The organism is Lysinibacillus sp. G4S2, from assembly GCF_030348505.1.
Lineage (GTDB): Bacteria > Bacillota > Bacilli > Bacillales_A > Planococcaceae > Lysinibacillus.
Window position 1 is genome coordinate 3460047 of record NZ_JAUCFJ010000002.1, and the last position, 57671, is coordinate 3517717.

Annotated in this window: 44 protein-coding genes and 1 pseudogene (1 of these 45 only partly in view); 3 read left to right on the forward strand and 42 right to left on the reverse strand. The window is 35.6% G+C overall.

Annotated features, from left to right (window positions below; all coding sequences use genetic code 11):
- Window positions 1–124: 124 nt before the first annotated feature.
- The 18 genes and pseudogenes from QUF91_RS17800 to QUF91_RS17885 form a co-directional block, all read right to left on the reverse strand.
- On the reverse strand, window positions 125–532 hold the full coding sequence (locus tag QUF91_RS17800) for an immunity 22 family protein (protein WP_289418851.1): 408 nt from the start codon (window positions 530–532) through the stop codon (window positions 125–127).
- Between the two features lie 83 nt (window positions 533–615).
- Window positions 616–810 (reverse strand): hypothetical protein, encoded by a 195-nt coding sequence (locus QUF91_RS17805; protein ID WP_289418854.1) that lies wholly within the window; start codon window positions 808–810, stop codon window positions 616–618.
- Window positions 786–1220, reverse strand: coding sequence for an RHS repeat domain-containing protein (locus QUF91_RS17810; RefSeq protein WP_289418855.1), 435 nt, complete (start codon window positions 1218–1220; stop codon window positions 786–788). The genes QUF91_RS17805 and QUF91_RS17810 overlap by 25 nt, the downstream gene beginning before the upstream one ends.
- Window positions 1220–1672 (reverse strand): annotated as a pseudogene (locus tag QUF91_RS17815) (hypothetical protein); the annotation flags it as partial. The pseudogene QUF91_RS17815 and the gene QUF91_RS17810, both read right to left, overlap by 1 nt.
- Before the next feature lie 838 nt (window positions 1673–2510).
- Window positions 2511–2954 (reverse strand): hypothetical protein, encoded by a 444-nt coding sequence (locus QUF91_RS17820; RefSeq protein ID WP_285398394.1) that lies wholly within the window; start codon window positions 2952–2954, stop codon window positions 2511–2513.
- Between the two features lie 135 nt (window positions 2955–3089).
- Window positions 3090–3527 carry a hypothetical protein gene (locus QUF91_RS17825; RefSeq protein ID WP_289418859.1) on the reverse strand — a complete coding sequence of 146 codons (438 nt, stop codon included), beginning with the start codon at window positions 3525–3527 and terminating at the stop codon, window positions 3090–3092.
- A 475-nt stretch (window positions 3528–4002) separates the two neighbouring features.
- The gene (locus tag QUF91_RS17830) at window positions 4003–4395 is read right to left on the reverse strand and encodes a hypothetical protein (protein ID WP_289418860.1); all 393 of its coding nucleotides are present in this window, start codon (window positions 4393–4395) and stop codon (window positions 4003–4005) included.
- Between the two features lie 98 nt (window positions 4396–4493).
- The gene (locus tag QUF91_RS17835) at window positions 4494–4805 is read right to left on the reverse strand and encodes a hypothetical protein (protein WP_289418862.1); all 312 of its coding nucleotides are present in this window, start codon (window positions 4803–4805) and stop codon (window positions 4494–4496) included.
- 180 nt (window positions 4806–4985) lie between these two features.
- Window positions 4986–5588, reverse strand: coding sequence for a hypothetical protein (locus QUF91_RS17840; protein ID WP_289418864.1), 603 nt, complete (start codon window positions 5586–5588; stop codon window positions 4986–4988).
- 169 nt (window positions 5589–5757) lie between these two features.
- Window positions 5758–6078, reverse strand: coding sequence for an RHS repeat domain-containing protein (locus tag QUF91_RS17845; RefSeq protein ID WP_289418866.1), 321 nt, complete (start codon window positions 6076–6078; stop codon window positions 5758–5760).
- A gap of 105 nt (window positions 6079–6183) precedes the next feature.
- Window positions 6184–6603: a hypothetical protein gene (locus QUF91_RS17850; protein WP_285398400.1), complete on the reverse strand. Its 420-nt coding sequence runs from the start codon at window positions 6601–6603 to the stop codon at window positions 6184–6186.
- Window positions 6590–6958, reverse strand: coding sequence for a hypothetical protein (locus QUF91_RS17855; protein WP_289418868.1), 369 nt, complete (start codon window positions 6956–6958; stop codon window positions 6590–6592). The genes QUF91_RS17850 and QUF91_RS17855 overlap by 14 nt, the downstream gene beginning before the upstream one ends.
- A 66-nt stretch (window positions 6959–7024) precedes the next feature.
- Window positions 7025–7663 (reverse strand): RHS repeat domain-containing protein, encoded by a 639-nt coding sequence (locus QUF91_RS17860; protein WP_289418870.1) that lies wholly within the window; start codon window positions 7661–7663, stop codon window positions 7025–7027.
- Complete coding sequence (locus tag QUF91_RS17865) at window positions 7648–8244, reverse strand: RHS repeat domain-containing protein (RefSeq protein ID WP_289418872.1); 597 nt, start codon at window positions 8242–8244, stop codon at window positions 7648–7650. Before QUF91_RS17865 ends, QUF91_RS17860 begins: the two co-directional genes overlap by 16 nt.
- Window positions 8245–9131: 887 nt before the next feature.
- On the reverse strand, window positions 9132–9761 hold the full coding sequence (locus tag QUF91_RS17870) for a pentapeptide repeat-containing protein (RefSeq protein ID WP_289418874.1): 630 nt from the start codon (window positions 9759–9761) through the stop codon (window positions 9132–9134).
- Window positions 9749–10138, reverse strand: coding sequence for a glycosyltransferase family protein (locus QUF91_RS17875; RefSeq protein WP_289418876.1), 390 nt, complete (start codon window positions 10136–10138; stop codon window positions 9749–9751). Before QUF91_RS17875 ends, QUF91_RS17870 begins: the two co-directional genes overlap by 13 nt.
- Before the next feature lie 93 nt (window positions 10139–10231).
- Window positions 10232–11467 (reverse strand): IS110 family RNA-guided transposase, encoded by a 1236-nt coding sequence (locus QUF91_RS17880; protein ID WP_289418878.1) that lies wholly within the window; start codon window positions 11465–11467, stop codon window positions 10232–10234.
- A gap of 148 nt (window positions 11468–11615) precedes the next feature.
- Window positions 11616–12398 carry a recombinase family protein gene (locus tag QUF91_RS17885; RefSeq protein WP_289418879.1) on the reverse strand — a complete coding sequence of 261 codons (783 nt, stop codon included), beginning with the start codon at window positions 12396–12398 and terminating at the stop codon, window positions 11616–11618.
- A gap of 209 nt (window positions 12399–12607) precedes the next feature.
- On the opposite strand from QUF91_RS17885, the gene QUF91_RS17890 reads away from it, so the two are divergent.
- Window positions 12608–12823: a helix-turn-helix domain-containing protein gene (locus QUF91_RS17890; RefSeq protein WP_053486106.1), complete on the forward strand. Its 216-nt coding sequence runs from the start codon at window positions 12608–12610 to the stop codon at window positions 12821–12823.
- Here QUF91_RS17890 and QUF91_RS17895 read toward each other — a convergent pair.
- The 11 genes from QUF91_RS17895 to QUF91_RS17945 all read right to left on the reverse strand — a co-directional run bounded on the left by QUF91_RS17895 (window position 12820) and on the right by QUF91_RS17945 (window position 23714).
- A complete protein-coding gene (locus QUF91_RS17895; RefSeq protein WP_289418882.1) occupies window positions 12820–13641 on the reverse strand; it encodes a replication initiation protein in 822 nt (273 codons plus the stop codon). The two genes, QUF91_RS17890 and QUF91_RS17895, sit on opposite strands and share 4 nt — an antisense overlap.
- A gap of 573 nt (window positions 13642–14214) precedes the next feature.
- Window positions 14215–14658, reverse strand: a complete 444-nt coding sequence (locus QUF91_RS17900) for an SMI1/KNR4 family protein (protein ID WP_289418884.1) — start codon at window positions 14656–14658, stop codon at window positions 14215–14217.
- Window positions 14659–14677: 19 nt separating this feature from the next.
- The gene (locus QUF91_RS17905; RefSeq protein ID WP_289418886.1) at window positions 14678–16153 is read right to left on the reverse strand and encodes a deaminase domain-containing protein; all 1476 of its coding nucleotides are present in this window, start codon (window positions 16151–16153) and stop codon (window positions 14678–14680) included.
- On the reverse strand, window positions 16153–17685 hold the full coding sequence (locus QUF91_RS17910; protein WP_289418888.1) for a contractile injection system protein, VgrG/Pvc8 family: 1533 nt from the start codon (window positions 17683–17685) through the stop codon (window positions 16153–16155). The genes QUF91_RS17905 and QUF91_RS17910 overlap by 1 nt, the downstream gene beginning before the upstream one ends.
- 33 nt (window positions 17686–17718) lie before the next feature.
- Entirely contained in the window at window positions 17719–18126 is a 408-nt protein-coding gene (locus QUF91_RS17915) for a DUF4280 domain-containing protein (RefSeq protein WP_289418889.1), read from the reverse strand.
- Between the two features lie 134 nt (window positions 18127–18260).
- Window positions 18261–18992, reverse strand: coding sequence for a hypothetical protein (locus QUF91_RS17920; protein ID WP_289418890.1), 732 nt, complete (start codon window positions 18990–18992; stop codon window positions 18261–18263).
- A gap of 35 nt (window positions 18993–19027) precedes the next feature.
- Window positions 19028–19579, reverse strand: coding sequence for a serine protease (locus QUF91_RS17925; protein ID WP_289418891.1), 552 nt, complete (start codon window positions 19577–19579; stop codon window positions 19028–19030).
- Between the two features lie 25 nt (window positions 19580–19604).
- Window positions 19605–20735, reverse strand: coding sequence for a pentapeptide repeat-containing protein (locus QUF91_RS17930; protein WP_289418893.1), 1131 nt, complete (start codon window positions 20733–20735; stop codon window positions 19605–19607).
- 45 nt (window positions 20736–20780) lie between these two features.
- Window positions 20781–22205, reverse strand: a complete 1425-nt coding sequence (locus tag QUF91_RS17935) for a hypothetical protein (RefSeq protein ID WP_289418895.1) — start codon at window positions 22203–22205, stop codon at window positions 20781–20783.
- Window positions 22202–22900, reverse strand: a complete 699-nt coding sequence (locus QUF91_RS17940) for a hypothetical protein (RefSeq protein ID WP_289418897.1) — start codon at window positions 22898–22900, stop codon at window positions 22202–22204. The genes QUF91_RS17935 and QUF91_RS17940 overlap by 4 nt, the downstream gene beginning before the upstream one ends.
- Window positions 22901–22940: 40 nt before the next feature.
- Entirely contained in the window at window positions 22941–23714 is a 774-nt protein-coding gene (locus QUF91_RS17945; RefSeq protein WP_289418899.1) for a DNA and RNA helicase, read from the reverse strand.
- Window positions 23715–23763: 49 nt separating this feature from the next.
- Between QUF91_RS17945 and QUF91_RS17950 the strand changes: the two genes are divergently transcribed.
- A complete protein-coding gene (locus tag QUF91_RS17950) occupies window positions 23764–23979 on the forward strand; it encodes a hypothetical protein (RefSeq protein WP_289418901.1) in 216 nt (71 codons plus the stop codon).
- Between the two features lie 9 nt (window positions 23980–23988).
- On the opposite strand, the gene QUF91_RS17955 is transcribed toward QUF91_RS17950, so the two are convergent.
- The 11 genes from QUF91_RS17955 to QUF91_RS18005 form a co-directional block, all read right to left on the reverse strand.
- Window positions 23989–26637: an acetate and sugar kinases/Hsc70/actin family protein gene (locus tag QUF91_RS17955; protein WP_289418903.1), complete on the reverse strand. Its 2649-nt coding sequence runs from the start codon at window positions 26635–26637 to the stop codon at window positions 23989–23991.
- A 24-nt stretch (window positions 26638–26661) separates the two neighbouring features.
- Window positions 26662–27357, reverse strand: a complete 696-nt coding sequence (locus tag QUF91_RS17960; RefSeq protein ID WP_289418904.1) for an iron-dependent peroxidase — start codon at window positions 27355–27357, stop codon at window positions 26662–26664.
- Window positions 27348–28625 (reverse strand): normocyte-binding protein, encoded by a 1278-nt coding sequence (locus QUF91_RS17965; RefSeq protein WP_350224358.1) that lies wholly within the window; start codon window positions 28623–28625, stop codon window positions 27348–27350. The genes QUF91_RS17960 and QUF91_RS17965 overlap by 10 nt, the downstream gene beginning before the upstream one ends.
- Before the next feature lies 1 nt (window position 28626).
- Window positions 28627–30273, reverse strand: coding sequence for a serine/threonine protein phosphatase (locus QUF91_RS17970; protein WP_285398080.1), 1647 nt, complete (start codon window positions 30271–30273; stop codon window positions 28627–28629).
- Window positions 30274–30322: 49 nt separating this feature from the next.
- Window positions 30323–31162: a PP2C family protein-serine/threonine phosphatase gene (locus QUF91_RS17975; protein WP_285398079.1), complete on the reverse strand. Its 840-nt coding sequence runs from the start codon at window positions 31160–31162 to the stop codon at window positions 30323–30325.
- 6 nt (window positions 31163–31168) lie between these two features.
- Complete coding sequence (locus tag QUF91_RS17980) at window positions 31169–31693, reverse strand: FHA domain-containing protein (RefSeq protein ID WP_285398078.1); 525 nt, start codon at window positions 31691–31693, stop codon at window positions 31169–31171.
- A 41-nt stretch (window positions 31694–31734) separates the two neighbouring features.
- Window positions 31735–32310 carry an FHA domain-containing protein gene (locus QUF91_RS17985; RefSeq protein WP_289418907.1) on the reverse strand — a complete coding sequence of 192 codons (576 nt, stop codon included), beginning with the start codon at window positions 32308–32310 and terminating at the stop codon, window positions 31735–31737.
- Window positions 32311–32346: 36 nt separating this feature from the next.
- Entirely contained in the window at window positions 32347–32781 is a 435-nt protein-coding gene (locus tag QUF91_RS17990) for a J domain-containing protein (protein WP_289418909.1), read from the reverse strand.
- Window positions 32782–32873: 92 nt separating this feature from the next.
- Window positions 32874–33299 carry a membrane-associated protease 1 gene (locus QUF91_RS17995; RefSeq protein ID WP_285398075.1) on the reverse strand — a complete coding sequence of 142 codons (426 nt, stop codon included), beginning with the start codon at window positions 33297–33299 and terminating at the stop codon, window positions 32874–32876.
- 222 nt (window positions 33300–33521) lie between these two features.
- Window positions 33522–35690 (reverse strand): transcriptional regulator, encoded by a 2169-nt coding sequence (locus QUF91_RS18000; protein WP_285398074.1) that lies wholly within the window; start codon window positions 35688–35690, stop codon window positions 33522–33524.
- A gap of 484 nt (window positions 35691–36174) precedes the next feature.
- A complete protein-coding gene (locus tag QUF91_RS18005; protein WP_289418912.1) occupies window positions 36175–37101 on the reverse strand; it encodes a serine/threonine-protein kinase in 927 nt (308 codons plus the stop codon).
- Window positions 37102–37695: 594 nt separating this feature from the next.
- Here QUF91_RS18005 and QUF91_RS18010 point away from each other — a divergent pair.
- Entirely contained in the window at window positions 37696–38334 is a 639-nt protein-coding gene (locus tag QUF91_RS18010; protein WP_053485429.1) for a 4'-phosphopantetheinyl transferase family protein, read from the forward strand.
- A gap of 191 nt (window positions 38335–38525) precedes the next feature.
- Here the strand turns inward: QUF91_RS18010 and QUF91_RS18015 are convergent, their stop codons facing one another.
- Entirely contained in the window at window positions 38526–52082 is a 13557-nt protein-coding gene (locus QUF91_RS18015; protein WP_289418918.1) for a non-ribosomal peptide synthetase, read from the reverse strand.
- Between the two features lie 2 nt (window positions 52083–52084).
- A protein-coding gene (locus QUF91_RS18020) for a non-ribosomal peptide synthetase (protein ID WP_289418919.1) crosses the window boundary here: on the reverse strand, window positions 52085–57671 show its 3' portion. Its footprint extends 3116 nt past the window's final position; only the last 5587 of its 8703 coding nucleotides appear in the window; its start codon lies off the right edge, out of view; it ends in the stop codon at window positions 52085–52087.

The following is a 57671-nucleotide window of genomic DNA, read 5'->3' on the forward strand; positions in this document are numbered from 1 at the left end:
CGTAGAATATCTATATTAGCTATTCTACCTAAAGGTGGTTAATGTAGAAATCCGTCATACTATTTCCCACTTACCGTATAACCCAATTATTTTAGATTATTTTTGGTTTATCCCTACTTAAATACTAGATAGCATCAAACATTCCAATATAAGTTAGCTTATTATAAAGCTTTTCTTTATCTTTTATCATGATACCACCATCATAATACCAAAACACTGCATTCGCTTTTTCAACGCCCTTCTTTATACAAATCTCTCTAATTTTTGTTATAGTTTCTTCCGTAACTGATAATTCATCTTGGTTTATAAGAATATCTAAGTCTATCTCTTGTGAGTGCTGGGTATATCCAATCCAGTCCTCATCGTAAAATACTTCCCCTATATCTTTACAAAAACCACAGATTTTATAATCTAAATCTCCTATTTCTACATCTTCTCTATAGTCTAATTTAAAATACTCCTCATAATCCTTCTCAAAATTATTTCCTACCCAAATATGCACTTTAGATGTGTTTTGTTCTCCATAATTCATTTGTTATTTACACCTCATCTTCATATGATTATCATGATTTTTATTGATTATTCCAAGTGCTTCTTCCTTCGTTTTAGCACTCTTTAACTGTTTAATAACATGTCATGGAATCTCTTACTTGCACTACTACTGTGATGTTTACCTGATATAATATTACCATCTCCACAAATATACCTAAAATACTTTTTATCACCATTTAAAGGAACTACCATTTCCAACAACTCCTCTGCTGTGAATCCTAATTCCCTCGCTTTTACAGCAATTGATACAGGAAACATCTCATGAATACCTCCTCCATTTCGTAAGCTCTTTTAACAGATTGAATATGTTGAGAAACTTGCTCTGGAGTAGCTTTATTAAACCATTCAATAAATCCACCGTTTTTCCAAGGTGCTAGTCCGAATAAGTCTACCTCAGCATTAGGATTACTAACATATCCATACAATGTAGGATTATTTCTCGTCAATCCTATCAGATCAATCTGCGTGTACATTCCGTCGGCTGGTGAATAATAACGGAATCTTTTATAGTACAATCCTGTTTCAATATCTTCATACTGTCCTTGATATCTAAATGGAATAAAATCTTTTACATCTGTAAATTCTTTTACCCTGCCGAATATATCAAGCTCAGCTGACCAAACTTTATTACCTTCCTCATCAAAGGATTCGACAGGCGTGATAATCACTAATAATACTGTTTAACTTCATTCGTAATTTTAGCTGAAGGTACAAACCAATCCTTAAATATCCATGTAATTAGGTTATCTACTATTTCGGAGTCAGTCTGTAAAGAAGATTCAACTAGATTTTCAACTTTATCTAAATCATTCTGCCTGAAATACTCGTGTAGGATCGTATTCTCATCCCAGACGAAACTCATAGTTTTCTCGTCAGAACGCTTCTCTATTCGTCTACCTAGCGGGTCATAGTTGAAAGTAACTTCTGTGTTGTCAGGCTTGATGACTTTCTCCATCATGCCATTGCCGTTATATTCGTACCTCCACGTATCACCATTCTTTTCGACTTTTTGAATCAGATTCCCTTCCTCATCATAAAAGAATGTGGCCTCTCTTGTTTCAAGCAATCTACTTCCAGCACCATAGACACGGTCTGTCTTTTCTTTCGTTTCATACAGATTCCCGACATCATCGACACTACGGTGTAAGAAGTCAAATTGACCTCCTTAATTGGACCAAACTAGGTTACTGAATTCATCGTAACCATAAGTAACTTTTACGCCAGTTAACTCATTTACCATGCTTCGTAAGCAGTAATTGACATCCCAATTATAGACTCGTCTTCGTGTATGACGGCCCTGACTACTTATTCGATGGTGTATTGGTCTACCAGTTATGTCATACTGCCATTTGCTGATGACATTATAATGACATCTCCGGGTAATATTCTCTCAATCTCTTGACCAAGTGCATTGCTGCTGTCCAATGTTCTTGCTCTGAGCGAAAAGCCGTGATTTGCGACACATTTCCAATTTCATTACGACCAACATCGATTTTTGCACCTAAGCTACTCGTAATCTGTGAACGGTTGCCTAGTTCAAATTAAGTTATAAGATTATAATGAGGTAAGCGTTGACTATATTTTAGGGAAAACTAATGAGAGAAAACCTTATCCGAAAAGCAAATAATTTCTTAAATTAAAAAGAGTAGGACTTAAAACCAATTTGGTTTTTTGACTACTCTTTTGCTTGTTTTGTTCTATTTTTAGTTGAGATTATTATTCACTCAGAGCGATATTCATATTATAGAAAAGAGTTTTGACCGTCTAGTGTGCTAGTTCCGTACGAACTGGCTCTAACCTTGTCATGTCTTTTTATACCGTTATGAAAGTGGTTGCCATATTTCTAAATTTACTGACTTTTTATGTCATAACGAATCTATTTTTATACGGGCTTAGATTTTTATTTTACTAAACTAATATCCACTTTTTTAGGATTGATCCGATCTCAAAATGGCGAATCAAACAGTGATATAATGCGATAACTCTTCGGTATGTTTAGAAATCCAGTTTCTTTTCTCTAATTCAATTAACAATTCTTTAGTAGCAGCTTTTAAGGATTTTTCAAATTCTATCAAGTCGCATTCACATTCAGTCATTGATAGTATAGTACCCTGTTTTATTTGCACGAATTGAAATTTTAATAAACCATTTTTATTTACTACATCAGTTTTAAATGGTCCGTCAAAAAAACTTAATTGGAAGGTAGTCTCATCTGAATTGTTTTTTATTTTTTCAAAAGCTTGATTCCAATCAATCAAGACATCAACAATATAATCTATCCAATTTACTTTTTTTATTTTTGGAAAAACATTATTCCCGTAGGAAAAATACACCTCTCCAACAATCACATCCTGTTGATACTTTACTAAACTTGAAAGATTAATATTTACAATAACCTCCATCTAATACACCTCAGTGAAAATTTTTTGAATATTATCAACGATATTTTAGACTTCTATTTTTATACGGGCTTAGATTTTTACTTTTCTAAACTAATATCCACTTTTTTAGGATTGATCCGATCTCAAAATGGCGAATCAAAAAGTGATATAATGCGATAACTCTTCGGTTTGTTTGGAAATCCAGTTTCTTTTCTCTAATTCGATTAACAATTCTTTTGTAGCATCTTTTAAAGACTTTTCAAATTCTAACAAGTCGCATTCACATTCACATACTATTTTTGTTTTATCATATATTTCTTGAAAGAATTGGAATTTTAACAAACCATTTATATTTATTACATTTGCTCTAAATGGTCCATTAAAAAATTTTAATTGAAAAGCAGTCTCATCTGAACTATTTTTCATTTTTTCAAGAGCCTCATTCCAATCAGTTAAGACCCAAACAATAAAATCTGACCATTTTTCTTTTTTTTCTTTCGGAAAAACTGTTTCTTTGAAAGAAAAATACACCTCTCCAACAATCAAGTCATGGTACTTTACCAAACTAGATGTGTTAATATTTACATTAATCATCATATTAAATTCCTTTCTATAGATACCTACAGTGTATTATAGGTTTACAATAATCCAATCAACCTAGGCAAGTAGTCTTACCGTCTTTATATTTTTTAAAGCCTTCACTAGGTGTATCAAAATATGAAGTGAAATCACTATTTATATGCTGGGTTTTCGAATTATGTAAGTCTTACTGACCTTGAAAACATCCTAACGTGAGAATTAACAATATAAATAAAATCATGCTCATCTTCAACGTAAGGTCTAGTATTTAATGATCTAATCTTTTTATCAAAATTTTCTTTTGTAGGGAGCGGGGCGATTACAGGCGTAATAAATGGAATCCGTTTTGATGACTGCCTTACCTAGGAAATGGTAGTAAATAATTTATGGAATGTAAGAAACGCGATGAAAAGTGTAAGAAACAGGATGTGAGAGATGATCAACATCCTGTTTGCTTAAATTTTTATTGTCTGCTTGAATTTGGTCTCACTCAAGATTTAATCCAATTGAGTATTAGGCTTTCAATCTCTATTAAGTTTTTTTCATTTAACACACAATTGATTACTAATTCATCATTATGATTATCCATCGTACTATTTATCCAATGAGAAAGTTCTTGTCGGTCTCCCATATCTGTCTGAAGTATTCTGATAATCTTTTCATTTTTTAATGATTTTGCAGAAAAAATGGGATTTGCATTCATCATACTTTTCCCTTTCGAAAATTTAGTGTTGTAAAAAGGAGAAATCCATTCATTTTTATTTTTACTGTTTTTATCTAAAATGCTTAGAAAAAAATCAATCCAGAATTGCTCTAACTCAGCATAAACATATTCATCTTCTAAATAAGTATTGAATTTCTGAAATTTATGGTGTGGAATCATTTACAAACCCCCCCCCTTTCCTTTTACAGGTGATGGATCAGGAACAAAAGTTTTTCCCGTTTTTACTTCAACGTCCACTCTTTCATGTTTTGTATTTTTTACTTGATAAGTATTTGAAACAGGAGCATCAACCCAATTAACATTTCCAGCATTTTTAATAATTTTCGTGCCTTTTCGAATTCTGTTTTTCTTAATTTTCTATCCGTTTCGCTTAACTTAGCCTCTAACTCATCCACCATCGCTAATCCCTCAGAAACTGTTGAAGGGGTATCACGATTCCAAGCTACGGATTCTTCTAATTTGGAACCTTGCGCTTGAATTCTGCCTCTATGTTTAGCTAAACCAAAAGGGGCTATCTCAAAATTCGGATCGCTCACATAAGCATACAATGTCGGATTCTGTCCAGCCAAACCTATTGAATCAGGCTGTGTATACTAAATGACTCGCTTTTGACATGCTTTTTATTTTGCAAAGCTCGATATATTGGGACTTCTCTTTTGCATCATTTAATAGTTTACAATCCCTCTGAATCAACTAATTCATCTTTTAAATAGGTTATTTCTTCATTTAAGAAAACGCTGATTCCTAAATCACGATTTTCTGTGTTTTTTTTTAAAACTTATTATCTCATCTATTAAATTTTGTATTTCAACTACATCATTCTGATTGTAAGTGTAAATTTTAAAATATAATTTAATGAGATCATATTTTGTTTCTGCTTCTAAATTGTATAGATCGTTGTTTATGTTTTGGTAATTAAATGTTGATGTTTTTTCAAGAATCAAATATTTTAAAGTCATTTGTTCATCAAAAACTATAAATACATCTTCTGTTAATTCCCTGAAAATATAACTTTCAGCTAAATAAAGTTCATTTTCAATAGAATATGAAAAAATAATAGTATCCTTATATAGAAATTGACGTACATTATCAAGTTTTTTGTTTTTATCCAAAAAAACTTGAAAATTTAATTCTATCTTTTCTTTTTGTTTTTCACCTAATACTTTTAGTACTTTAGGTTCGTTTTGTAGAATTTTAGAACCTGAATTATAGAGTAGCTGAATGTTTAGTTTACAAACATTTCCGAATCTATCTGCTTCCCAATAATCTTGTATTTCATCAGAAGCATAAACTGATTCTCCCCACTCTATACAGTAGTAACCACCATTAACTATTTTTGTTATATTATTCATAGTTTCATTCTATTTGAGTAATTGCGGGCTTATCAGTTATAGACTTAATGTCTTTATACACTCCGGCAGCATCAGACTTGCCATAAGCGGTTATTATGCCAGAGCCCTTTCCGCTAACTACTACAACATCTCCATCTTTATAGAATAGTAAATGATTATTGTTCTTATGTTAAAAAATATTATCTGGATTGTCGAGTATATCCTTGATAACATCATGATTTTTAGGAAGAAATAATATCAATATATTCTTGATATTCAGAAGGTATAGACAAGGATCTACCAATTTATTTACATCACCAACATACCCTTGGAAAGTAGGATTATTTCTAGCTAATCCAATCGGGTTTTGTTGGGTGTACATACCCATTTCTGGGTCATAATAGCGAAAGCGATTATAGTATAATCTCGTTTCCAAATCATGGTATTGACCTAGGAATCTAAATGGAATAAAATCCTGCTCTCCGGTTAGTTCTCTAACCTTTCCGTACATATCCAGCTCCATTGACCATACAAGCTTGCCTTGACTGTCATAGGCAAGCTTAGAACACCTAGATAGTTAGAATTAAAGTCGACAACTAGGGTATTGCATATCAATTTATTTTACTATGGAGATTTTTTCAGGGTTATGTATTGGAATTTTAATTTTAATACCCTTTGTACTTGTTACTTGAATAGAATCATTTTCTAATTCTGCTTTTATAAAAGGATTACTATTATCTAAAAATAAGAACCAAATTAATTTTCCTGTTTTATCATTCAATTGAACAATACCGTCTCCTCCAAAACTACCTTCTCCAATGCTTACAGTAAAATCATCTGTTTCATACTTTTTCAATATATCAAAATGACATACGGAATCTCCATCATTGTACTTGAAAAAACTTTCAATTGTCGATTTGCATAACACTCTTATCCATTCGTTGTTATTATCTAAAACTAGTATATCTTCATTAGAAAAGAAAAAAGCATTAATTAATGGACACTCAAAATTTTCAATCAACTTATTTATACTCATAAAATCTCCTTTTTTTACAAGGAACTATAGGTTTCTCTTTCAATCCTTTATCAGGAACAACTCCACCTGCTTTTTTGTTCCTTATGTCGTTAAACCGTTCTTTGAATTTCTGTCCCCAAGTCTTCCCTGTTGTAGAATCAGGATGTATGTCTTCTGCTTTTACAACATTAACTTCAAGTTTTTCTATTCCTGCATTTTGAGCAGAGAGTAATCTTCTATTGTCGTAAGATACCAGTTGTCCATCAACTTCGATAACATTTATTGGTGTATACTTAGATGCATCAAATACCCTTACTTCTGATACAGTCCTTTGTGAGAAATTAATGTCATTTGGATTTACAAATATGGTTTCCAACCCAAACACATCAATCCATGTGTTAGGATCTTTCACATATCCGTATAGTGTAGGATTCCCACCAACCTACCCAATCGGGTCTTGTTGAGTGTACATTCCCATATCAGGTGAATAGTGTCTAAATCGATTATAGTATAACCGTGTTTTCAAATCATGGTATTGACCTTGGAAACGAAATGGAATAAAGTCCACTGAGAATTCTTCTTTACAAGTATAGCCACCTATTTTTTCATTATCTGTGAATTCTTTCTCTCTTCCATATATATCAAGTTCTGCTGACCATATTAGTGAACCACACTCATCATAAGCACTTACAGGTGTGCCTAGATGGTCGGTTATAATACTGTAACTACCTTCACTTGTTAGTTTGGCTGTTGGGATAAAGGTGTCTGCATCAAATATCCATGTTGTCAGCTCTTCTTTTGTCGGTTGGGACGGGTTACTCTCTTTTGTTATGTTCCATTCGTGCAAGATAGTGTTGCCATCCCATAGAAATTTTGTTACTTTGGCTACTCGTCGTCCGAGCGGGTCATACATAAAGTGAACTTCTTTTAAAATAGATTTATCCTGTGAAAAACTTATAGCTTTAGACATCATGCCATTTCCGTTATATTCGTACTTCCACGTATAACCATTCTTCTCAACCTTCTGAATCAGATTACCTTCATCATCATAAGAGAATGTGGCCTCTATCGTTTCAAGCAATCTACTTCCGGCACCATAGACACAATCTGTCTTTTCTTTTCTCTTGTTTCATACATATTCCCGACATCGTCTACACTGCGGTGTAAGAAATCAAATTGACCGCCTTGGTTGGACCAAACGAGGTTACTGAATTCATCGTAACCATAGGTAACTTTTACTCCCGTTAACTCATTTACCATGCTTCGTAAGCGATAATTGACATCCCAATTATAGACTCGTCTTCGTGTATCGCGGTTTTGACTACTTATTCGGTGGTGTGTTGGTCTACCCATCGTATCATACTGCCATTTGCTGATGACATCCCCTGGTAAGATTCTCTCAATCTCTTGACCGAGTTCATTGTACTGCATTGACACTATCCAAATTTCTTGCTCTGAGCGAGAAGCCGTGATTTGCGGCACATTCCCCATTTCATTACGAGCTACATCGATTTTTGTACCTAAGCTACTTGTAATCTGTGAACGTTTACCTAATTCATCATAGCTACTTGCAATCCACTGGTCATTCTGCCATTCCCTGATTACTTGTCCAGATGTGTCCCGCTCAAACTTTACGGTCACATGCTCATTCTCAGTCTCCAATAACAAGCCATTTTCGTCATAGCCAAACGTTTCCCAAGCGACATCTTCCCTATACCGTCGTGCAGATACGCTTTCAAAATATTACCTGGACGATGAATCAAAAGATAATAATTTTGTTGAGTGTTCAAATTAAAACACCCCCTGAAAATTAGACTTCTGGTCTAACTTTCAGGAGGCAGTAAACTCTTTTTTCGGTATACACTCAAAGTATTACTCTTCAAGTTATACTATACCTTTAAGGAGACTTTTCCCCATTTCGCTGTTCGATGTTTCTTTAACCAATTTTCCAGTTTACTTCCCTTAGGTGACTTAGGTTCAGACTTGGTTCATGTTCCTGATAAACCAGGTCACGGAACTATCCAACCAACTAGAACTATAATAATTCTTGTAAATGTTTTTTGAGACTCTATCACATAGGATACTGAATCCCGCTCCTCCATTGATCGCTCGATGTCGTTGAATAGCCTAGTTAAGTACTTGGATAGGAAAGCGTAATTTACTTCTCACGTTTTTTATCATCGGGTAACACTCTTGGGTGGTACTGCGCCTTCATAACATATTAATTTTGAACAAACATGTCATGGCTTTATCTTATCAACAAATTCTAACTTCTCTTTTTACTTGTCTGCATTGTAGAGTAAATGTGGAAGCTTTATTTAACACCTACACTGTAAACCACATATTCTCCCAGTAAATATGGGTTGTCTTCCTAAAGTCGTATTGTTTTAACCATAACAAAAAGCCTTGAAAGGTGGTTAGCCAATCTAGGTTATAAATAATATATCTAAAAAGTTATTTTGCTCTTACTTCAATTGCTCATCACTTCTAACCCTATACATAATTGTTGGTTGTACAACAAAACCCATTTTCTACTAAATCCAAAATGTTTACTTATTATCTTGTAACCACTTTCTAGCCTCTCCACCTATTAGAATATTTGGTCGTTCCGGCGTCCCAATATTAATACTTTTAATAAAAGCCTCTTCTAAGCCTCGAACCCCTGTTAGTTTAGCTCCGTTTAGCAATACTTTTTCAAACGTCGATTCGCTTACGTCTGCATTTTGAAGGTTTGCATTACGAAAATCTGCATTATCAAAAAGGGCTGCTACTAATTTTGCATTACGTAAGTTTGCACTATTAAATATAGTTTCAATACAATCACTCTTAGCAAATCTTGTATTTTGAAGGTTTGCGTTTGTAAAGTTTGCATAAGAAACATCTGCTTTATAGAAATCAGCATTTTCTAGATTCGTAAACACAAAGCTTGAAGAACAAATAGTTGAAGAATACATTTCTATATTTATCAAGTTCATATTATTAAAGATACAATCTGTAATATAAGCCTGATTTAATGGATATTTTATTAAATCTACTTCTGTCAACTTTACTTCATCAAGAACTAACTTCTTGCCTTCTAATCCTAGAGAATCAAGCCAAATTTTATGTGATTCTAAAAGTTGAATTAATTCCTCTTTTTTGCAATTATTAATGATGATTCCCCCCTCTAAGGATACCAAATAATCTTGTCTGATATCCCCTCTTTTTGTATTGCCTCTTTCAATTGCTTGGTATGTTCTGGGGTCAAATTTCTATCATCAATTATAACATTGTGACCTCGTTCAAACTCTTTCTTTATTTTTTTCATAGCGTTATCAACTGTAAAAGCACCTTTTTTGGGTGAAGTATGACCATGGGGATAAGATTCAAAGCTCTTTACATCCCATTTTTTCCCTGTAACAGTATCAATAAACTCTGCACCTTTATCAGCTTTTGGATCTCTGATAATTTTTCCTAAATCACCACGACTTTCTAATTCTAATCCAACCTCTCTTTCTTTTATTCCTTGATCTTCGATTCTTCCTGCATGTGATGGATCTCCTGCTAAATCATCCAATTCTTTCTGTGTTCTTCCTCCAGTATATTTACCCGTACCCTATGTTGTAATCTTAAAATCGCTAATAAAAAAAACAATCTATCTTATACCTTATTAAACTACTTCTTCCTCCTTTATTATCGGCAATTCATAGGCTGTTTTGTGCTTCATCATACCGTATATAATGTTCACAAGCCGTCTCATGATACAAACCAATGCTTGTCCCTTTGTTTTGCCTTCTTTTAGTTTCCGTTGATAGTATGCATAAAACACTGGGTTCCTAGGCAGCTTACTTCCTTTTGCCACTTGTACTTGCTGTACGGCTAAGTTGTAAAATAAAGCATGTAGCGCCCGATTTCCTTGCTTGCTTTTTTGTTCCCTTCCTTTCCCACCAGAGCCAAAGTAAACAGGCGCAATACCCGCAAATCGTGCTAATTTGTTGGCATTCGGAAAACGGCGTACATCGCCTATTTCTGCAATTAAAGCTGAAGCTGTAACGAGATCTATGCCTGGCATCGTGTCTAATTGAAAGTCTAGTAAACTCATTAACCCTTTTAATTCTTGTTCCACAAAACGCATTTCCTGCTTCTTAAATGAAATGTCTCTGACGATGCTCTTTACTAGAAAGTCTCGTGTTTCTTGGTGTTCTCTTACTGTGTTTCCATCCTCTTTCACCAACTTTAAAATTTCACTTGCTTTTTTCACTGAACATGTATTATTACTGGCTTCTAATAAAAATATGGTCAATTGCTTAACACTTACCCCTTCTAAACTCGGTGGAGATGGGTATCGTTCCCAAAATGCTAATGCTGTTTTTCCATCTACTTCTGAAAAAAACTTTTTATAGCTTGGATAGTGGTGACTTAATTGAATATGTAGTTGATTCTTTAAAGCCCCTTGTGCTTTTACTAATGCATTTCTTCTACTGACCAGTTGTTGTATCGACCAATATAAATCATGTGGTTTAGCGTCTGGTAACTGCTCTAGTTTGTTCACCAAAATTCTGGCTACACATTCTGCATCCCAACTATCGCTTTTTTGTGTGGTCATATTGCTTTTTCGTTCAGCGTATGAAAGAGCTGGATTTACTTCTTTTACAACTTGTCCGTGCTCATCCAAAAACTGCGCTAATGCTCGTCCATAGCCCCCAACATCTTCTAAACCAAAAATAGGTGTCAAACCATCGTCCATATGTTTATATATATCCAGTAAAAATGTTGAAAAAGCAGACGGTTTATTTTCAAACTTTATTTCATCTAGTTTCTCTTGCCAACAATTAATAATAACCGCCACATGGTGTTGCTTATGTAAGTCTACTCCCACATAAAAATGTTTCTGTCGTTCGTGCATTAACTCATCCTCCTATTCAATGGAATGAAAATGCCGGCAACCTTAGTTCGAGCGTTCACCTTCCGGTGCGCATTGGTACGAAAGCCTATCCATTTTCATCGTTACATACTAACTTATAAGAAAATGAGCACCTTTTTTAAGTAACCCTTCAAATTATTGCAGGATGTTGCCCGTTTGCTTGAATTTGCCCATATGTATAAATCCCCCGATAAAAGCTTTCACGGTCCAAAATGCGCTTCACTTGTACTTTTGTAAATCGTTTCCCTTTCTCTGTTCGATGGCCTTCCATGTTGAGCTGTTCTGCCAATTTAGATAGTGACCAATGTTTAAAAAAATGTCTTAATTCAAATAGCCTCCGTACAACGATCGCTTTCTCTGTATCCACTTCTAATACTTTTCGTCCTTTCTGTACTGTATAACCAAACATGACACCACCACCTGCATAGCCACCTTGTTCAGCTTTTTTCTTTCTTCCTCTACTCAACTTTAATGCAATTTCGAGCCTTTGATATTGATCTAACAGCTCTAACATGCCATTCACTAAAAAATCATTTGGTTCATGTGTGTATATGCTGTAATTTGGCTGCTCAATCGCTTTCACATCTGCGTTATATTTTTTCAACTCTCGTTGTATCAATACTTTTGCCATATCAGAGCGCCACAAACGAGACGTATTTAATACAATTACTTGGCTCACTTGATGATATTCTATATCTGCCAATAGCTCTTGCAAGCCTTCTCGCTCAATTGTTAATCCATCCTCATCAACTGTCGCTCCGCTGAGTCCTCTATCCTCATATATGTGAAGCAGTTGTAGCTTATTTTCGTCACAATACCTCTCAATTTCTTCTACTTGATACGCTAAGCTATATCCTTCACGTACTTGCCCTTCTGTTGAAACTCGTACATAACCAACTACTTTTTCTTTCATAATGCCCCTCCCGTTACAGCAATTAAAGTCCCTGTAACGCTTACCCGTTTTTTGCGGATAACTTGTGTGTAACGTCTATCCGTTACAACATACTGTACGACCTTACCCAAATTTTGCACAACCCTTTATTTTACAGTCGTTTTTTCTCTAGTAGGGTCGTACACTATAAGTAACCGTTACAATCAAAAAAAAGAGGTGGTGTTTTTATTATGTCTTCTACTATTCGTTTACGTCTCAATGAAATTTTAATTGAAAAACAAATGAGCCGTCGGCAACTTGCCAGACAAGCCTCTTTACGTCCGAATACGGTAAATGACCTATGTACTCGCCCTGTACAATGTCTACATACACGTATTCTCTCTATCTTATGCGATACATTACAAGTTTCTATTCAAGACCTCCTTGTATTAGAGCCAATTGACTAAGCAACCCCAAGTACCATCGAACATGGCTCATCTATCAGTTGTTTCCATACTGCTCCTGCTAACTCGTCGAAATCCACTCGATACTGGTTCGCAAGGGGCTTTTTTATTGCTCTACGTATATACTGCGTGTACATGTCTTTTCCATCTCTTAAATTAATGACTCGTTCTACTTCTTTCTTCTCCAACGCTTGCCAATCCATTATCACCACCGCAAAGTATTGTTTATTCTGTTTTGGCGAATGTCTCTCTATATCTTTAAGCTCTATTTTTTCATCTGGTTTATAGACGACTTCAATCCTACTCAAATCATTTTCCAAATAAATACCTTTATTTCTAAATAGCTCTAGTCTCTTATCATAAATTCGACAATATCCATTCTGTTTTCTTTGATAACCTTCACCAAAATAACGTGTCGTTTCACAATGACTCATTTTCCTCCGCACATCTATTGGTATAACGACCACATTTTCTAGTTTCGTTGGTATATCGTACGCTACATCACAGCTCACAAATTCTACTCGGCTTGCCCGCTTCCCTATCATCTCTAATATTTCTCTGAAATGTGAGTAATGCTCTGGCCTTGTCTCAATCCTTAGGGTATGTAAGTAACCTTCTGCTTCTCTAAAGTTTTTAAAATACATATGAATGTATACATCGTCACTTTTCCGCATGTGCAATTCATAGCTATATGTTCCACTATAAATCTTCATTTTCACTTGATATTTCTTCACCCCCAACATATAAACACGTAAAAATGCTGAATGTGGTACATCCTTATAATCTATAACGAACTTATCTATCGAAACCTCTATTTCCAACTTCCCCTTGTATGCTAGTACTTATATAAAATTTAACACTTAGTACACTAATTAAATAATCGTAATCTTTTCAATTTACTTATTTAAACATGCAAAAAAGCACTTGTCGCCTGTCATAGACAATCAAGTGCTTTAAGTTCATACATTTTCTAAGTTTATTAATATTTGCAAGTTTTATAAGTTAGTTTAGTATTGACAGTATGACATCTTTATTAACACTTGGCAAGTGTAACATTTAAACCCGTTTGCTTGTTTAATCTCGTGTGTTAGGTGCTTATGACATCCATAAGTGGTCCTTGTAAGTAAAATGTCATCTCGCCTATTCTCGCTCTTATTGCTTAATTGTTAAAATAGCACTCCTTGATGGTCTAGCCTTCATGAGTTATTAATTCAAATTTAAGGAAAAATCTGTGCCAACACCTTTATAGATTCTTTCCGGTTTTCATATCAACTGCAGCAGTAACAGAAATACAAAAAGCTTATTCCTTTTTATCGTTCGAGTTGGAATAAGCTTTTTGCGAGATTATCAAATAATTGTCAAGTTAAGATCATTATGTTATTTAGACTCTTCTATCAATCGTATAGGGAAATTAAAAAATCTGATAAAGTATCACTGACCTTATTAAAATCATCTAATTCTACACTTTCATCATAACAATATACCGCTGGATCGTCCCCATCATTTAGATTAAAAAACCAGAACATATATCCTTGGTGCATCATAAATATAAACTGATTATCTGTGAGTATTTTTATGGAGTTATTTTCCTCCAAAAGCTCAATAGCCCACTCTTTTAAATCAAAAATATACTTCATGGAATAATCCGTACCAACTAAAAATTCAATTCCATTACCAGCTTTATTCATAAAATCCAAATAAGTTTTAGGAAGTGTTCGAGTTGGAGATAATTTTACTAATTTTGATATATCATCCTTACTGCAGGGTTTCATTGGATAAGAGTCATTCTCTAAGGATGCCAAGAAATCCTCTATATTACTACTTTTATTAAAGTTCATACTAAATCTCCTCCATATTCTACTCATCTAATATTTGTACTCTCGTAATATTAATGTTTGGAAAATCCTTTTGAAATTGATCAATAATATCATTACAACTTTGACAAATCGCCTTGTGAGAAATGATTTCAATATTACCATTAACATTTGGAGTATCTTTGTACTTTTCCCTAAGATGCTCAATCATTTTCTGCTCTGTATCATTTAACCTGCCATTCTTATCAGAACCACTGTATTTATAATAGTTTTCTGAAGGTTTACTAAAATTATCCTTATGATTAGGATTCGCTGGATCTATTTTTCCACTTACTGATTCCAAATCAATCTTTTCACCGTTAATTTCACCTTTTGTAACAGCGACATTTTTCCGTTTTCCAGCATTATATTTTTTAAACACATCGTCAATCTGTTTCTTATCTTGATCTTTTGCTTCCCTAAAATCTCGAAGGTTACCACTTGAACCACCTTTATCCGTACCCTTAGGAGTATCCACTTTAGCTGATTTGGTTGCATTTTTACCGTTCGGAAGCTTCCCTATTTTTGCTGCTGAACCAAGACCTTTTGTACCAACCACAGCAGTTGCAGTGTTTATTGTTGCTTTAGTACCCCAGTATGCTTGTGAATATGCATTCCCATTGACGACATTTCTTTCAAAGGAATCTTTAATTGAATTTCCTATGGTTTTTGCAGTTTCAATAGGGTGTGAAACTGCTTCCACCGTATTTTTAAATACTCCAATCGGATTAGTCACTAATTCTATTAAATCATCGTATACACCTTTCACTGCATCTACGGTTCCGTCAAACGTTCCTTTGGATTTTTGAGCTAATTTTAAGGATGCATTGTATCCCTCTCGTAACCATTTTTCTTTAGCAGACATATCTTTAGTAATCTTTAGAGGTTCCATTTTTTCCAACGACTGATAGACTTTGACAGCTTCTTTTGTTGCCTTTTTAACTTCCTTTACAACTGTTTTTGCTGTCTTTTTAACTGTCTCAACAGCTGTTTTCACTGTATTAACAGTTGCTTTTGCTGCGGTTTTAACCACCTTAACGGTCGTTTTTGCTGCGGTTTTAACCGCCTTAACGGTCGTTTTTGCTGCAGTTTTAACCGCCTTAACGGTCGTTTTCGCTGCCTTTTTAACTGCCTTTTTAACTGCCTTAACAGCTGTTTTCACTGCCTTTTTAACTGTCTTTACAACTTTTTTTACATACTTCTTGGCCTTTTTAACTGCTTTTTTTACAGCCTTTTTAATCCTCTTCACCAGTTTGCTCTTGGATAAATTATTTTTTAGCTTCCTGGCTTTTGTTAAGACCTTGCCTAATTTTTTCTTAAGCTTTTTCTTCGCATTTTTTAAGGCTTTCTTTAGTTTCTTTTTGGCCTTTTTGATTTTCTTTTTAACGGACTTAGCCGCTTTTTTTACTTTCTTAACGACAGGAATACTGCCAAGGAAACTGCCAACTGCTCCAAAGAAGCCTTTACCTTTCTTCGCCATTAAGCACCACCCCCACCAATAGGGATCATGCCCATGACGTCTAGTGCGGATTCAAGGTCAGCGCCTTCTCCCGATGTATTCGATACAGTTACAGGTGCTTTGTTCGAGCCTTCCATTGTGACAACCTGTCCCTGAATATCGGTGATTCCATCAAAAACAAGACTGCTGGAGCCACATGTTAAGCGCATGGATTCGCCTGCGCTCATGGAGATGCTTTTACCTGCAAAGGTGATCGTATTATTGGCTGTTAGTGTAAGCGGATGCTTACTATGTACTTCTACTCCACTTCCCTGATCCAACTTTAGGAAAACGGCGCCTTCTTGTGCGGTAAACATCACCGATTGTGGGTCTAGCTTGATGTCCTTGCCTTTTGGCGTACCCCAGTAGGACGTTTTCGGATCGGCTGTTTTTGGGTTCGAGTCGCCCCCCTTTCGTACACTGTGGCGAACAATGGCTGCTTCCTCCCGGTGTGTCGGGAAGGCAAGGTGAACGCTATCGCCTTCTTCTGGCGGGCTGTAGAAACCGCTATGTCCTTCTGCAGTATAAGGCGTAGCAAGTGAGAACCATGTGGCTTCTTCCTTTTTTTGTGCCTTATCAATGGAAAGGTGCAGGCGTACTTGATCCTTTTTGACCTCTAGTACCTTCCCCTCAATCGCGGTTCCTGATAAGGAAGGAATAGTTAGTCTTTCTTGACGAATACCTGCTTTGGACAGTAGATGATATTCGTATGTCAGGACACCTTGTTGCATGCGTGCTATGGACTTCGCCACAACTAGCTTTTTGTTTTGGAGTTGGACACGGTCACCGAGTGCTAATGTTTTTTTAGACTCGATCACATAGGATACTGTATCCCGCTCCTCCATTGGTCGCTCAATATCATTTTGTAGCGTCTGTAAATACTTTGAGCGATCTTTGATGATTGTATAGCTAGTAGCGGACAGTTTTTCTACTCGACCTTCTGGCAGACCGAACCATAGCTTAGGTTTATCGGCATCTACTGCTGGTACAAGCACTGTTCGAAAATGCGAGGCCATGCGCTTTAGAAATTGCCAGTCCGTCTCCCTATATTGTAATATAAATTGCTTTAGAGGAGTAGCCTTTGACACAGTGTCAATAACATCAGAGCCTGGATAATTAGCGAGTATTTGCTTGAGCATAGCATTATACGTCATCTTGTCGTGCTGGAAAGGGCGAGCATTGCGTTTACAATCCAGTGTAAATGTAGATGACACCGCTTCAAGTTCAATTTGGTACACGCCTCTCACCATACGAACTGCTACTTCGGATACTTGTCCCTTAAAAAGCGGTCGCACACGTTGGCCGTTACGTTTTTGATAGAGCTCTATCCGATCTGAACTACTGGCAATCTGCATACAGCGATCTTTCTTTTCCTCTGGGATGAATCCCGTAATTGATAACCTTGCATGGTCATTCACAGTTTGGGTCAAGCTGAGATCATGCAACGTCTGAACCTCATAGGGGGATACGAGTTCAAGCTCTCCGTATCCAATCACTTCCTCATACGTGTTCACATGAATACCCTTCTTTCCTCAGTGGATAATGGCTTATTCTTGACCATCATCTTCTACCTTTATCGTCCCGCAATATATGCACATATTAGTAGATTGGTTGATCAGCGCGGGAGAATTCTCAATCAACTGATCGGACTTTCCGTTAATCCATGGCATTGTGACTACTGGTGTACACGGCATCGGTTTCAAAACACCATTATTAGCCGCTGTTGCAGCTGCCACCGTAGGATTAGATAATGATTGACATAAACCAAAGGGTTGAATATTGACATAGGGCTTATAATCCATCGTGTTCATTTTTGCCTTGTCTTTTGTATAAACGCCATGGCTTACAGGCATCTTTAATATGCTTGTCTGATCACCTTGCGAGCACGATAATTTGGCACCAGCGACTACATAACTGCGCTGCTCATCGCCTTTTGTCTGCATTTCATCTGCCATCAAAAACCACCCTTTCTATAAGAAAAGTGCATTCACGTCACTTCACTTAGTACACTCAAAAGCGAAAATAACATGTTCCTATTTCCGCCTTTGAGAATCTTTATCATGATACGTGAATGCCTAGATGAATCACTTTAGAAAAAAATGATCTCATCTTTTTTCTCTTTACCTTCTTCATACAACTCTGTATAAATAATGTTTTTCTTGCTATCCTCTAGCTGGCCAATTGAAACTTTGAGAAGCTGTATTGTATCATCACCATACATGCGATATATATGACCGTTCCATTTTCCTGTTATTTTTTGTTCATCGGAAGCTTTGATTTCCTCTACATATGCAAGGTCACCTAAATCACTTTGCAATGTACTTCCATCCGCGCTAATTGTTAGCTTTTTTACGATTGTAGCTGTAGGATTTTCAATCGTTAACTGATCATCCTTTTTTACTATAGTAATATCACTTTCGCCAATTTTTCCAAGCTTCATATGCTGATCAAGTTCTGTGAAAAAATTATATTCGTCTTCTGTAATGCCTAATTTTTCATCATAGGGAAGCTTCTCACCTTCAGCTAGCCCAGCTAATGTTTCTAAATGCCACTCTTTATTTTTTTCGAGAGAAACTTGCATAGCTGCTGTAATTTTTTCCACTTTCTCGTTTATATCTTTTGGAAGTCCGATTGCCATGACATCTGCCTTAAATGTGCCTTCTTTCAAGCTTTTAGCCAAACTTTCTTTACTCATGTCTACTTTAGCTGGGCTTCCCTGTTCAGCTACGGGCTCTTTTTTCTCACCTTTTTCAGCCTCACCTGACCCACAACCAGCTAGTACTAAAGCAGCGAAAGCAGCCATTGCCCATCTTTTTTTCACGTTAATGCTCTCCTACTCTATGTATTGCTAGTTATCTATGCTTGAAGGATCTCGCTCCATCTTCCTTCTGTTTGCACCTTGCGGAATCGAATCCCTCGAAATGCTCGGCGCAATATACTTTCCGCTAGCTCAATATTGACAATGATGTAATCCTCTTTAATGCCCTCAATTTTAAAGAAGGTGTAAGGCGCAGCTAAAGTCTCATCAATAACGAGCTTTTTCAGCGTCCCATCCAGATTGAATTCTGTTTGAGGTGAGAGACAGGTCACTTTTGGTGGAATGACGAGCCAATATAACGTCTGTTTTAATTTTGGCATATCCATAAGAACAACTGGCTTAAACGGTAGGCGCGACTCATATTTTTCCACTAGCTGCTTCACTGGATCAGCTAAAAGAGCAATCGGTTTTTCGATAAAATCGATATAGTCATTTTCACTTTTATCTAATACAGGAAATTGACGTTCGAGTTCCTCTAGCTCCTCCATCCTTTCCGCTGTTAATAGTTCCTTCTTAATAACTTGAGATATGCCAATTGGTTCTACAGCATTTGAGATACGCTCATCCTGAGATAGAATAAAATAGTTCATCTTTGAGTCTCCTTTTTCACGATATCTATTTCCAAATGACACTCGCTGTTTGGAATGGATCTAGCTTCAGATGCTCCCGTGCTTCCTTCGAGAACATAGCTTTTTCTAAATTAGCTCCTTCAAAATGAGCATTCTTGACGTTGGCCCCGATAAAGCAAGCGCCTCGTAAATTAGCTAGCTCAAAATCTGCACCCTCTAAATTAGCTCCAGTAAAGCGAACTGGGAGATAGCCTGGCATTTCCCACTTCTGTCGATCAGTTAGCCCGCTTTCTCCCTGAGCTCGTTGGAAGTTAGCACCTTGTAATTGACTATTGCTGAAATCTGCCTCATGGATCGTACTAAAGCTCAAATCAGTATCCATTAGTTGGCTATCCCTAAGATTGGCACCAATGAGTAAACAATTACGCATTTGACTCTGTGCTAAATTCGTTTTCTGGAAAAAGGCATATCGAATATCTAAGTCTTCATAGTTGCCACCAGATAGATTTAATTTGCTAAATACTTCATACGGATATTCATCCTCTAATTTTTGATCTAGCCAAGCCTTGATTTCTTCGATATCCTTCGAGGTGAAGTCCTCACTATAGACAACTTCATTGACATCCATAAATTCACCTATACGAATTTCTACAGCAGCCTCCCGATCAAGTGCTAAGTATTCTGGGCATCTAATAATGTCTGGTAATGCATATCTAGCAAGGCTAATGATATATTGATGAAAATGAGTAGCTTCCTTTAGCTTGATGTGCTCAATATCCGCTTGGGTAATAGCTCCCATAAATGTTTTGCTGTATAAATACAACTCTTCGATGAATTGTTCTAAAAAGCTGAGAGCCCAGCTTGCATCATAGGTAGTTAAAATTGGATGAAGGTCAAAAAACCATTCCTCATCCGTTCCCTCTACTAGATAGTGATGACGACCCTCTAGTAACTCTGTGCGTAGCATGGAAAACGTGATATGTCCAATTGGGCCTTTCTGTTGAAGAGATTGCTGCTGCTGTAACTGCTGACATATGATTTGAAAGGATTTTCTAAACTCATCTGCAAGCTCATCTTTAGAAGCTTGGAAAAAATCCTCTAACGCCAAAAGGTATTTCAATCGTCTTTTCTCTACTTCTGTTTCATAAAAATGCTGTAAAACTCCCTCTGCCTGCATATGTGTCTCCTTCTTTCTCTTTATTAAGAACCAAAAATAGAGCTTTTAATTGGCTTTTACTTCTTTCCCGAAAATTTGCACACTGCCATCCATCGTTATTTTACTTTCCTTGCATTTTAATGAAATTTCTTCCTCAGCAGACAAAAGAATTTTCTTGCTAGCATTGACCGAAATATCTGCCTCGGAAATAAGCTTGATTTCCTTTTTACTAAAAATTTCGATACCGCTTGCTTCATTTAAACGGATAAAAATATCGCCATCCTGCGCTGTAATGACAATCTCCGTTGGGCTCATCTTAATTTCTTTGCCAAAGGCTGTTCTGTAATATTTAGTCGAAGGGTCATCCAGCTTATTGGTCGCGGTAGTGTCTAAATTTTTTCGAATCGAGCTGCTGGCAATTCCCTCCTCCTCACGCTGTGAAGGGAAATACACATGAACAAAGTCGTTGATTTCAGGCATACAATACCAGCCACTATGCCCCTCAGCTGTATAAAGCGTTGAATAAAGGAACCAATGTGCCTTGCCTTTATCCTGTGTTTCATCAATATTTAAATGCACCTTAATATGATCCTTGGCAACCTCTAACACTTTACCTTCAATAGATACACCTGAAATTTCATCGTTAAAGATTTCGCTCTTGTTCATACCATTCTTCGTCGAAAGTGTATAACGATGCTTTAGTAAGCCATCCTTCATCGACGTATAGGCTTCACAAACATAGAGTGTATACTCATGAAAGGTTACGTGGTCTCCTATGGCAAATACCTTATCCGTTTCCACTTCATAGTACAAAAAGTCCTGCTCGCCCATACCATCATTGCCGTTCTCTGTATAGAGCAAATAGTCTGCTAGTTTTTTTCTTGTCGTATAGTGATAGTCTTCTAGCTTTCCTTTTGCATTGCCAGCAGGGACACCAAAATGGAACTTTGGTTTATCAAACGTAGCAGCTGGCACTAATCCCGTGTTAAAGCGGGAGGCAAGTCTTTTTAAAAATTGCCAATCGGTTTCTCGATATTGTAGGGTAAACTTGTCTAATTTCCCTCCCTTTGTGGCCTCATCGATAATATCGAGACCAGGGTAAAAGGGACTCATTAGCTGGAATAGAGAAGAATAGTTCATTCCTTTATCCTGATAGGAGCGATTTTTTTTCTTAATATCGAGTTGATATGTACTTGAAGCAGCTTCAACTTCGATATAGTAAATACCTCGAACTGTACTTACCTTGACACCTAATATGACACCCTTAAATAACGGGGTAGGTGCACCTAAATGATCGAGCTGATTCACTTCAATGGCTGAATAGGCCTCTGTCATTTCGACATACTGATCTCGAACTTCCTCCGGCACGATCCCTGTAAAACGTAGTATTGCATGCTCATTCATTTTCTTTGTGAGTGTAAGCTCTTGAATACTCACTAGTTTAAATGGCAGTATTTGAAGATTATGATAGGCAGTTACTAAACTACTCATCGTAATGCCCCTCCAATCATTCTATTAGGAGCAAATTGCATTGTTTCCATCATCGCCCTTGCGATAGGACGCCACGTTTCGATATCCTCCTCCATACAATTGAACGTACCGATAAGGGCTTTTCCATCAATCGATGCAAAGAACATTAAATTAAAAATCTCGCCATCAATAGCAGGTGTAATCACCTCGATAAAACCAACAGTTTTGTCATCTATTTTGATGACATCCGTATCGAACCATTCTGCTGCTGGCTGAGCTTGCTCGAGGACGTCAATCATACTTTCCTGAAACTCAGCAACTTCCGCTTCAGTTAGTGGATTTGATGTTTTGTTGAAGGCTAAATTGATCGTTGATGATTCATCTGTATAAATAATATTTGGTCTTCGTTCTGAAGGGTATTTTAATGATGCTAACTGCGCTGGCATAATTGAAAATAGCTTCGGCATTCGTAACGTAATTTTTCCATCCATAATACGTTGATCAATGACTGGCACAGCCTGCTCATCAATATTGACAAAGTCCTGGTAAAGGTCAATTGCATCTAGCTCAGACTGTTCCTCCTGTTGAGGTTCCTGCTGTGGCTCTTGCTCCGCTTTTAATGCCGCTTCCTTTTGGGCTAATTCATGTTGTTCTTGCTCTCGCATTTCATTTCTAAGTGCAATAATTTTTTCATCTAAAAATTTCAACCCATTCACCTTCCATTTCTTGAACGTTTTTTCACCAACCGACTATCAGCTAGTCAACAATCATGCGCTTTGGACGCCCTTTACCATGCCCTGTCATACGACCACCGCCCTTGGATTCTAATAAAATACGGTTTAAGTATTTATGAATCTGGCTATTAGATAACGTTTGGTAGTCTAGCTCTAGTCGATTGCAAATATAGAAATTGATCGCATCTCGTTGAACCCGTTCCTGATTTAAGCACTCTAAGGCAAAAGCTATATCATATGGATTAGATGGCCGATTTTTTAACAGCTCTCGTGCAAAATAGTGCAAAATAATTGGATGATATGTGCTTTTTTGTAGGCCTGCATACTGACAATGAAGATAATTGACCGTATTGTATTCAGTAGCAAAATCGAGAAAATCAATATGCTCTGAGCGCAGTTTGGAACCTAATTTTAATTTAAAGCGCGCTAATTCTAGCTCGTTATGTGCAAGCTCTATTGAATGATCTAGGACAATGTTTGTTGTGTTATTTGTAAAATCTAATTCATTCACTTCTTCAGCAAATCGTACTTTAAGAATTGTTTCATTCCCTGACGCCTCATAAGGAAGCTCATAGCTATTATGCAGCATATACAGCTTTCCATTATGCTTGACAATACCTTGTGTAATGATGAGACTTGCATCGGCTACAATAATGTTGACGCCAGCAATAATGCCATTAGAATAGTCTTGGAAATACAAATCTAAAAATTCTCTCGGGTAATCTCGCAAATTTTCTAGCATTTCTCGCTTTAAAATGCGACCTTTTTGAAAATGTGGATATTGATTGGCAAACAAGCTGTCACCCACCTCTTTTCTCTTTTTTTCACTACATCCTTCAGAGGCTTTGGGCCAACATGATGTTGGTCACTCAGTCGTTGCCACAGGACGTGGCGTTCTTAGACGGAGTTCCTCTATTTCAGCGGATGTCTTTTGTACCGAAAGCGTAGCGACAGGTACAGGTGTCTTTTGTACCGAAAGCGTAGCGACAGGTACAAGTGTCTTTTGTACCGAAAGCATAGCGACAGGTACAGGTGTTTGGACACCCGCTGAAAGAAGTTAAAAGCATGTTTTACTTTAATCCATCAAAGAAGTCTAGCTCAGACAAATCTGTTTCAAATGCAAAGAATTCCTTCCTTCCCATAAAGAGCTGTTCGTCTTTTCTTGTTACGGGTACGACATGGAAGCCCCAATGATCTATTCCTGCGAAGACAAAGAACTTTACTTCCCCATTAGCGATGGAATCCGTCTCGTCTTGTGGAATTTTATCGTGATAATATGCCGCGATATTCTCATAAAGAACAGGCGCAAAATCCTCTTGACGATTAAAGTAAGTGTATTTATAAGATGACTGATTGTCGCTACCAGTTAGGAAGAATTCAACCTCTGTGACACCCCACGGACGAGAAATCGTGCCGTGAATTTGATTTAGCCTTTCTAAGCTACTGATGAGTAATTTTTCCTGACGATTATGTGTAAAGGCGCTAACCGTATAAGGGACTACCGGTGCATGATTCGTCACTTCCGTTTCGATCATGCCTATCTTTTTCGCATTTAAATAACGAAGTGCTCCTCTTAGGCAGGCAAGCTTTAGTTCAGGTACTTTGCCGACATTTTCAGCCTTTTGCCTAAATTCAATGCTGCGTCCTGGTACAAATTCCTTCAATGCCTCGCGGAACGCATCGATTTTACAGGATTGTCCAGTTAGTTTTATAATGGAATATTCTCCTAAAACCCCACTCTCATAAAACTCCTCTAAAAACTCTCGCACAATATCATAAATATCAGCCTTAATGAGATGGTTGATTTCCTTAATATTGAAAAAGACATTTGGATAGTCATAAACTTCCTTAAATTGATTGTTTTCTAGCATAGACAGACACCAGCGATCTACCGCTGTAACATTTAAATCACTATCCTGTTGCATATCGCTATCCGAATAAAAACGACTTCTTAAAATACCTGTTTTTCGGAAAAATTCTTTCTTCATTTCCTCTGCCATTTCCCATAAGAAATAATAATTATTGCGGACACGTAGGTATTCATCTCGTGTTCGGTTTTCATACTCTTTAAAGCGAGTAGGGATGATGTACTCGGCCTCTACAAAGGCTTTTTCGAATTGCTCGTACACTGCTTCTGTGCCGTAATCGTCTACATATCGATAAATATCCTTACCAGGAATATCAATTAATGCGTCGATATCATAAGCATTTTTTCCTCGACTATAATAGTTCGCAAAAACAATTTTCATAAATTGAAAAATACGATATGTAATATTGTTGCCACCAAAATTCGTATCTCCATTTTCATACGTGGTATGAATATCAATTTTGTAAGAAATACGCCCATCCTCTATTCGAAACTTACAGGAGGAAAGGTCTGTAGTTCCACCTCCACAATCGATTACGAGTGCATTATATTGCTTGCCATCCAGAAAGCTATTATTCTCTATTTGATTGGCGATTGTATTATATAGAACCGCCATACCTTCATCGAGGGCATGCTCCGTTTCGATTTGGTATTCAGGTAAAATCGCATGAAACATATCTAAAAATTGCGTTTTCAGCTTAACGGGACTAGAAATATGCACATGCTTGAAGCGACATTTAAATTGATGCTCCGCCATTCGAATAATATAAAGCAAAAACTCTCTTAAAATTTGGCTTCGTGGGACAAGTGCTGTATTTCCGTTAGCATCCATGACCTCTTCCAATTTGGCATAATTACTTACCCAGCGTTTAATGCCTTGGAATTTCGTCGCCAATGATGTATAGCTATTTTTTTTCATCATTTTTAACGCTTCATAGCCGAAATGATAGCTTACTTGTTCTGAATTCGAGCAATCTGCTACTGTCATGACAGTCGGCACTACTTCAATCCATTCATTTTGATGGAGCGGGTCTGGAAATTGGACAAAATTGATGCTATTTAGCTGAATTCTTTCATTTAATAAATCATGACTGCAAGGGGAAGAGACATAATCACTCTCTAAATAGACACCAGCCGTTGTATTTGTTGTTCCAAAATCAATGGCAAGAATGGCATTGGTTGTTTCTAGCTGTTTAATTTCTAAATCTGGTATTGGCACCTTATAGTAGTGAAGATTTGTAGGCGGAAGTGGGGTTTCCTGATAGTAAGTCTTATAAATATACTCAGAATCTTGCTTTCTTAAAAAAATAAAGCTATAGTTTTTATTTTTTGTTTTCCGGATACCAATCGCTTCGTCAGCAGCAAAAAAATACTGATTTGGGACTTCATCGTCTTTTAGGACATTCAAAATACCGCACAGCTCCAATTGCTCATTTACTAGCAGTACATTGGATTCAACAAGAAAACCGCCTGTTTCTACGAAATATCGATCAGGTTTATCAATCTTCATTCCACTATATAAGCTCATTTTGGCAGGAATTTTAATATCACCATTGTCAGACATAGGTGTTTTTAAATACTTTTGCATGGCCGCTTCGACTCTTTCAAAGCCCCCATCCTTGCTTTCTCTAATAAGAGGGTTTTCTTCAGCGCCACGATACCTTAATATTTTGTCGATTAACTCGTCTCTTGTCAGTGTATTAATAAGACCTGTCACCAATTTTTCCTTATAACAAATATTTCTCAGCTGGAAGGTTGTCATTTCCATTAATTCTACACGTGTATAGGTCATATATTTCTTTTCTGTATAGCGCTTATTGGCATAAAGTTTATACGAATATTTAGTCGTCATTCAAAAATCCCTCCTCTGCTCTGGTTAGTAAAGAACAATTCGATCTAGTTTCATCGTTTCCTCTGCATCCATAATGCCGAAGTGATATTGCCAATAAACCTCTATATGAAAGCCAATTGGCATAAAAATTTCTTGTACAAGCTGTACCTTTCGCTGATTTTGTTCTGTGTGCTTCTGAGGTATGTACAAAAGCAACTCATCCTGCTCCTCTGATTTCACATAAATTATGCAATGCTTAAAGAGTCTTTTCAGCGTATCTTTTAATAAGTAGATTTCTTCACCAGTTTGGTAAAGTCTTAGCATATTCAAGACAACTATTTCTTGCTCTTTTTTCGTAAAAGCATGAATATTGTCACGTACTAAATTGCCAAAAATATTTGCTTCGATTTCTCTTAGAATAAAGTGAATAAAGAATTCTCTTTTATTCATGCCCTGCATACGATCAATTTCAGCTAAGAAATGCAAGGTGATGTCAAAAAGATAGTCCCTAAACTCTATATTTGTAGTATTATCTGGGTGAAAGAGATTGTTAAAAATTTCAAAATAGCGATAATATGGATTTACTTCAACATGCTGTTCAACAAACTGTGCATTTAATAGTTGTGGACTAAGTTCCATATAGGGCGAATACGTTGTGGCAAGGTTAAAATAAATATCCTTTTTAGTAAGGCCCTCATCTTCAGCTTTAATAAGCAAATCCCAAATATAGTTCATAGCCAAACACCTTCACATTTATATTCAAAAAAATGTCGTTGTACTTCCGATACGAGGAAGCTCAATATGTCATTTGAAATAAAGCTTCTTTCCTCTTTCGCCTTAAACTTTAGTAGCATCGTTTTTTTATGACCATTATCGCCTATCATTTCCGTTAAGAAAGGATTCGCAGAGTGACTAAAGCTTGTTCCTGAAAACGAGTCCAATATGTCAACATCTACAAGCTCAAGTCTATTGGCTACCTCGAAGGAATTAATCATACGAGTAATTTCGCCCTTCGTTTTAATACTAGCAGTATACTTACTAGCAAATTTGTGCATAAAATGCTCTATTCGTCGATTTGATACAAGCTCGTAATTTAATTTCCCAATCTTCTCGTCTTCCATTTTTACAATTTTCACAAGCTCCCAAACCCCTGATTTATCTTGCGGTGAAACAACTGTCAATTCATTGTCCGAACGTTTAACGTAGCGAACACTTTGCTCATCAGCTTCGACAAGATAGCCATGCTGGTTTCCGGTTTTTCGTAAGGAAAGGACATGCTCAAAATTCACCTTATCAACGGCCGGGACAGGAAACCCAACATTTTTCAGCGTATGCCGTTCAATGTTCCAAAGCGGCACCATATTCAGTCGTTTTTTCTGCTCATACTCCTCTAAATCAATGATGATTTCAGTGATTTCAACATCTTCGTTTAAAGAAGGACAATCCACCAAATTTACATCAAAAAATTTATAAGCGAATGGGTGATTGATTGTTTTCCATGGTAAGCCATTTATTTGGAAAATCGGATAAAGCCTGTCGATTTCTTGCAAATAGTCGGTGTTTCTCGTAAGACTGACCTTAATCTCTACTTGTCCTTCTGTCGTTACTAGCCTTCCACTGAAGTGTCGCTGCTCAGCAAGTAACTGTTGAATTTGCATGGAATCACATTCTAGAAATAATGTGAACAGTACTGCCGTTTTATATTTTTTAAACGATTCAAGTAGTTTTTCAATTTTGATTGGTTTACTTTCTATATCAGCTGATCGCATCGGGAATAAGCATTCATGAATGGGATCAACATCTTCCTTGGAACTAAGCGTTACATAAATGTCAAACCTATCCTCTGCATTATCTATTTCGTTGAATATGCGCTCCTCAAGTCTTTTGTTCATTTCATCCTGATAATCGATTAAATTTACAAAAACGCCACTGACAATATCCTTTAGTAGCTGACGTTGTTCTAGATCCTCTATTTTACGTAACCGTTCAAACATGAGCTCTTTTATCAATTTATTTTCCCTCTTTCATCACCTCAGAGTCAGATGGCTGATCGGCAGCTGTCCCTTCATTCATAGGTGGAGTTTCTTCCTCAGGTACTGCTTTACCAGCTGGTGGTCCTTGAGGAACAGGATTTAATTTATCATTGGCGTTCATAACCTTTCGCTCTAGACCTAAAACCTTTGATAGTAGCTCTGTCTCCTGATAAATTTCCTGTGCAAGTGTATAATATTCAATTGCTTTTCCGTACTCTTGGCTTGCATAGCTCTGATCCCCGCTTTTTTCTAAGCCTTCAGCCTTCAATTCCTTCTGGGCCTTTTTCAATTCAGCTATTTTAGCCTCTGTCTCTTCTATTTTCGTCTTTATTTGAGGTTCGCCAGTATAAGCAATGGTAAGGGCTTTTTTTCTGGCTTTTTGATACGCTGCAAGAGCCCCATTGTAATCCTCTGACTCAAATCGAAAATCTCCATCTTTCACAGCTTCAGCAATTTGTACAATGGTATCCATATTAGCGATTCTTTGCTCGATTGCTTCTTTTCCAAAATCATCAATGAGCTTGCCTTCCTTTTTAGCCTTTTCATATTGCTCAAGCGCTTCATTAAATTTTCCTTCTTCTGCCAACTTATCCCCATTAATGATCAGCTCAGTAATTCTTAATTTTTTCGCTAGCAAATTCCTATGTATTGGGTCGTTCAATTTCTTTGCTGCATTTCTGCCCTCGCTATATTCCAGAAGCGCCTTTTCATAATTTCCATCTTGAAAATAAAGATTTCCGCTCTTTTCATGATCTTTCATTTCTACGGTTAATTCGGCCATTTTTTTCCCTTGTTTTGCTTGATAATAAATTGCACCTCCACCTACGATTAAAGTGACGATTAATGCAGCTGCAATCATTTTGATGTATTTCATCTTTTTCTTGTTCGTTTCCTGGTAAACCTTATTAACGAATATAGCAGCGATTGTGTAATTATTAACAACCTTCCTTTGCCTACTTAAAAGTACCTCTTCCAATAAATCAGTATATTGCTCCGGCTCTTTTACATCTTCCAGCGCGTCTGCCATCTCAATTTCACCGACATCTTCCCAAAAGCCGGCTGTACAAAGCACTAATACATCGCCATCCATTAATTTCATTTTTTTAGAGACAAAAGGCTGAAAATCATTTGGTTTGCCAAGATAATTTAGCAGATTGGTTCTTTCCTCATGCTGACTAATATCTAACGAACGGTTCCTATTACTCACTAGCTCCTGTGCCAAGCTTTGATCAGTGCTTTTAAACGATAAAGTGCCATTACGAAAATGATACAGTCTCGAGTTTCCTGCAACTGCAACAATCATTTTTGAGTAATCTGATACGACCATAACGATACTAGCTTTTAATCTTACTCTTAAGCTTTGATTTTGCAGTATGTTCTGCGCATATCTTATATATTTTTTGATGCTTCTTCTGGACATGGATGGCTTTTCCATAAATTTTTCTAAAATTGCCTTCACCGCAAGCTCTGCACTACTTATTTCCTGATCTGAATCTAACCCCTTCACAGCTACCCAGCAGGCTACATCGTCCAGCTCTGTATAGGCAAAGTAATCTTTATTTTGCAAAAATGAGCCCGCTTCGGATAAAAAGCTTGTTTTAAAGTTGCTATTTTCCTTTCTCATGATTCCCCTCCTCGACTATTAGTAGTAAGAGCTCTGACCGATAAAATGATTACCATGTTTTTTCTAGGATGACGATGGTTGCATTATCTTGATTTTTTAAGCGTTTTTGTTCAACAGTTTTAATGATGTTTTGTGCAATATCATACGGTGGAGCGTGCTGAGAGAGAATTTTCTCCATTTCAACCTCTGTTATCGTATCGTAGACTCCATCACTAAATAGACATACCTTGTCCCCTTTTTGTAGCTGAATCGGACTTTTTCCTATATCTAGATTTTTAAAGCCTTCATATCCTAAATAATTGATAAGTCTCTTTTTCAAAGGATTTTCCTGTACTTCAAGCTGCGATATTTCACCAGAAATATAACGCTCTGTTAAAACTGATTCAAAAATATGCTTTTGATTGATAGCGATAAATTCTCCGTTTCGAAAAATTGTTATCACACTATCTCCTACGGCTCCCCAGTGAAGAAATCCGTTGTTATCAATAACGACCGCCACTAATGTCGTACCACCATTAGAGCCATTTAAATTTTCGAGTATCATATGGTTACTCGCTAAAGCAGTTTCCTTAAAAAATTTTTCTAAATTGTTTAGGCCACTTAGCTTTTTGAATTCTTGTATAAATGTCGTGACAGCAACAGTACTTGCCATCCTACCGTTTGCTAATCCACTGATGCCATCTGCCAGGACAGCAATTGTTCCATAATTCGTTTCAGTTGTAGAAAAATAGTCATCCTGCTCATCCCGTCTACCAATTGTTTGACCATTTCCAATTTCAATTTTGTTTTTTTCAACTTTTTGCGTAAGCATGCTTCTAATCATTAGTAATGTAATGATTACAATAATAAATACTAGCGCAATTATGTATGGCAGTAGTTCCAGTCCCATTTATCATCATTCCTCGCTCTGGTTGTTTTCCCATTCAAAGTGAACGCCACATAAAGGAATGAAAAGAAACATACTTCCACCTAATTGGATAACATCATATGCCGCTAGCTCTGTTGGCGTATAAACTGCTTCATTGTTAAGATAGGCCAATCCCGATGCATCTCCAGGAAGTAAATAGAAATTCCTTTTTTTAGGGTCATAAACGATAACAGCATGGTTACGCTTAGAAATTGAATTATCTCCAACAATACGAATATGCATATCCTCAGCTCTACCTATAAAGTTCTTTTCCGATAAAATCCTATAATCTCGCCCCATTTGAGGTCCTTCAATACAAACTAGCCATCCCGTAACCGGGTCGATTCCATCCATTTCTCCAAGATATGGCATTGTCTTATCATCAACATCTACTGTTGTTGGCTGACTGCTTGATCTTTGCTCCTGCTCCACCATTACATTGCAATATGGACAAACATTTCTATGTCTTCTTGAACTAAACATGTGACCATTTGTACATCTAATCAAACTCATTTTCGCTATCCCCCGTCTGTGTTACGAATCTTATTTTTTCTCTATTTCACTAAAATTCGTGTATTTGCTATGTATATCGTATCTCCATTACCTATGGGGTAAGGGTTTTCGTGCTTTAATCTATTTTTTACGCGCTTATGAGCTTTTTTGATACCCACACCATTGACAGAATCAATGTCCTCTATGTACCATACTCCAGATACACAATTTAATACGGCATGCTCATAGTTAATGAGTGATTCATACTCTGTACCACTTAAGTCAATATCTGCCTGATTGCTAGCTGAACTTTTTCCAATAAGTAATGAAGTTTGTTCATCTATCTCCCATTCCTCAACTTCCACTCCCCGATCATTGAGGAGAACTAGCTTTCGAATGTCCGTTTTGGTCACATCAAATTTCGTTACTTTTGTTTCATATTTCATAGAGCCAAAAATAATAGCGAGTATGACCATCACTATACCAATCATCGTTTTCAAAAGAACATCCTGATTCATGACAAATACATATAAAATGAAAAAGAAGGCGATTGTGACAATAATGATATCGATAATTTTTATAATCATTTGTTTCTTTGTGTTTTCACTGTATACATCCGTTGAATTTTGGTCATACATGGTATCACACTCCTTCATACTAGCTATGGCTTTGAATTACTTGTTAAAAAATCGTTCAAATAAATCCGTTGTATCTAACGGATTTTTCTTTGCATTCTTGTTAAGGGTTGATGACGTTTCCCTTGTTTTAGGATTAAAGCCAAAAAAGTGCTCAAAGTTCTTTTCAATATTGTCCATATTGAAATCTGGCCTTTTTTCAGTAGACTGTTGGCGTGAAGATTGTTTTTCATTTGTCTGTCCTCTACTCCAACTTTGACCCGCTCCATCTAGTCGCGCATCATATGCCTCTCTTGAAGCCTGATCCTTTAGTACTTTGTATGCCTCTGTCACTTCTAAAAAAATCTTTTCAGATTCTTTACTTCCACCGCTCACGTCTGGATGATGTTTTTTTGATAGCTTCCGATAAGCGACTTTTATTTGATCTTGTGTGGCGTCTCTACTGACACCTAAAGTTTCATAATGCGTTTTCATGTTTTTCATCCCCAGTATTAGGATTATTCAAAATTATCTAAGGAACTATGAAAGTCCCTTAGATAATGTGGAATGTCTATCAAGCAATAATCTTAGACAGCGTAGCCGCCTTCGATTTTCGCCAAGTCTGTTTTGTCTTTCTTTTGCTTAACGTATAAGTAGAATTCACCGATACCTTCTGTGTCACCATATTTTTCTGTGTAGTCAACAACAAAAGCATTTGGGAAATGAATTTTTCTTACTACTTGATCAGCAGAAATAACTTCTAATGTTACTTTACGGTAACAGTCAGCCTTTTCAGCTGGTACTAATGACCATAAACCTAATTTCATCGTATCATCAGAATTGTCACCATCAGTTGCAGTAAGAATTTTACCTCTAATTTTTAAAGTTGCTCCTACATCTGTAGAACGTGCGTTAGAGTCATTTGGAGTATCTGTATCATACTCAACAGATATAATGCTATCTAACCCTAGTTCAATTGCTTCTGATCCTTCTACTTTTAATACAAAACCCATTCTTATTACCTCCTAAAATTTGTTGAATCGACTTGTAAACTGCTGTAGATGAAATATATAATGTTTTCAATTTCTCAAGCCTCATGCAAGTGCATAAAGCATTAAGAAATATGTAATCATTTCACCTTACAATTTACGGTAGATTCGTATTTATGTTAAAAGATTTATGAATAAATCTTAAACATCCTACTTAAAAAGTTGCTCATTGTCTGTTTAAACTTGTTAGGCCTTGACGGCACTTGATGCCTTTGTAATCATCACTTCAAGGTTCTTCACATTACCGTTAAACATCAGGTCAATCTGACATGTGCTTGTTTTTTCATCGATAATGTAGCCGATGTCATCTCCATCGTGAATAATGGAGTTTACAAAGCCTTTGTCATTAAGCCATTTGCTTTTTTGACTACTTGGATTATTACTAAAGAATCGAACGATATTTTCGTGCTTAAAGTCACCTGATTGGAATCGTAGAATTCTCTCAATATACGTACTAACCTGTGTTTTGTAGATTGAATCAAATCCGTCTTCTTCCATCGCCAAGCTTCTTGCTTTATACACGGTAATACGTTTAATATCTTTATCTTGAAGCTGAGCATTTTCCGAAGAGAACACAAAGCCAAAGCTTCTGCTGTTAATAGCATCTTTAATATTATTAGTAAAGCCTGAGATTTCTTTTGCCATTGTAGTAACGGCTCTAAGTGAGTTATCACCGGCTTCAATATCGAATCGTACACCAGGGTAATTTCTCTGAACATTTCTGAAAGATTCTTTCAAATATTCTGGACATTGATAAGCTGAGACGATACCTGCAGCTACATAACTAGCACCAACATAGACGCCTTCTATCCAAAGCTTTAAGATATCTTCTTTTTCTTTAGACAGACGTGCTCCATTTTCTGTTGTCTGCATTCTTGTATCAATGATTACACCTGATTTATCTTTAGGAATAATGGTGAAGTTCGGTAGACATGGTATCGCGAACTCACTATAATCTTTTCGAACAAGCAATGAGCATTTATCGATAAGGCGATCAATACCTGCTGTTGCAATGCCATTGAACGTTGTTTCTTCTTCTGCCATGAAATTGAAGAAAATTTGTATCTTATAATCTTTCACAGTATCTAGAAGAATAGATAACGATTCCATTGTATTACCTTCTTGCTTAGCAACTTTATCGTTCCCTTTAAATCTAGATCTGCTAACTTTCATTTTTCCAGATGCCTCTAGTTCTAGAGCAGGGACAATCCCGTACCACACTGTATCTGTAAAGTCATTTTTCGAGTTAACAGTATTTAAATACGTGCGTAATCTTGGCATATTATTACTTTTAACGAGCATGTCTAACTTTGTGTTCGTTACAAGTAACGAAGGCTGCATACCTTTGTTTTTAGTCGCATACTGATCAAAGTACATTTTTACGCCTAATAGTTTTTCAACTAATGGTTTCACTGTTTTTACAAATTCATCCTTAGCATTCTTATAGAATTCTAAGTATGTATTGTAGTTTTGTACCTCAGTTTCTACATCAAATTCAGCCTTTACAGCTGGCAATGGAGAGAATGTTCTTACGACTAAATCTTTGACATAAGAGGATGGGGATTCTGTAATCTCCTCGTAGTCCTCTTCAAAAACTGTGCTTAAACCATAGTTACTATTTTCTTCAATAACCATCAGTTCAGAGCTATTATTTTGTGGTGCTTCAATGATTTTTAATTCACCGTTGTCACCAATAGAAAGTGTCCCAATTTGTAATTTTTCGGATTCATCTTCATCCTGATTAGCACCTAACAATAGTCTTGTTTTAATATCTTCGATTGCTAGAGGAAGCATCGCCATGACATTGTTGTAATTTCTACTTGCAACTTCGAACATCAGGTTAAGCTTGTCCCCTGTATCCAATTTTTTAGGATCACCGTCATCTAATTTGTCATATTCACCGTATAAGTAATGGATTTCTTTTCTGACTTGTCGAATGTCATCCATAACCTTTTTAGGAGAAATCATATCAAGCAGATTTTCAAATTTAAAATCTACATTCGCAATTCCCTGACTTCTTTTCGTATCGATGAGGGTAAATAGCATCTTTAAAAAATCATTATTTTGATCAATGGCTATTTCAGAAATGCAGTCATCTTGAATGCCTTCAGGTTTTTTCAATGTATACATTACCTTTTGGTTAGCAGCATTGTAGAATGAATAAACCGTTGGAGAAAATTTATCTAAAAATTCGTCGAAGCTTTTGACAAGTAGATATTGATTAATTTCTTTAATCTTTTCATCACTAAGACTGTCAATCCCTTTTACATCTCCAACAAGCGTAATTAAATCCATTTTTTCGGGATTAATTTCCTCAAAGAGCATGGTTCTGTTTGTTTGACTAATAATCTCCATTCAGTCGGCCGTATGATTATACAGCCATCCCTCCTTTTTATAACGAATTTCGAGTAAGCATAATCATTAGTGAGTAACGAATCAAATAATTATCACCAAAACCCAATATTTGAAAAATAGTTATAAAACTATAAACATAGGGAATCTTCAGTTATTCCAAAGATTAGTAATAAATATACTTAATTCTACATGCTTAAACATCACTGATGACTTTATGTATCACAAAGTAACTATATACAATATCTAAATTTACTGTCAATAATTTCAATAGAATATTATGTAAAATAAGAATATTGTTTCATATTTGGCAAAATTCAGATGAAGTTAAATTTATGATATTTTATGTAAAAAAGATGCGCTATTCTCTATTTTTTAATATAAAAACAGCTTACGGCGTTGTTGTTTCTAGTCCATAAGCTGTTCGGTAAGCACCTATTTAGTTTTGTAAAATGATAATATAGAATCATTTTTGTAAAATGATTGGTCATTTAGAATTATTTTCCTTATTATAGTTCTTTATCCTGTTGATAATAGGTTCAAAAGAAATTATTAATTCCATATATTTAAGTGAAGGACATCTTCTTTTTGCATGCACAGATAGCCCCCACATAATAGTTTGTGACAACAGAATACTCACTTTTTTATTATAAAACCTTACATTCTCAATCCTATCCTCGATTAGTCGCTGGGATATATCCATTGGAATTACATTTGTCAGTGAAAAATAAAATGTTGCAGCTAAACTATAGATATCGGTATAGACACCTTGCTCCGACTTATAGGAATATTGTTCAAGAGGAGAATAGCCTGGACTTGTAAAAATTTGATAATTTTCAGTAGTTTTATAAAAAATCGCTGAACCAAAATCTAGTAAATATGGATTACCCTCTGAATCTATCATAATATTACTTGGTTTAATGTCTCTATGGAGTATGCCTTTTTTATGCAAATAACGCAAAGCATTCATTAAAGGAAGAAATATATCCGAATATACATGATCTCTTTCATGAATTTGATACTTATTTAAATACTGATCTAACAACATCCCTTCATAATATTCCATAACGATATAAATCGATTCATTTTCCTCAAAATGTTCGATATATTTGACGATATTGCGATGATCTATTTGCTGCATAATGAAGGCTTCATTTAGAAAAATCTCTTTTAAATCTTTAAATTTCTGCTTCGTTGAAGGTAAACGGTTAACTACAGTCTTATTATCTAAATCCCGTAAAGCGATTTCATTTGGAAAGAACTCTTTAATAATTAGCTGATTCCCTTCATTGATATTCTCCACGATATAAACAAAAGACAATTTACTAGTTGCAAGTATTTCTTTAATTTTATATGTATCTTTCAAAACACTGTTTATCGGTAAGCTCAATTCAACTTGAGTCGTCGCTTGCATTTTCGATCAATCATCCCTTTCAACACAAAACTATGAATAATCAGTTTCATATTCAACGCAAAATATGTAATTATTTTAACTAAAATACAAATTAATGTAAGTATATCAACGTACACTCTTATATTAAATAGTTCTCTTATAGTAGTTCTACATCGAATGGTGGGGTTAGGCACAATGTGAAGCTGTTGCTTTGGTTTTTCCCGGCACTTTAATAGTATTTATTTTTCCTCCATTTAAAAACTCACATCCTTGAACCTTATATAAGTGGTAACATTATACAATCACCTGTATAGCTTAAGTTTTAAACTATTTTTATTTTTCTGGATTTTTGAATATTGGAGCAACTTGTACAGCTATCGGGTAATATAGTTTTTCATTATAGCTCAGTACCTCTTCAGGCCATGCGGAAAATAAAATAGCCGTATATCTGATTAAAAAATCAAGGCTATACGACCATTCGTGACACGTACCGAGAAGGTGCACTTATTTTTTATAATTCCGTATTACCATATATATGTAGAAAAGTGTAAAATATATCTAGTAGTCACCATGGATAATGAATAATTTGGAAAATAATGCAAAAGGATGGAGTGTATGATTTATTATTTTGACTCAATTGACCTCTTCACACAAGAGATCTGCAATAAAATGATTGAAAAACTTCCATATGAACGACAGCAAAAAGTTCTACATTATAAACGGTTAGTTGATAAAAAACTCAGTATTATTTCTTATCTACTATTAATGTATGGATTAAAGAACGAATACGCATTCTCACAAACAATAAATTTTGGGTATCAAGAAAATCAAAAACCGTATCTACTTAATAACCCACATATTCAGTTTAACATTAGCCATTGTGACTACTGTGTGGTAGTTGCTATTTCTAAACGAGAGATCGGTATTGATGTTCAAGACTTTATTGAGTACGATCAGAAATTGGCTGAAGTAGTATGTAGTAAGGAAGAGCTTGATACCTTGAATCGTAGTAATTGTCCAGAAATAGTTTTTACTCGATACTGGACTCTAAAAGAAAGTTATTTAAAAATGACAGGTGAAGGTATCTCAGAAGATATGATACATATAGATTTCTCATCTCAATCAGAGATGACATTTGAAAAATATCATAGTTATTTTCAATTATTTCATAACAAAAATTATATTATAAGTAGTTGCTCTCTTGAGCCTAATATGAAAATCAATAGGCTCTCTTTAATTGACTTAATTCAATAAAGTGAATGTTTAAAAATGCATTCCATTACATTAGTGGAGTCCATATATTCCCCCGCAATAATTTTGCTAATACTTTATTATAATACCTCCGAATCAATGGAATTGTTCATTAATTCGGAGGATTTTATATGTGATTTAAGCTTATACTAAGGCATAATTTATAAGGCTGTTAAACATTTAATCTAGATTTTTCATGAGAACTCTAATGTACAGAGATTATTCTCTAGTAAGTTAAACTCATTTTGTAAAATTTCTTCTATGTTTTTCGAACATTTTTTAAACATAGGATAAAATACTACTAAATAATTATCAAAGTTATTTACAACAATTTCTGTACTACCTCTGTAATTATCTTTATTTGTAATTTCCAGGAATGATTCATACGTTAAATCAAATGCACCTTGATAGTTAATCGAGAGAACTGATGGTACTATGGAAGGTAAATCATCTCTTTCTTTAGAAAGAAGTTCCATAAAATTAATATGTTGAGTTTTTTTAGCTTTTTGAATTCTTTCTACATACTCCTGCATGTTCCATTCCATCATATCTTGGTTACAATCTAGTAATATTGGCAACAAGTCTAAAAATTCTCCCAATGTATTTGTGTAATCATTTTTCATATATCTTCTATCTTCCTGCAATATAAACATTGGTATTATTGATGAATTTTCTGGAACTAACTGATTCTCTCTAGCAAGAACCTTCAATAAGTGCATCAGTAGATTCCATGGTTTTTCTTTGTATAAATTTAATATACTTGGCCCCATTTTTATTAAAGATCGTGTTGATTTTACGAGAACATTCTCTTCATTATAAGTTATGTTTGTATCCACGCAATTTAAATAACTATTAAGATATAACTCAGATATTTCTCCATTGTTACTATTTCCATCATAGTGTGTAACTTCATGTATATATTGGTCATAAGATTCCTTCATTATTATTGATTTGTCCACATTGTAATCGAGTAAATGCTGAATCTTCTCTTGGAAGATTTGTGTACTTGTTTTATCCCAAACACTATGATGCACAATAATATGAATGGTATGGTGTCGTTCAGATTCTTTCGTAATTACTATCCTACTCAAAACATTTCCAGATTTCTCATCTCTCATTTTATGAATTTGATCGTAAACATTATTAATGTAGTCAAGTGGTGCGTATCTCAAATCAATATAAGGAATATACCACGATGAATGATATTCATGTTCTAATATAATATATTCTCCCTGATTTTCCTTATAAGAACTTCTAAGTACACCTTGTTCTTGAATAATTTGTTTACATGCTTCAATCATCTTTGTTTTGTTATAGTTTCCTTCAAGGACAATTATTTCTTCAATTGTATTACCTTCTGTTGCAATAAAACATTTTTGCATAGTAGAGGCAACGTACTGTGCTTTAATTTCACTTGCTACATTCTGATTAAATTTCAGTAATTCAATTTCTGAAGGATGTAACTTCGTATTTCTATTTGAATCAATACACATCTGTCTAAATGAATTTAAATTCATGACTGATGATTCTAATAATCCGTATTGATCCATATGAATGATAAAATGTGGTATTTGTTGGAATACTAGTTGTTTTTGAATAAGCACTATTATCTGCTCTCTCAACTCATTATTCAGATTTTCAACAAATAATACCGAGTAGAGTGTATTTTCTACTTGTATAGTCTTAAGAATGCTGTCTACTCCGAATTTTGACCATATAACCTGTGTTAGCTCGATACTCGAATCTGAATCTGCCAATTCTTGACGCTCAGTTTCTCTTGCTTTTACACAATGATCAATAATTTCTTCCAACTGCTGTTTAAAAATTCTTTGTAGTTTAGCCATGAAGTTCTTACTATATTTTGATTGATCATAACTTATGACCATATGGAGTTCCTTGTTGGAAATTGCACCGTTCATAGAGATTGGAGTACCAAATCTATTTTCCTCTGAAACGTCCTCACCGTGAGGCATATCACTTAACACTAAGTCGTCTGCCGAATCTTCTTGAGTAAATTCGCCTAGATAGTTAAATGTAATATCAGGTATCTCTCCTTCTAGCACTTTATCTCCTAATTCTTTCAGTACACCATAGCCTATACCGCGATTTGGAACTCTTTTCAAGGTCTCTTTTGTATTATAAATATCATCTCTAATTATTTTCCCAATATTTCTTACGGCAATCGGATACACACTTGTAAACCAGCCAACAGTCCTATCTATTACGGTTGGTTCACCGATTGGCTCTCTCCCGTGTCCTTCCATGCTTACTGATACTATTTCTTGTCCATTTAATTGATTTACAGCTCTAAATAATGCTGTTAATAACAAATCGTTAATTTCAGTATTGTAAGCTCTACCTGCTTTATATAGCAGTTGATGTGTTTGTTCTTTTGTTAAGCAGATCTCCATATTTTGTATTTCATATTCATCTCCACTTTTTATCGGTTGTAGCCTACTTAGCTTAACCATTTGCTCTGTCTCTTTCCAGAAGGGAATTTCTCTTGTTAATGCTGGCTGTTCTCTATATCTCAATAATGTCTCGCTCCATTTTTGGAATGACATCGTCTTAGATGGAAGAATTATCTCATTATTCTCTTTTGCTGCGTAATATCCTCTTTTTAAATCTTCTAAAATAATTCTCCACGATACGCCATCTACCACTAAATGGTGGATGCAAAGCATCAGATAATCTTTTTCCGTTGTTTGGAACATGCCTACTTTGAATAACGGTCCAGTTGAAAGATCAATACTCCCTTGTATCTCATTCGATTTCCTATTAATAGTCGAGTACAATTCATCTTTATTTTCAATATCTGAAAAATCGTAAATTGATAAATCGAACATATTATTCTCTCCGACAGGTCGTATGTGCTGTTCGCCATTTATATATATCGCCCTCATCATATCATGTTGGTTTACTATAGCGATTAGCGCTTTTCGAAGAAATTCTTTATTTATTTTTCCTTTACTCTCTAGCATAAAAGATTGATTGAAGTGATTAGGTTTTGCAAGTTGGCTTGCAAAGAAATCTTTTTGAATTGGAGTTAACGCTACTATACCTGTCACTTCACCTTGCTCGGCAGTCATTGCTTTTGCTTCGCTTATTTCTTTTCGTATAGCTTGTACAGTTCTGCTTTGCATAATGGTTCTAACATCAATTCCGTACCCATGCTCACGAAGTTTTGATACAATGCGGATGGCTTTAATGGAGTCTCCTCCTAAATCAAAGAAACTATCATCAATCCCTATTCGTTCAGCCCCTAGAACTTCTTGGAATGCCTCTACTATACAACTTTCAATTTCATCTCTCGGGGCAGTATAATCCTCTTTTATCCCCGTAATTGTCGGCTTCGGTAATGCCCTCTTATCCAATTTCCCATTTACTGTCACAGGAAGACTTTCAAGTTCCATAAGATGTGCTGGTATCATGTATTCTGGTAAACTTCCACTTAACTGTTCCTTGACCGTGCGAATGTCCAACTCCTCTGTTCCTACGACATATCCACTCAGATATTTATCCCCATTTTCTTCCCTTACAATGACAGCGGCATCTTGAATACTGTTCAGTTCTCTTAACTTATTTTCAATTTCTCCGAGTTCGATTCTGAATCCCCGAATTTTGACCTGTTGGTCAATTCTTCCTAAGTATTCAATATTTCCATCTTCCATCCAACGTACTAAATCTCCTGTTCGATATATTCTCTCTCCAGGTTGGTAAGGATTCTCCACGAATTTTTCTGCGTTTAGCTCAGGTCTGTTTAAATATCCCCTTGCAAGCCCTTTTCCTCCGGCGCATAATTCTCCAGGCATTCCAATTCCGCATAGACTGTTACCGTCCAAAATGTATACCTTCGTATTAGAAATTGGCTTCCCTATAGGCGCTTTCTTTAATTGATTCTCAGCTTTAAAATGATAATATGTCGTAAATGTTGTATTTTCTGTAGGACCATATGCATTTGTAAACCTAATTTTCTTATTTCTATTCATTAGTTTTCTGACATGTTCCTCTGATGCTGCTTCTCCTCCAATCAATAATTGTTTTAAAGAATCAAAGATTTTTTCATCCATATCTATTAACTGGTTAAACAGGGTTGCTGTAATAAATGTTGTATCGATTTGATTACTCAATATCATTTGGTGTAATAATTTTGGGTTAGTTAATACTTCCTCATCTACTAAATACACTCTGCCTCCATTTAACAAGGCTCCCCATATCTCAAATGTGGATGCATCAAATGCTAATGAACCTGCTTGTAACATTCTTACATCTGTAAAATCAACATAATTGGTATCTCTAACCAAACGAATAACGTTTCCATGTTCGATCATGACACCCTTTGGATTCCCAGTTGTACCAGATGTATAGATTAAATAAGCTAAATCTTGAGGCTGATTGATATGTGATAGATTGTCAGATAATCCAGTGTAGATGTCATTGTCTAACAAACTGATCACTGAGACGGATTGCTCTAGGCTATTAGATAGATCTGTATTCCCTGTAAGAATCAGTTTACTCTCACTATCTTGAAGGATATATTGAATACGATTGATTGGATACTTTGGATCTATTGGAAGATAGGCTCCACCTGCTTTTAAAATGGCCAGTAGCCCAATAATCGTCTCCAGCCTACTTTCAGCCATAATACCTACAAACTCATTTGGTTTTACTCCTAAATCTCGGAGTTTTCTAGCTAATTGATTCGACTTTTGGTTCAATAATGCGTAAGTGATATCTTGACCGTTTAATACAGCTGCAACATGATTAGGTGTCTTCTTCACCTGTTCTTCAAATAATTCAATAATGGTCTTATCCTTTGGGTATGCTGTTTCTGTAGCATTGAATTCAGAAAGAATTTTCTTTTTTTCTTGTTTGCTTAATAATTCAATTTCATGAAGTGCTTTTTCTGGATGCTGTAAGGCATTGATTAATAGATCCTTAAAGTGAACACTCATACGTTCTATCGTTTCTCGCTTGAATAAGTCTGTACAATATTCCCAGTTTAATTCATAGCCTTCCTCGGTTTCCACCATACTCACCGTTAAATCAAATTTTGCTAATGTATAGTCAAAGTTAATTGGTATTAGGTTAGTATCCCCTAATTTTACTTCTGCCTCTTCATTATTTTGTAATACAAACATGACATCAAACAACGGGTTTCTTGAAAGATTTCTTTCTATTTCAACTTTATCAACCAATTCTTCAAAAGGATATTCCTGATTCTCATAAGCTTTTAAGCATTTTTCTTTCATTTGTTCTACTAATTCACTGAATGTCAGATGTGAATACAGTTCCCCTTTAATGGCTAATGTATTTACAAACATTCCTAACATATCCTGTGTTTCTGGATGAATTCTTCCTGAAATCGGGCTCCCCACTATAATCTCTTCCTGCCTACTATAGCGACTGAGTAATAACATAAAGGATGACAATAAAATCATATAATCTGTCGCTCCTGTTTTTTTACTCATTGTTTTGACGAAAGCTTTTTGCTTGTTATTTAGCTTTGTTGTAAAGTTACTTCCTTTGTAACTTTGCTGCTGAGGTCTAGGAAAATCTGTTTGTAAATTTAATACAGGGATTTCACCCGAAAATTCATTTATCCAGTATTTTTCTTCTTCACTTATATCCCGTTTATTTATCCATGCACTGTAATCTTTATACTGCACACGGGCTGTTGGCAAGCTCCCCTCATTGTATAAGCGAGTTAAATCCCCCAACAATACCCTTGCCGACCCGCCATCATAAATAATATGATGGATATCTAACAACAATATTGTTTCACAATCAGCAATTTTAACAGCCTTTGCTCTCATTAAAGGGGCCATGCTTAAATCAAACGGTCGTATAAACTCTGTCAACACTCGTTGAATATTTTCTTCACGTTCTTCTGTATATTCTAACTCTATTTCAACCTTCTCTTCTATAATTTGAACAAACTTGTCTTTATCATATGCAAAGTGAGTTCTTAATAAATCATGATGCTCGCATAGACGATTCAGTGCAGTATTCAAACGTACTAGATCCATACACCCTTCAATTTTAAAAATTATCGGAACATTGTAGGTGATGTTTGATTTCTGCATTTGCTCAATGACGAATACTCTTTTTTGAGACGAACTCATTTCATAACTATCATTTTTTGGTTGTTTCTCAATAGGTGAATATAGTTCAATTGCAGATGATTCTTTCACCTTTTCTGCTAATTTTCTTACTGTTTTACCTGTTAATATCTCGCGTATAGAAATTCGAATTTGGATCTTTTCTTCTAAAATATTTACTAGTCTAGTAGCTTTTAATGAATGGCCACCTAGTTCAAAGAAACTATCATCAATTCCTATTCGTTCAACCCCTAGAACTTCTTGGAATGCCTCTACTATACAACTTTCAATTTCATCTCTCGGGGCAGTATAATCCTCTTTTATCCCCGTAATTGTCGGCTTCGGTAATGCCCTCTTATCCAATTTCCCATTTACTGTCACAGGAAGACTTTCAAGTTCCATAAGATGCGCTGGTATCATGTATTCTGGTAAACTTTCACTTAACTGTTCTTTGACCTTGCGAATGTCCAACTCATTTGATCCTACGACATATCCACACAGATATTTATCCCCATCTTCTTCCCTTACAATGACAGCGGCATCTTGAATACCGTTCAGTTCTCTTAACTTATTTTCAATTTCTCCAAGTTCGATTCTGAATCCCCGAATCTTGACCTGTTGGTCAATTCTTCCTAAGTATTCAATATTTCCGTCTTCCATCCAGCGTACTAAATCTCCTGTTCGATATATTCTTTCTCCAGGTCGGTAAGGATTCTCCACAAATTTTTCTGCGTTTAGCTCAGGTCTGTTTAAATATCCCCTTGCAACCCCGTTTCCTCCGATGCATAATTCTCCAGGCATTCCAATTCCGCATAGACTGTTACCGTCCAAAATGTATACCTTCGTATTAGAAATTGGCTTCCCTATAGGCGTTTTCTTTAATTGATTCTCAGCTTTAATAGGATAATATGTCGTAAATGTTGTATTTTCTGTAGGACCGTATACATTTGAAAACCTAATTTTCTTATTTCTATTCATTAGTTTTCTGACATGTTCCTCTGATGTTGCTTCTCCTCCAAACAATAATTGTTTTAAAGAATCAAAGATTTTTTCATCCATATCTATTAATTGGTTAAACAGGGCTGTTGTAATAAACATTGTATCGATTTGATTACTCAATATCGTTTGGTGTAATAATTTGGGATTAGTTAATACTTCCTCATCCACTAAATACACTCTGCCTCCATTTAACAAGGCCCCCCATATCTCAAATGTGGATGCATCAAATGCTAATGACCCTGTTTGTAATATTCTCACATCTGTAAAACCAACATAATTGGTATCTCTAACCAAACGAATAACGTTTCCATGTTCGATCATGACACCCTTTGGTTTCCCCGTTGTACCAGATGTATAGATTAAATAAGCTAAATCTTGAGACTGATTGATATGTGATAGATTGTCAGATAATCCAGTGTAAATGTCATTGTCTAACAAACTGATTACTGAGACGGATTGCTCTAGGCTATTAGATAGATCTGTATTCCCTGTAAGAATCAGTTTACTCCCGCTATCTTGAAGGATATATTGAATACGATTGATTGGATACTTTGGATCTATTGGAAGATAGGTCCCACCTGCTTTTAAAATGGCCAGTAGCCCAATAATCGTCTCCAGCCTACTTTCAGCCATAATACCTACAAAGTCATTTGGTTTTACTCCTACATCTCGGAGTTTTCTAGCCAATTGATTCGACTTTAGGTTCAATAATGCGTAAGTGATGTCTTGGCCATTTGATACAGCTGCAACATGATTAGGTGTCTTCTTCACCTGTTCTTCAAATAATTCAATAATGGTCTTATACTTTGGGTATGCTGTTACTGTAGTATTGAAACTATTTAGAACTTTCTCTTGCTCCTGTGCATCTAAAAATTCAATATTGCTTATTTGTATATCTGGTTTATCTATAAAATTACGAAGTATGGATTGCAAACAACTCAGAATTCTGTCTGCTTCGCTTTCACCATACATATTCGTGTCGTACATTAGCCGTATACCTAAGGTCTCTGATTTGTAGGCACTTAAGGTAATGGAATAATTGGTTTGTTCTCTTGCACATTCTAATGACCAATTTGTTCCATCATCTTTCTTCTGTTCCTGCTCATAGTAGTTTTCAAAAGCAAGCATCGTTTGAATTAATTTACTACCTAGACTACTTTGGCTCTGTATCTCCGCTAGTGAACAGTAGTCATATTGTGAACTTTTTAGTGCCTGTTTTTGCAAACTCGATATTAATTCTAACAAGGTTTCTTCTTTATTTGTCGTTACCCTGACAGGAATAGTGTTGATAAATAGTCCTACCATTTCCTCAATGCCTTTAACTTCTACATTTCGACCTGACACTACTTTACCAAACACTACATCAGTTACATTATTATATTTCTGTAAAACAACACCCCATGCCGCTTCAACAATTGTGTTGATAGTTATATTATGTTTTCCGCTAATCTCTTCTAATCTATCGCTTTGTTCTTTTGTAAGGCTTATTTCTACGCTTCCTACCTTTTCTTCTACATCAACAGTTCCTGCTGGTCGGATTTCTGTTTGCTCTTGATATCCATCTAACAATTCTTTCCAGTATAAAGTGCATGATTCTTTATCTTTAGATTGTATCTGATGCACATACTCTTCGTATTTTGGATTTTTTCTGATATTTCTTTTTAACTCTTCTTTATCGTTATTATCTGATAGATGCTTATAATAACTAAGTAGGTCATTCATTAGGATAGACATGCACCAACCATCCATTATGATATGGTGGAAACTCATAATAATGTAATCCATCTCACTAAGTGTTACTACCGTCATTCTAAGTAAACTATCTCTTTCTAGATCAAACCCTCTATTTACATCTTCTTTTTTTATCTCTTCAAATTTGCTTTGTGGATTTTCTTCATTTGATACATCAATACGATTGTATTCAATTGATCTACCTCTTACCAATATTTGTCTTGGCTCACTTACATTGCGGTATATCACACTTGTCCTTAATATTTCATGTTTTTCTGCGAGTAACTCTAAACTTTCCTTTAAAGCTTTGTCATTTAAACTATTTTCTGTTTTAAATACACTTTGTACCACATAACTTGTAGAAAGATTATCTTCCATTTTGTGATACAACATACCTTCTTGCAAGGCTGTTAACGGATATATTCTTTCTATCTCACATCCGATTCCTTTTACCCTTTGCTGTATTAAAGTGAATTCATTGTCACTCCATTTTAGTTCTCCTAAGTCTGATGCAGTATTTTTGGTTTCTTCTATCTTAATACAATGATCAATTACTTCTACCAACTCCAGTTTGAAGATATCTTTAAGTTCAGTCATAAAGTTCTTATTAAATTTCGACTGATCAAAACTTATGACCATGTGTAATTCTTTATCGCTAACCTCACCATTTATTGAAATAGCTGTATCTAATTTATTTTTTTCTGATACATCCAATCCATGTGGTATGTCACTCATCACAAAATCGGCTTTCTGATTTTCTTGATAAAGTTCACCTAGATAGTTAAAAGTAATATCTGGTAACTCGTCTTTCAATACCTCTTCACCAAATGCTTTCAGTACACCATATCCGATACCGTGATTTGGAATCCTTCTCAAGGTTTCCTTAATGTTAACGATATCTTCACTTATTGTTTTTCCAATTCCACTTGCAGCAACAGGATACACGCTTGTAAACCACCCAACAGTTCTATCTATTACTGTTGGTTCACCAATTGGCTCTCTCCCGTGCCCTTCTAAGCTCACTGATACTACTTCATGTCTATTTAATTGATTCACTGTTCTAAATAACGCTGTAAGTAATAAATCGTTAATTTCAGTATTGTATGCTTTGCCTGCTTTATATAAAAGTTGCTTTGTTTGTTCTTCGGTTAAGTGAAACTCAATATTTTGTATTCCATATTTGACTCCACTTTCTGTTAGTTGTAATTTACTTTCCTTAACCTTTTGTTCAATTTCTTTCCAGTAAGGTATTTCTCTTTTTAGAATATGGTTATCTCTATATTGTTGTAAAATTCCGCTCCATTTTTGGAATGACATCGTCTTAGATGGAAGAATTATCTCTTTATTCTCTTTTGCTGTTGCATATCCTTTACTTAAGTCTTCCGTAATAATTCTCCATGATACACCATCAACCACTAAATGGTGGATGCAAAGCAATAAATAGTCTTTGTCTACTGTTCGGAATAATCCAGCCTTGAACAAAGGACCAGTTGAAAGATCGATACTTGCTTGTAACTCACTTGATTTTTTATCGATAATAGAAAATAATTCTTCTTTATCTGTAATATTTGCATAATCATAGTAAGTCAAATCATATGGCTTATCATTATTAACTTTGCGAATAGTTTGTTTTTCATTATTGTATATAGCTCTAAGCATATCATGATGGTTTAGAATTGCTTGCAATGCCTTTTCAAGAGCTTCTTTATTTATTTTCTCTTTGCTTTCTAGCATTAACGACTGATTAAAGTGATTAGGTTCGGCAAGATGGCCTGCGAAGAAAGCTTTTTGGATTGGCGTTAATTCTACATTACCCGTCACTTCTCCTTGCTCAGCAGCAATTGTCTTTACTTTACTAATTCCTGTTCGTATAGCTCGTATTGTTCTACTCTGCATTATTGTTCTGACGTTTATTTCATACCCAAGCTCACGTAATTTAGATACGATACGAATAGCTTTAATGGAGTCTCCCCCTAGTTCAAAGAAGCTATCATCAATCCCTATTTGCTCAGCCCCTAAAATTTCTTGGAACGCCTCTGCGATACAGATTTCTATTTCATCTCTTGGGGCAATATACTCTTCTGTGCCAGTTATCATAGGTTTTGGTAATGCCTTTTTATCCAGTTTTCCGTTCACTGTAATAGGTAGACTTTCGAGCTGGATAATATGTGCTGGTATCATATATTCCGGTAAGTCTTTGCTTAGCTGTTCCTTGATGACTTTTATATCCAACTTTTTCTTTCCAACAATGTATCCACATAAATTTTTGTCCCCACCATGATCTTCAATAGCCACGACTACCGCTTCTTCAATACTATGGAGATCTCTTAATTTACTTTCAATTTCTCCGATTTCAATTCTAAACCCTCTTATTTTGACCTGCTCGTCGATTCTTCCAAGATACTCAATAGTACCATCTTCCATCCAGCGCGCTAAATCACCGGTACGATAAATTCTTTCTCCCATGCGATATGGATTATCTACAAATTTCTCTGCTGTTAGCTCAGGTCTGTTTACATATCCTCTAGATACACTTGCTCCTCCGATACATAACTCTCCAGGCATTCCAATGCCACACAAACTGTTGCCATTCAACACATATATTTGTGTATTAAAAATTGGTTTTCCAATTGGCACGATGTCTAGATTTGCATTGTCAGAAAAGCGGTGAGATGTAGCACAAACTGTTGCCTCGGTTGGACCATATAAATTATTTAATCGATTTAAGTTCATTTCTGTCGCCATGAGATACTTGTCTAACAAATCTGCATCTACTGGCTCCGCCCCTAAATAAATCCTATTAAATGTACTTAAGGAATCTATTTTATTATGTGCCTCTGCATAGTTTAATAACATTCTAAATACAGAGGGAACCAGAAGAGCTTGCGTAATCTGTTTCTTTGTTATTACTTCTAACAATTCAGCCGGATCATCATTTTGAGTTTCCGAAATAATCTCTAGTTTAGAACCCGCTAAACCACTAGGGAATATTTCCCACACAGCTGCATCAAAAACATATGTCGATTTTTGAAGAACCACACTACTTTCATTATATTTTCCCTCTGTAATTTGCCAGTTTGTTAAATTCGCCAGATTTCTATTTTCGACCATGACACCTTTCGGTTTTCCAGTAGTTCCAGAAGTATAGATGACATAAGCCAGATGATTTGATTTGGAAATATGTTCGAGGTTATTTTCCATTTCTTCTGTACATTCCATCAAATCGATTTTGATCATGTCCTGTAGTTCTTTAGTGACATCTGTACTACCTGGTCCCGCCAATAACACTGAGGTTTCGCTGTCCTCTATCATATATTTGATTCTGTCTATTGGATGCTCTGGGTGAATTGGTAAGTAAGCCCCACCAGCTTTTAAAATGCCATAGATTCCAATGATCATTTCGAGTGACCTATCTGTGACAATTCCTACAATGCTATCGGGCTTAACGCCCAGCTCTCTTAACGTCTGACCGACATAGTTTGCCCTCGCATTGAGCTGTTTGTAAGAAAGAGTTTGTTCGTTAAATTCCACTGCGATATGATCAGGTGTCTTTTTGACCTGTTCTTCAAACAATTCAATAATCGTTTTGTCTTTTGGATACTCTTCTTCTGTATCATTAAAAGTATATAGAACTTTCTCTTTCTCCTGTTCGCTCATCATAATCATTTCACTGAGCATTTTCTCTGGATTCTGTACCGCATCCGTCAACACTTCAGTAAAGTGCTCACTCATACGTTCTATTGTCTCTTGCTTAAATAAGTCTGTACAATACTCCCAATTTAGTTCATATCCATCTGCAGTTTCTTCCATACTTAACGTTAAATCAAATTTCGCTACGTTACTCTCTACCGTAATAGAAATAATATTTGTATTTCCCATTCGAAGTTCCGCTTCCTCATTGTTTTGTAAAGCAAACATAACATCAAACAATGGGTTTCTTGAAGGGTCTCTCTCTAGACCTATCTTATCTACCAATTCCTCAAATGGAAACTCTTGGTTTTCATATGCTTTCAAGCACTTTTCTTTCATTTGTTCAACTAATTCGATAAATGTTAAATTTGATCCTAATTTCCCTTTAATAGCCAACGTATTAACAAACATTCCCAACATATTTTGCGTATCTGGGTGGTTTCTTCCCGCTATTGGGCTCCCTACTACAATATCTTCTTGCCTACTGTAGCGACTGAGCAACAACATAAAAGATGATAATAAAATCATAAATTCTGTAGCGCCAGTTTTCTTACTCATTCCATTAACAGCATTCTTTAGTTCATTGCTTAATGTTGTTGTAAAACTGTTACCTTTATGACTCTGCTGTTGTGGTCTAGGATAATCTGTCCGCAGGTCGAGCACAGGAAAGTCGTCAGAAAATTCTTCTAGCCAATATATTTCTTGTTTACTTAAATCTCTTGTATTCAGCCATGCACTGTAATCTTTATATTGAATTTTAGGTTTAGGTAAATCCTCTCCATTATATAAACGGAATAAATCACCAAGTAATACACTAGTGGATCCATCATCAAAAATAATATGATGGATGTCTAACATGAGAATAGTTTCATCTTCTGAAATTTTTACAGCCATTGCTCTCATTAAAGGCGCTTTCTTCAAATCAAACGGGCGGATAAATTCTGTTAAAACTTTTTGAATATTTTCCTCGCTCTCTTTAGCATACTCTAACTTTATATCAACTGAATCTTCTATAATTTGAAGGAACTTATCTTTATAGTGTGCAAAGTGAGTTCTCAATAACTCATGTCGATTACTCAACTGTATTAATGCTTCGGATAAACGATCCAAAGCAATACTTCCTTTTATTTTCAAAATTATAGGAATATTATACGTAACGTTCGATTCCTGCATTTGATCAATGACATACAATCGTTTTTGATTAGAACTCATTCTATATTTTCTACTCATTTTTAAACCCCCTCTTCTTCTGCAATTGCTATTACAGAAAAATAATCCCCTTCAGGCATTTCTACTTTTAGTTCTTTCACTTTTTCAGCTAGTTTTCGTACAGTTTTTTCTAATAATACCTCACGTAAAGGAATTCGAACTTCTAATTTTTCTCCCACTATATTGACCAGTCTGGTAGCTCTTAATGAATTTCCTCCTAGTTCAAAGAAGCTATCATCAATCCCTATTTGCTCAGCCCCTAAAATTTCTTGGAACGCCTCTGCGATACAGATTTCTATTTCATCTCTTGGAGCAATATACTCTTCTGTGCCAGTTATCATAGGTTTTGGTAATGCCTTTTTATCCAGTTTTCCGTTTACTGTAATAGGGAGACTTTCAAGCTGAATAATATGTGCTGGTATCATATACTCCGGTAAGTCTCTGCCTAGTTGTTCCTTGATGACTTTTATATCCAACTTTTTCTTTCCAACAATGTATCCACATAAATATTTGTCCCCGACATGATCTTCATTTGCCACGACTACCGCATCTTCAATACTATGGAGATCTCTTAATTTACTTTCAATTTCTCCGATTTCAATTCTAAACCCTCTTATTTTGACCTGCTCGTCGATTCTTCCAAGATACTCAATAGTACCATCTTCCATCCAGCGCGCTAAATCACCGGTACGATAAATTCTTTCTCCCTTGCGATATGGATTATCTACAAATTTCTCTGCTGTTAGCTCAGGTCTGTTTAAATATCCTCTAGATACACTTGCTCCTCCGATACATAACTCTCCAGGCATTCCAATGCCACATAAACTGTTGCCATTCAACACATATATTTGTGTGTTGAAAATTGGTTTTCCAATTGGCACGATGTCTAGATTTGCATTGTCAGAAAAGCGGTGAGATGTAGCACAAACTGTTGCCTCGGTTGGACCATAACAATTATTTAATCGATTTAAGTTCTTTTCTGTTGTCATGAGATACTTGTCTAACAAATCTATATCTACTGGCTCTGCTGCTAAATAAACCCTATCTAATGTACTTAAAGATTCTATTCTGTTATGTGCCTCTGCATGGTTTAATAACATTCTAAATACAGAGGGAACTAGAGTAGCTTTCGTAATCTGTTTCTTCGTTAATACTTCTAACAATTCAACCGGATCATTATTTTGAGTTTCTGAAATAATCTCTAGTTTAGAGCCAGCTAACCCACAAGGGAATATTTCCCACACGGATGCATCAAAGACATATGTCGATTTTTGAAGAACCACACTACGTTCATTATATTTTCCTTCTGTAATTTTCCAGTTTGTTAAATTCGCCAGATTTCTATTTTCGACCATGACACCTTTCGGTTTTCCAGTAGTTCCAGAAGTATAGATGACATATGCCAGATGATTTGATTTGGAAATATGTTCGAGGTTATTTTCCATTTCTTCTGTACATTCCATCAAATCGATTTTGGTCATGTCCTGTAGTTCTTTAGTGACACCTGTACTACCTGGTCCCGCCAATAACACTGAGGTTTCGCTGTCCTCTATCATATATTTGATTCTGTCTAATGGATGCTCTGGATGAATTGGTAAGTAAGCTCCGCCAGCTTTTAAAATGCCATAGATTCCAATAATCATTTCGAGTGACCTATCTGTGACAATTCCTACAATGCTATCTGGCTTAACGCCCTGCTCTCTTAACGTCTGACCGACATAGTTTGCCCTCGCATTGAGCTGTTTGTAGGAAAGAGTTTGTTCGTTAAATTCCACTGCGATATGATCAGGTGTCTTTTTGACCTGTTCTTCAAACAATTCAATAATCGTTTTGTCTTTTGGATACTCTGCTTCTGTATCATTAAAAGTATATAGAACTTTCTCTTTCTCCTGTTCGCTCATCATAATCATTTCACTGAGCATTTTCTCTGGATTCTGTACCGCATCCGTCAACACTTCAGTAAAGTGCTCACTCATACGTTCTATTGTCTCTTGCTTAAATAAGTCTGTACAATACTCCCAATTTAGTTCATATCCATCTGCAGTTTCTTCCATAATTACTGTTAAATCAAATGTTGAAGACTTGCTTGTAAATTTAACTGGGCTTAGAATCGTGTCTCCTAATTTCAGTTCAGCTTCCTCATTATTTTGGAAAACAAACATAACATCAAATAACGGGTTTCTCGATAGGTCTCTTTCAAATTCCAATTTGTCTATTAATTCTTCAAATGGATATTCTTGATTTTCATATGCTTTTAAGCATTTTGCTTTCATTTGTTCAAGTAATTCGACAAATGTTAAATCAGACCTTATTTTCCCTTTAATAGCCAACGTATTAACAAACATTCCCAACATATTCTGTGTATCTGGGTGAATTCTCCCCGCAATTGGGCTCCCTACTACAATGTCTTCCTGTCTACTGTAGCGACTGAGCAGTAACATAAAGGATGACAACAGAATCATATATTGTGTAGCACCAGTTTTCGTACTCATTCCATCAACAGCATTTTTTAGTTCATTGTTTAATGTTGTTGTAAAACTGTTACCTTTATGACTCTGATGCTGTGGTCTAGGATAATCTGTCCGCAGGTCGAGCACAGGGATGTCATCGGAAAATTCTTTTAACCAGTATTCTCCTTGAGAACCTAAATCTCTTGCATTCTGCCACGCACTGAAATCCTTATATTGTGCATTAAGTTCTGGTAAATCTTCACCATTGTAAAGTCTAGATAAATCCTTAAGGAATATACCGGATGATACAGCATCATAAATAATATGATGAATGTCTAACATGAGTATGGTTTCACCTTCTGAAATTTTCACAACCTTCACTCTCAACAACGATGCTTTACTTAAATCAAACGGGCGAATGAATTCTCTAAATTCATTTTGAATATTTTCCTCATGACATTCTGTGAATTCTAATCGTACTGTAACGTGATCTTCAATTTTCTGTATAGGCTTATCATCTTCCATTTGGAAGCTAGTTCTTAATACTTCATGGCGTTCTATCAATTGATTGATCGCATTCTGCATTCGAGTAATATCAATCGTACCTTGAACACGCATCATTTGCGGCATATTGTAAGTAATATTTTTTCCTTGCATTTGGTCAATAATATACAGTCTCTTTTGAACCAAACTCATATCATAGCTATGTTTTTTTGGCATTCGCTCAATAGAGTTATAGGATTCTTGCTCAGTTGATTCTCTTACCTTTTCAGCAATTTTCCTTACGGTTTTTAATGATAATACTTCACGTAATAAAATTCGTACCCCTAAACCTTCTTCTAGAACATTAACTAATTTAGTGGCTCTTAAAGAATGTCCTCCCAGTTCAAAAAAGCTATCATTAATTCCAACTTTCTCAACTCCTAGAATTTCCTGAAAGGCCTCAGTAATACATACTTCTATTTCATCTCTTGGGGCAATATACGCTTCCATACCAGTTACTTTAGGTTTCGGGAGTGCTTTTTTATCCATTTTTCCATTCACTGTTATAGGAACACTCTCAATTTGTATAATATATGCTGGTATCATATATTCCGGTAAATTTTTGCTTAGCTGTCCCTTAATGATACCTATGTCAAATTGTTCTTTCCCAACAATGTATCCACATATATATTTATCACCATGTTCTTCTCTTACAATAACCACTGCATCTTGAATCCCTTTTAATCCCCTAATTTTGCTTTCAATTTCATCAAGCTCAATTCTAAACCCTCTAATTTTAACCTGCTCATCAATTCTTCCAAGGTATTCAATATTGCCATCTTCCATCCAACGTGCTAGGTCGCCGGTACGATAAATTCTTTCTCCCTTACGGTATGGATTTTCTATAAACTTCTCTTCTGTTAGTTCTGGTCTGTTTAAATATCCCCTTGATACCCCTGCTCCTCCGATGCATAATTCACCTGGCATTCCCATACCACACAGACTATTACCATTTAAAATATATATCTGCGTATTCAAAATAGGCTTTCCAATCGGAACAATATCTAGGTTGTTATTGTCAGAAAATTGGAATGACGTTGCGGTAACGGTTGCTTCTGTCGGACCATACAAATTGTTTAATCGATTTAGTCTATTTCCTGTTACTTCTTTATACTTTTCTAATAAATCTATAGTTACTGGTTCTCCAGCCAAATATATTTTGTCAAATGTATTTAATTGATTTTTTTTCTCGATAGTTTCTTTACAGTCTAATAAAGTTCTAAACATTGATGGCATTAGAGCGATTTGTTTTCCTGGTAATAACTTTAGTAATTCCTCGGGATCTTTGTTTTGGAACTCATCTATAATTTCCAATTTACCACCAATTAAGCAAATAGGGAATATTTCCCACACAGAGCCATCAAATACATACGCAGTTTTTTGAATAATTTTACTGTTATCGGTATAATTACCGTTTTTAATTTGCCAAGTACATAAATTTGAAATATTTCTATTTTCAACCATGACACCTTTCGGTTTTCCAGTAGTTCCAGAAGTATAGATGACATAAGCCAGATGATTTGATTTGGAAATATGTTCGAGATTATTTTCCATTTCTTCTGTACATTCCATCAAATCGATTTTGGTCATGTCCTGTAGTTCTTCAGTGACATCTGTACTACCTGGTCCCGCCAATAACACTGTGGTTTCGCTATCTTCTATCATATATTTGATTCTGTCTATTGGATGCTCTGGGTGAATTGGTAAGTAAGCTCCGCCAGCTTTTAAAATGCCATAGATTCCAATGATCATTTCGAGTGACCTATCTGTGACAATTCCTACAATGCTATCGGGCTTAACACCCAGCTCTCTTAACGTCTGACCGACATAGTTTGCCCTCGCATTGAGCTGTTTGTAGGAAAGAGTTTGTTCGTTAAATTCCACTGCGATATGATCAGGTGTCTTTTTGACCTGTTCTTCAAACAATTCAATAATCGTTTTGTCTTTTGGATACTCTGCTTCTGTATCATTAAAAGTATATAGAACTTTCTCTTTCTCCTGTTCGCTCATCATAATCATTTCACTGAGCATTTTCTCTGGATTCTGTACCGCATCCGTCAACACTTCAGTAAAGTGCTCACTCATACGTTCTATTGTCTCTTGCTTAAATAAGTCTGTACAATACTCCCAATTTAGTTCATATCCATCTGCAGTTTCTTCCATACTTACGGTTAAATCAAATGTTGAAGACTTGCTTGTAAATTTAACTGGGCTTAGAATCGTATCTCCTAATTTCAGTTCAGCTTCCTCATTATTTTGGAAAACAAACATAACATCAAATAACGGGTTTCTCGAAAGGTCTCTTTCAAATTCTAATTTGTCTACCAATTCTTCAAATGGATATTCTTGATTTTCATATGCTTTCAAGCACTTTTCTTTCATTTGTTGAAGTAATTCGATAAATGTTAAATAAGACCCTATTTTTCCTTTAATAGCCAACGTATTAACAAACATTCCCAACATATTCTGTGTATCTGGGTGAATTCTTCCTGCAATTGGGCTCCCTACTACAATGTCTTCCTGTCTACTGTAGCGACTGAGCAGTAACATAAAGGATGACAACAGAATCATATATTGTGTAGCACCAGTTTTCGTACTCATTCCATTAACAGCATTT

Excerpts from the sequence above, each read along its gene's own strand:
- QUF91_RS17850 (WP_285398400.1), bottom strand. The coding sequence starts at position 6,603 with ATGAGTATAAATAAGTTGATTGAAAATTTTGAGTGTCCATTAATTAAT.
- QUF91_RS17925 (WP_289418891.1), bottom strand. The coding sequence starts at position 19,579 with ATGAACTATTTTATTCTATCTCAGGATGAGCGTATCTCAAATGCTGTA.
- QUF91_RS17915 (WP_289418889.1), bottom strand. The coding sequence starts at position 18,126 with ATGGCAGATGAAATGCAGACAAAAGGCGATGAGCAGCGCAGTTATGTA.
- QUF91_RS17980 (WP_285398078.1), bottom strand. The coding sequence starts at position 31,693 with ATGAGTTTGATTAGATGTACAAATGGTCACATGTTTAGTTCAAGAAGA.
- QUF91_RS17955 (WP_289418903.1), bottom strand. The coding sequence starts at position 26,637 with ATGACGACTAAATATTCGTATAAACTTTATGCCAATAAGCGCTATACA.
- QUF91_RS17930 (WP_289418893.1), bottom strand. The coding sequence starts at position 20,735 with ATGCAGGCAGAGGGAGTTTTACAGCATTTTTATGAAACAGAAGTAGAG.
- QUF91_RS17825 (WP_289418859.1), bottom strand. The coding sequence starts at position 3,527 with ATGATTAATGTAAATATTAACACATCTAGTTTGGTAAAGTACCATGAC.
- QUF91_RS17905 (WP_289418886.1), bottom strand. The coding sequence starts at position 16,153 with ATGGCGAAGAAAGGTAAAGGCTTCTTTGGAGCAGTTGGCAGTTTCCTT.
- QUF91_RS18000 (WP_285398074.1), bottom strand. The coding sequence starts at position 35,690 with ATGGAGATTATTAGTCAAACAAACAGAACCATGCTCTTTGAGGAAATT.
- QUF91_RS17885 (WP_289418879.1), bottom strand. The coding sequence starts at position 12,398 with ATGAAAGAAAAAGTAGTTGGTTATGTACGAGTTTCAACAGAAGGGCAA.
- QUF91_RS17935 (WP_289418895.1), bottom strand. The coding sequence starts at position 22,205 with ATGAGTAGTTTAGTAACTGCCTATCATAATCTTCAAATACTGCCATTT.
- QUF91_RS17995 (WP_285398075.1), bottom strand. The coding sequence starts at position 33,299 with ATGGGTTTTGTATTAAAAGTAGAAGGATCAGAAGCAATTGAACTAGGG.
- QUF91_RS17800 (WP_289418851.1), bottom strand. The coding sequence starts at position 532 with ATGAATTATGGAGAACAAAACACATCTAAAGTGCATATTTGGGTAGGA.
- QUF91_RS17805 (WP_289418854.1), bottom strand. The coding sequence starts at position 810 with ATGTTTCCTGTATCAATTGCTGTAAAAGCGAGGGAATTAGGATTCACA.
- QUF91_RS17990 (WP_289418909.1), bottom strand. The coding sequence starts at position 32,781 with ATGAAAACGCATTATGAAACTTTAGGTGTCAGTAGAGACGCCACACAA.
- QUF91_RS17890 (WP_053486106.1), top strand. The coding sequence starts at position 12,608 with ATGTCTTCTACTATTCGTTTACGTCTCAATGAAATTTTAATTGAAAAA.
- QUF91_RS17820 (WP_285398394.1), bottom strand. The coding sequence starts at position 2,954 with ATGGAGGTTATTGTAAATATTAATCTTTCAAGTTTAGTAAAGTATCAA.
- QUF91_RS17975 (WP_285398079.1), bottom strand. The coding sequence starts at position 31,162 with ATGGGACTGGAACTACTGCCATACATAATTGCGCTAGTATTTATTATT.
- QUF91_RS17985 (WP_289418907.1), bottom strand. The coding sequence starts at position 32,310 with ATGTATGACCAAAATTCAACGGATGTATACAGTGAAAACACAAAGAAA.
- QUF91_RS18015 (WP_289418918.1), bottom strand. The coding sequence starts at position 52,082 with ATGAGTAGAAAATATAGAATGAGTTCTAATCAAAAACGATTGTATGTC.
- QUF91_RS17845 (WP_289418866.1), bottom strand. The coding sequence starts at position 6,078 with ATGTACGGAAAGGTTAGAGAACTAACCGGAGAGCAGGATTTTATTCCA.
- QUF91_RS17900 (WP_289418884.1), bottom strand. The coding sequence starts at position 14,658 with ATGAACTTTAATAAAAGTAGTAATATAGAGGATTTCTTGGCATCCTTA.
- QUF91_RS18005 (WP_289418912.1), bottom strand. The coding sequence starts at position 37,101 with ATGCAAGCGACGACTCAAGTTGAATTGAGCTTACCGATAAACAGTGTT.
- QUF91_RS17830 (WP_289418860.1), bottom strand. The coding sequence starts at position 4,395 with ATGATTCCACACCATAAATTTCAGAAATTCAATACTTATTTAGAAGAT.
- QUF91_RS17970 (WP_285398080.1), bottom strand. The coding sequence starts at position 30,273 with ATGAGAAAGGAAAATAGCAACTTTAAAACAAGCTTTTTATCCGAAGCG.
- QUF91_RS17880 (WP_289418878.1), bottom strand. The coding sequence starts at position 11,467 with ATGCACGAACGACAGAAACATTTTTATGTGGGAGTAGACTTACATAAG.
- QUF91_RS17840 (WP_289418864.1), bottom strand. The coding sequence starts at position 5,588 with ATGAATAATATAACAAAAATAGTTAATGGTGGTTACTACTGTATAGAG.
- QUF91_RS18010 (WP_053485429.1), top strand. The coding sequence starts at position 37,696 with ATGATTTATTATTTTGACTCAATTGACCTCTTCACACAAGAGATCTGC.